The sequence below is a fragment of the Arthrobacter sp. UYNi723 genome (genome assembly GCF_054057635.1).
On sequence record NZ_JBSRZM010000015.1, the window covers coordinates 1 to 55,340 of the forward strand.

At 65.2% G+C, this 55,340-nt stretch carries 53 protein-coding genes, 1 tRNA gene, 2 pseudogenes and 1 riboswitch (1 of these 57 running past the window's edge); of the genes and pseudogenes, 21 read left to right on the forward strand and 35 right to left on the reverse strand.

Annotated elements, in window-relative coordinates; genetic code table 11:
• Together ACVWY0_RS12720 and ACVWY0_RS12725 are read right to left on the reverse strand one after the other, a co-directional pair.
• Positions 1–890 (reverse strand): P-type ATPase actuator domain-containing protein (locus tag ACVWY0_RS12720; protein ID WP_485837018.1); only part of this gene is annotated, 890 nt, incomplete at its 3' end.
• 71 nt (positions 891–961) lie between these two features.
• Positions 962–1,306 (reverse strand): heavy-metal-associated domain-containing protein, encoded by a 345-nt coding sequence (locus tag ACVWY0_RS12725; protein ID WP_485837019.1) that lies wholly within the window; start codon positions 1,304–1,306, stop codon positions 962–964.
• Positions 1,307–1,628: 322 nt separating this feature from the next.
• A riboswitch (cyclic di-AMP (ydaO/yuaA leader) is annotated at positions 1,629–1,827 on the forward strand.
• Positions 1,828–1,830: 3 nt separating this feature from the next.
• Here ACVWY0_RS12725 and ACVWY0_RS12730 point away from each other — a divergent pair.
• The gene (locus ACVWY0_RS12730) at positions 1,831–2,580 is read left to right on the forward strand and encodes an NlpC/P60 family protein (RefSeq protein WP_485837020.1); all 750 of its coding nucleotides are present in this window, start codon (positions 1,831–1,833) and stop codon (positions 2,578–2,580) included.
• On the opposite strand, the pseudogene ACVWY0_RS12735 reads toward ACVWY0_RS12730, so the two are convergent.
• From ACVWY0_RS12735 to ACVWY0_RS12745, 3 genes and pseudogenes are all read right to left on the reverse strand, one after another.
• A pseudogene (locus tag ACVWY0_RS12735) lies at positions 2,558–5,021 on the reverse strand (heavy metal translocating P-type ATPase). The gene ACVWY0_RS12730 and the pseudogene ACVWY0_RS12735 sit on opposite strands and share 23 nt — an antisense overlap.
• A 2-nt stretch (positions 5,022–5,023) precedes the next feature.
• Positions 5,024–5,251, reverse strand: a complete 228-nt coding sequence (locus tag ACVWY0_RS12740) for a heavy-metal-associated domain-containing protein (protein ID WP_485837021.1) — start codon at positions 5,249–5,251, stop codon at positions 5,024–5,026.
• A gap of 18 nt (positions 5,252–5,269) precedes the next feature.
• Positions 5,270–5,611 (reverse strand): metal-sensitive transcriptional regulator, encoded by a 342-nt coding sequence (locus tag ACVWY0_RS12745; protein ID WP_485837022.1) that lies wholly within the window; start codon positions 5,609–5,611, stop codon positions 5,270–5,272.
• Positions 5,612–5,849: 238 nt separating this feature from the next.
• On the opposite strand from ACVWY0_RS12745, the gene ACVWY0_RS12750 reads away from it, so the two are divergent.
• Entirely contained in the window at positions 5,850–6,353 is a 504-nt protein-coding gene (locus ACVWY0_RS12750) for a hypothetical protein (protein WP_485837023.1), read from the forward strand.
• A 667-nt stretch (positions 6,354–7,020) separates the two neighbouring features.
• On the opposite strand, the gene ACVWY0_RS12755 is transcribed toward ACVWY0_RS12750, so the two are convergent.
• From ACVWY0_RS12755 to ACVWY0_RS12770, 4 genes are all read right to left on the reverse strand, one after another.
• Complete coding sequence (locus tag ACVWY0_RS12755) at positions 7,021–7,857, reverse strand: hypothetical protein (protein ID WP_485837024.1); 837 nt, start codon at positions 7,855–7,857, stop codon at positions 7,021–7,023.
• Positions 7,854–8,741: an ATP-binding protein gene (locus ACVWY0_RS12760; protein WP_485837025.1), complete on the reverse strand. Its 888-nt coding sequence runs from the start codon at positions 8,739–8,741 to the stop codon at positions 7,854–7,856. The genes ACVWY0_RS12755 and ACVWY0_RS12760 overlap by 4 nt, the downstream gene beginning before the upstream one ends.
• Before the next feature lie 159 nt (positions 8,742–8,900).
• Positions 8,901–10,952: a transposase gene (locus ACVWY0_RS12765; protein WP_485837026.1), complete on the reverse strand. Its 2,052-nt coding sequence runs from the start codon at positions 10,950–10,952 to the stop codon at positions 8,901–8,903.
• On the reverse strand, positions 10,949–11,764 hold the full coding sequence (locus ACVWY0_RS12770; protein ID WP_485837027.1) for a TnsA-like heteromeric transposase endonuclease subunit: 816 nt from the start codon (positions 11,762–11,764) through the stop codon (positions 10,949–10,951). Before ACVWY0_RS12770 ends, ACVWY0_RS12765 begins: the two co-directional genes overlap by 4 nt.
• A gap of 803 nt (positions 11,765–12,567) precedes the next feature.
• Here ACVWY0_RS12770 and ACVWY0_RS12775 point away from each other — a divergent pair.
• From ACVWY0_RS12775 to ACVWY0_RS12790, 4 genes are read left to right on the forward strand one after another with little or no spacing between them, the layout of a single operon-like run.
• Positions 12,568–12,816, forward strand: coding sequence for a hypothetical protein (locus ACVWY0_RS12775; protein ID WP_485837028.1), 249 nt, complete (start codon positions 12,568–12,570; stop codon positions 12,814–12,816).
• Positions 12,817–12,843: 27 nt separating this feature from the next.
• Positions 12,844–14,025, forward strand: coding sequence for a type III polyketide synthase (locus ACVWY0_RS12780; RefSeq protein WP_485837029.1), 1,182 nt, complete (start codon positions 12,844–12,846; stop codon positions 14,023–14,025).
• Between the two features lie 12 nt (positions 14,026–14,037).
• Entirely contained in the window at positions 14,038–14,730 is a 693-nt protein-coding gene (locus ACVWY0_RS12785; protein ID WP_485837030.1) for a class I SAM-dependent methyltransferase, read from the forward strand.
• Positions 14,723–15,865: an FAD-dependent oxidoreductase gene (locus tag ACVWY0_RS12790; RefSeq protein ID WP_485837031.1), complete on the forward strand. Its 1,143-nt coding sequence runs from the start codon at positions 14,723–14,725 to the stop codon at positions 15,863–15,865. The genes ACVWY0_RS12785 and ACVWY0_RS12790 overlap by 8 nt, the downstream gene beginning before the upstream one ends.
• Before the next feature lie 22 nt (positions 15,866–15,887).
• Here the strand turns inward: ACVWY0_RS12790 and ACVWY0_RS12795 are convergent, their stop codons facing one another.
• Positions 15,888–16,307: a nuclear transport factor 2 family protein gene (locus ACVWY0_RS12795; protein ID WP_485837032.1), complete on the reverse strand. Its 420-nt coding sequence runs from the start codon at positions 16,305–16,307 to the stop codon at positions 15,888–15,890.
• 59 nt (positions 16,308–16,366) lie between these two features.
• On the opposite strand from ACVWY0_RS12795, the gene ACVWY0_RS12800 reads away from it, so the two are divergent.
• Complete coding sequence (locus ACVWY0_RS12800) at positions 16,367–17,032, forward strand: peptide deformylase (protein WP_485837033.1); 666 nt, start codon at positions 16,367–16,369, stop codon at positions 17,030–17,032.
• Positions 17,033–17,060: 28 nt separating this feature from the next.
• Here the strand turns inward: ACVWY0_RS12800 and ACVWY0_RS12805 are convergent, their stop codons facing one another.
• The gene (locus ACVWY0_RS12805; protein ID WP_485837034.1) at positions 17,061–19,043 is read right to left on the reverse strand and encodes a S9 family peptidase; all 1,983 of its coding nucleotides are present in this window, start codon (positions 19,041–19,043) and stop codon (positions 17,061–17,063) included.
• Positions 19,044–19,143: 100 nt separating this feature from the next.
• Between ACVWY0_RS12805 and ACVWY0_RS12810 the strand changes: the two genes are divergently transcribed.
• The 4 genes from ACVWY0_RS12810 (at position 19,144) to ACVWY0_RS12825 (ending at position 22,177) form a co-directional block, all read left to right on the forward strand.
• Entirely contained in the window at positions 19,144–20,031 is an 888-nt protein-coding gene (locus ACVWY0_RS12810; RefSeq protein WP_485837035.1) for a methyltransferase domain-containing protein, read from the forward strand.
• A gap of 102 nt (positions 20,032–20,133) precedes the next feature.
• Positions 20,134–20,598 (forward strand): NfeD family protein, encoded by a 465-nt coding sequence (locus ACVWY0_RS12815; RefSeq protein ID WP_485837036.1) that lies wholly within the window; start codon positions 20,134–20,136, stop codon positions 20,596–20,598.
• 32 nt (positions 20,599–20,630) lie between these two features.
• Positions 20,631–21,581 (forward strand): SPFH domain-containing protein, encoded by a 951-nt coding sequence (locus ACVWY0_RS12820; protein WP_485837037.1) that lies wholly within the window; start codon positions 20,631–20,633, stop codon positions 21,579–21,581.
• A gap of 248 nt (positions 21,582–21,829) precedes the next feature.
• The gene (locus ACVWY0_RS12825) at positions 21,830–22,177 is read left to right on the forward strand and encodes an RNA polymerase-binding protein RbpA (RefSeq protein WP_003802221.1); all 348 of its coding nucleotides are present in this window, start codon (positions 21,830–21,832) and stop codon (positions 22,175–22,177) included.
• Positions 22,178–22,315: 138 nt separating this feature from the next.
• On the opposite strand, the gene ACVWY0_RS12830 is transcribed toward ACVWY0_RS12825, so the two are convergent.
• From ACVWY0_RS12830 to ACVWY0_RS12915, 18 genes and pseudogenes are all read right to left on the reverse strand, one after another.
• Complete coding sequence (locus tag ACVWY0_RS12830) at positions 22,316–23,059, reverse strand: polyprenol monophosphomannose synthase (protein WP_485837038.1); 744 nt, start codon at positions 23,057–23,059, stop codon at positions 22,316–22,318.
• Between the two features lie 117 nt (positions 23,060–23,176).
• On the reverse strand, positions 23,177–24,832 hold the full coding sequence (locus ACVWY0_RS12835) for an amidohydrolase (RefSeq protein WP_485837039.1): 1,656 nt from the start codon (positions 24,830–24,832) through the stop codon (positions 23,177–23,179).
• Between the two features lie 62 nt (positions 24,833–24,894).
• Positions 24,895–27,804 (reverse strand): DEAD/DEAH box helicase, encoded by a 2,910-nt coding sequence (locus ACVWY0_RS12840; RefSeq protein ID WP_485837040.1) that lies wholly within the window; start codon positions 27,802–27,804, stop codon positions 24,895–24,897.
• A 24-nt stretch (positions 27,805–27,828) separates the two neighbouring features.
• On the reverse strand, positions 27,829–28,623 hold the full coding sequence (gene tatC, locus ACVWY0_RS12845) for a twin-arginine translocase subunit TatC (protein WP_485837041.1): 795 nt from the start codon (positions 28,621–28,623) through the stop codon (positions 27,829–27,831).
• A 48-nt stretch (positions 28,624–28,671) separates the two neighbouring features.
• Positions 28,672–28,947, reverse strand: coding sequence for a Sec-independent protein translocase subunit TatA (tatA, locus tag ACVWY0_RS12850; protein ID WP_056340008.1), 276 nt, complete (start codon positions 28,945–28,947; stop codon positions 28,672–28,674).
• 32 nt (positions 28,948–28,979) lie between these two features.
• On the reverse strand, positions 28,980–29,333 hold the full coding sequence (locus tag ACVWY0_RS12855) for a hypothetical protein (protein WP_485837042.1): 354 nt from the start codon (positions 29,331–29,333) through the stop codon (positions 28,980–28,982).
• A gap of 10 nt (positions 29,334–29,343) precedes the next feature.
• A pseudogene (locus ACVWY0_RS12860) lies at positions 29,344–31,330 on the reverse strand (helix-turn-helix transcriptional regulator).
• 106 nt (positions 31,331–31,436) lie between these two features.
• On the reverse strand, positions 31,437–31,832 hold the full coding sequence (locus ACVWY0_RS12865) for an FKBP-type peptidyl-prolyl cis-trans isomerase (RefSeq protein WP_485837043.1): 396 nt from the start codon (positions 31,830–31,832) through the stop codon (positions 31,437–31,439).
• 41 nt (positions 31,833–31,873) lie between these two features.
• Positions 31,874–32,815 carry an FKBP-type peptidyl-prolyl cis-trans isomerase gene (locus ACVWY0_RS12870; protein WP_056339999.1) on the reverse strand — a complete coding sequence of 314 codons (942 nt, stop codon included), beginning with the start codon at positions 32,813–32,815 and terminating at the stop codon, positions 31,874–31,876.
• Positions 32,816–32,925: 110 nt separating this feature from the next.
• Positions 32,926–34,290 (reverse strand): Pup--protein ligase, encoded by a 1,365-nt coding sequence (gene pafA, locus ACVWY0_RS12875; RefSeq protein WP_111907600.1) that lies wholly within the window; start codon positions 34,288–34,290, stop codon positions 32,926–32,928.
• A 1-nt stretch (position 34,291) separates the two neighbouring features.
• Complete coding sequence (gene prcA, locus ACVWY0_RS12880; protein ID WP_248760570.1) at positions 34,292–35,023, reverse strand: proteasome subunit alpha; 732 nt, start codon at positions 35,021–35,023, stop codon at positions 34,292–34,294.
• 1 nt (position 35,024) lies between these two features.
• A complete protein-coding gene (gene prcB, locus ACVWY0_RS12885) occupies positions 35,025–35,846 on the reverse strand; it encodes a proteasome subunit beta (RefSeq protein ID WP_485837044.1) in 822 nt (273 codons plus the stop codon).
• 81 nt (positions 35,847–35,927) lie between these two features.
• On the reverse strand, positions 35,928–36,131 hold the full coding sequence (locus tag ACVWY0_RS12890) for a ubiquitin-like protein Pup (RefSeq protein ID WP_056339984.1): 204 nt from the start codon (positions 36,129–36,131) through the stop codon (positions 35,928–35,930).
• Positions 36,132–36,214: 83 nt separating this feature from the next.
• Complete coding sequence (gene dop, locus ACVWY0_RS12895; protein WP_371706669.1) at positions 36,215–37,888, reverse strand: depupylase/deamidase Dop; 1,674 nt, start codon at positions 37,886–37,888, stop codon at positions 36,215–36,217.
• The gene (gene arc, locus ACVWY0_RS12900) at positions 37,885–39,636 is read right to left on the reverse strand and encodes a proteasome ATPase (RefSeq protein WP_485837045.1); all 1,752 of its coding nucleotides are present in this window, start codon (positions 39,634–39,636) and stop codon (positions 37,885–37,887) included. Before arc ends, dop begins: the two co-directional genes overlap by 4 nt.
• Positions 39,637–39,719: 83 nt before the next feature.
• Positions 39,720–40,781 (reverse strand): tRNA (adenine-N1)-methyltransferase, encoded by a 1,062-nt coding sequence (locus ACVWY0_RS12905; protein WP_104061484.1) that lies wholly within the window; start codon positions 40,779–40,781, stop codon positions 39,720–39,722.
• A gap of 113 nt (positions 40,782–40,894) precedes the next feature.
• The gene (locus ACVWY0_RS12910; protein ID WP_485837046.1) at positions 40,895–42,061 is read right to left on the reverse strand and encodes a site-2 protease family protein; all 1,167 of its coding nucleotides are present in this window, start codon (positions 42,059–42,061) and stop codon (positions 40,895–40,897) included.
• On the reverse strand, positions 42,058–42,795 hold the full coding sequence (locus ACVWY0_RS12915; RefSeq protein WP_485837047.1) for an HAD family hydrolase: 738 nt from the start codon (positions 42,793–42,795) through the stop codon (positions 42,058–42,060). Before ACVWY0_RS12915 ends, ACVWY0_RS12910 begins: the two co-directional genes overlap by 4 nt.
• Positions 42,796–42,945: 150 nt before the next feature.
• On the opposite strand from ACVWY0_RS12915, the gene ACVWY0_RS12920 reads away from it, so the two are divergent.
• Positions 42,946–43,851 carry a PAC2 family protein gene (locus ACVWY0_RS12920; RefSeq protein WP_485837048.1) on the forward strand — a complete coding sequence of 302 codons (906 nt, stop codon included), beginning with the start codon at positions 42,946–42,948 and terminating at the stop codon, positions 43,849–43,851.
• On the opposite strand, the gene mshC is transcribed toward ACVWY0_RS12920, so the two are convergent.
• Positions 43,848–45,125, reverse strand: coding sequence for a cysteine--1-D-myo-inosityl 2-amino-2-deoxy-alpha-D-glucopyranoside ligase (gene mshC, locus ACVWY0_RS12925; RefSeq protein ID WP_485837049.1), 1,278 nt, complete (start codon positions 45,123–45,125; stop codon positions 43,848–43,850). The genes ACVWY0_RS12920 and mshC overlap by 4 nt on opposite strands.
• Positions 45,126–45,140: 15 nt before the next feature.
• Positions 45,141–45,974: an undecaprenyl-diphosphate phosphatase gene (locus tag ACVWY0_RS12930; protein ID WP_485837050.1), complete on the reverse strand. Its 834-nt coding sequence runs from the start codon at positions 45,972–45,974 to the stop codon at positions 45,141–45,143.
• A 50-nt stretch (positions 45,975–46,024) separates the two neighbouring features.
• Here ACVWY0_RS12930 and ACVWY0_RS12935 point away from each other — a divergent pair, with 50 nt between their 5' ends.
• Entirely contained in the window at positions 46,025–46,960 is a 936-nt protein-coding gene (locus ACVWY0_RS12935) for an aldo/keto reductase (protein WP_485837051.1), read from the forward strand.
• Between the two features lie 47 nt (positions 46,961–47,007).
• On the opposite strand, the gene ACVWY0_RS12940 is transcribed toward ACVWY0_RS12935, so the two are convergent.
• On the reverse strand, positions 47,008–47,274 hold the full coding sequence (locus ACVWY0_RS12940; RefSeq protein ID WP_485837052.1) for a hypothetical protein: 267 nt from the start codon (positions 47,272–47,274) through the stop codon (positions 47,008–47,010).
• Positions 47,275–47,313: 39 nt separating this feature from the next.
• On the opposite strand from ACVWY0_RS12940, the gene ACVWY0_RS12945 reads away from it, so the two are divergent.
• Positions 47,314–47,547 (forward strand): DUF5703 family protein, encoded by a 234-nt coding sequence (locus ACVWY0_RS12945; protein WP_485837053.1) that lies wholly within the window; start codon positions 47,314–47,316, stop codon positions 47,545–47,547.
• A gap of 22 nt (positions 47,548–47,569) precedes the next feature.
• On the opposite strand, the gene ACVWY0_RS12950 is transcribed toward ACVWY0_RS12945, so the two are convergent.
• The gene (locus ACVWY0_RS12950) at positions 47,570–48,730 is read right to left on the reverse strand and encodes an acyl-CoA dehydrogenase family protein (protein ID WP_485837054.1); all 1,161 of its coding nucleotides are present in this window, start codon (positions 48,728–48,730) and stop codon (positions 47,570–47,572) included.
• Between the two features lie 12 nt (positions 48,731–48,742).
• Positions 48,743–50,047: a M20/M25/M40 family metallo-hydrolase gene (locus ACVWY0_RS12955; RefSeq protein ID WP_485837055.1), complete on the reverse strand. Its 1,305-nt coding sequence runs from the start codon at positions 50,045–50,047 to the stop codon at positions 48,743–48,745.
• 172 nt (positions 50,048–50,219) lie between these two features.
• Here ACVWY0_RS12955 and ACVWY0_RS12960 point away from each other — a divergent pair.
• The 3 genes from ACVWY0_RS12960 (at position 50,220) to ACVWY0_RS12970 (ending at position 51,497) form a co-directional block, all read left to right on the forward strand.
• Positions 50,220–50,302, forward strand: a tRNA-Leu gene (locus tag ACVWY0_RS12960).
• A gap of 74 nt (positions 50,303–50,376) precedes the next feature.
• Positions 50,377–50,991 carry a hypothetical protein gene (locus ACVWY0_RS12965; protein WP_485837056.1) on the forward strand — a complete coding sequence of 205 codons (615 nt, stop codon included), beginning with the start codon at positions 50,377–50,379 and terminating at the stop codon, positions 50,989–50,991.
• A gap of 203 nt (positions 50,992–51,194) precedes the next feature.
• The gene (locus ACVWY0_RS12970; protein ID WP_485837057.1) at positions 51,195–51,497 is read left to right on the forward strand and encodes a DUF4193 domain-containing protein; all 303 of its coding nucleotides are present in this window, start codon (positions 51,195–51,197) and stop codon (positions 51,495–51,497) included.
• Positions 51,498–51,609: 112 nt separating this feature from the next.
• On the opposite strand, the gene ACVWY0_RS12975 is transcribed toward ACVWY0_RS12970, so the two are convergent.
• Entirely contained in the window at positions 51,610–52,074 is a 465-nt protein-coding gene (locus ACVWY0_RS12975) for a GatB/YqeY domain-containing protein (protein WP_058932479.1), read from the reverse strand.
• Between the two features lie 124 nt (positions 52,075–52,198).
• On the opposite strand from ACVWY0_RS12975, the gene ACVWY0_RS12980 reads away from it, so the two are divergent.
• The 4 genes from ACVWY0_RS12980 to ACVWY0_RS12995 form a co-directional block, all read left to right on the forward strand.
• Positions 52,199–52,936, forward strand: coding sequence for a M50 family metallopeptidase (locus ACVWY0_RS12980; RefSeq protein WP_485837058.1), 738 nt, complete (start codon positions 52,199–52,201; stop codon positions 52,934–52,936).
• Positions 52,937–52,946: 10 nt separating this feature from the next.
• Positions 52,947–54,056 carry a glutathione S-transferase family protein gene (locus ACVWY0_RS12985; protein WP_485837059.1) on the forward strand — a complete coding sequence of 370 codons (1,110 nt, stop codon included), beginning with the start codon at positions 52,947–52,949 and terminating at the stop codon, positions 54,054–54,056.
• Positions 54,057–54,094: 38 nt separating this feature from the next.
• Entirely contained in the window at positions 54,095–55,204 is a 1,110-nt protein-coding gene (locus ACVWY0_RS12990) for a serine hydrolase domain-containing protein (protein WP_485837060.1), read from the forward strand.
• Between the two features lie 93 nt (positions 55,205–55,297).
• Positions 55,298–55,340: the beginning of an FUSC family protein gene (locus ACVWY0_RS12995; RefSeq protein ID WP_485837098.1), read on the forward strand. Its footprint extends 1,010 nt past the window's final position; 43 of the gene's 1,053 nt are visible here — the first part of the coding sequence; its start codon is at positions 55,298–55,300; its stop codon lies off the right edge, out of view.

Genomic DNA, 55,340 nt, shown 5'->3' on the forward strand with positions numbered 1-55,340 from the left:
AGCCGCTGGATGCCGGCCAGCGCGGTGTTCTCACCGACGGCGGTCACGCGGACCCGGACGGTGTTGTCAGTGGCGACGGTACCGGCCACCACTTTGTCTCCTGGAGCGCGGGGCACGGTTTTGGATTCGCCGGTGATCATGGACTCGTCGAATTCGGCCTGCCCGTCCACGACGGTGCCGTCGGCGGGCATACGGGCGCCGGAGCGGACCAGGACGATGTCGCCTTCACGAAGTTCGGAGACGGGTACGGTCTCCGTGCCAGCGTCGGTGATGCGGTCTGCTTCATCCGGGAGCAGGGCCGCGAGGGCGTCCAGGGCGCCCTGCGCGGAACCGAGGGCCCGCATTTCAATCCAGTGGCCCAGCAGCATGATCGCGACCAGCAGCGCCAGTTCCCACCAGAAGTCCAGGTCGAACCCGCCGAGGCCCAGGCTGGTGACCCAGGACGCTGCGAACGCAACAGTGATGGCCATCGCGATCAGGAGCATCATTCCCGGGCGCCGGGTCTTCAGTTCCTGCAGGCCGCCTTTGAGGAACGGCTGGCCTCCGTAGAGGAAAATCACCGTTCCCAGCACGGCCGGGATCCATGTCGAGCCGGGGAATTTCAGGGGCTCATAGCCCAGGAGGTGGCCGACCATCGGGCTGAAGTAGACCACCGGCACGGACAGGACCAGGGTGAGCCAGAACCTGTTTTTGAACATGGCGGTACTGTGCCCGGCGTGCTGCCCATGGCTGTGGACCGCGTGGTCATCGGCGGCGCCGTGCTCCGCGTGGGAGTGCCCGGTGTGCTTGGCCGGAGGACTTGCCACCGCCGTCGCCTGGCCCGGTACGGGCCGTGGGGCCTGGTGGCCGGCGTGGTCCACGCCGCCGTCGTGATTGTTGTGGTTTTCCATCGTTGCCCCTCCTGTGTGGGGAAGTCTTCCCAAAGGAGGCCGCCAGGGCTGTCCTCAGGGTGGGAGTTGGACTACCTGCTGATGAGGCTGTACCCGGCTGCGGCGACGGCGTCCCGGACCTCAGCGTCGGTATGGGCGCCGGAGACGCTTAGCCGGGATGTCCCTCCGGGCACCAGCTCGACGGCGGCTGATGTCACGCCGTCGAGGCCGGACACCGCCTTTTCTACGCTCTGGACGCAATGCCCGCAGGTCAGCCCCTCGACGGAGTAGTCGCTGCCTTGAACTGCCGGCGACGCCAGGGTCCGGGAAGAGGTGGAGCAGCAGCTGCATCCGGACGGTTCAGCGGCCACGAGGGGCAGTCCGGTCCGGGTTTCGGGTGCACACATGTCAGTTCGGTCCTTTGCAAGAGAAATCATGGGGAGGCGCTGGGGTTGAACGGCTGTGGCGGCCGGAAAGCGCATCGGCCTGGACAAACCACTTCACTGACAACACCCGAATAATACCCCTATGGGGTATATTTGGCAAGGTGGATGCCGGCGTCCCCCCGCGGAAATCGAACAACCGGCGTGAGCGGCCGGGCCCCGGCGCACCCCCTGTTTAGACCGGTAGGCCGGGCTCGAGTTGCATTATCGGGCCGGGGTCCTCCGCCCTCGACTGGCCCCGCTATTCAAATGTGACAATTGGGGCAGATGTCCTGTACGGTCGAACCCGTGCCGGTTTTCTCCGAGGGCGGCACTCCCGAGCTGATTGCCGAACTCTGCCGCTGCCCGGGATCCTTTCGCATATTTCGTCCGGCAGAGACGGGGAACCCAATTTTTGGCTTGCTTCGGGCAGGCCTTGGGGTGAAGCCGCTGTACTGCCTTCGCGCAGGAACATGCGGCCGGGTGTCTCCCATCCGAATCCGACAGCTCACCTCGTAGGCATTGGGAGAGGCCTCTTCATGTCTACGCTCAAAACCCATGGCCGCCGCCGCGCCGCCATCACGCCCACCAGCCCGCTCACCGGATTGACCAAATCCATGGCCGCCAACGCCGGAACTGTCGGACGTCAAGCGGCCGTTATCGCTGCCGCTTCCGGTCTGGTCCTGACCAGCGGCATCGCCGCCCAGGCGGCAGAAGCACCCCAGCAGCGGGACGCGGAGCCGACGTCGAACCTGGAAATCACCAGTCAGGCACCTGCTCAGTTCAGCGCCGATGCCACGGTCACAATTTCCTACGAGCGCCCGGAAATCAGCACCACGCCGGCCCCCGTCGTCGAGGCACCTAAGCCTGCAGCCGCCCCCGCGGCCGCGCCGGCAGTTTCCGCCGCGCCGGCGAAAGCAACGATCACCGTAGCCCCTGCTGCTGCGCCAGTGGCTGCTCCGGCCGCGGGAGGGGTGAACGCGGCCATGGTTTCTGCTGCTTACGCCCAGATCGGCATGATCCAGGACTGCACCAGGCTGGTTGAACAGGCACTTGGCGCCGCAGGGATTCCCGTCGGCGACCTGGGTCCGATGGATTTCATGAACTACGGCACAGTCGTGACGGACCCGCAGCCCGGGGACATGGTGATGCAGCCCGGACACGTGGGTATCTATGTTGGCAACGGACAGGTCCTCAGCTCCGGGCTGAACGGCAAGAACGAAACTGCCGTCCACCCCCTGACGTGGATGACGGCCAAAGGCTCTGTCACCTTCGTCCGCGCGGGCTAAATAGGAACGTGAAGGCCGGTGATTCGGTGCCTTGGGGGCAGCGCATCACCGGCCTTCTCCATGCCCGCGCAGGATCGGTCACCTCGCGACAGGCACCGTGATGCCTATCAGCGGACGGGTGTGGACGCCGGCATGACCGACGTCCCGGTCGTCTTCTGGCCGGAGAAACGGCGCAGCCGCAAGAGTTGCTGACAACCAGGACGGAGCTGGCTGCCATTGCGGCTCCGCGATCATCGGATTGAGCAGACCCAGGGCCGCGACCGGGATGCCGACGGCGTTGTAGAAGAACGCCCAGAGCAGGTTGGTCTTGATCGTGGCCAGCGTCCGCCGGGAGAGCTCGATGGCGTCCGCGACCTGGCCCAGGTCGCTTCCCATCACTGTCAGGTCCGCGGCCGCGATCGCAACGTCGGTGCCGCTGCCCATCGCGATGCCCAGGTCAGCCTGTGTCAAGGCGGCGGCATCATTCACGCCATCACCGGCCATCGCCACTGTGGCCCCGCCGGCCTGCAGCCGGCGGACGGCCTCTATCTTGCCCTCGGGCAGGACTCCGGCCATCGCATCTTCCGCCGGGATGCCACCTCTGCGGCCACAGCAGCGGCGGCCGCGGTATTGTCCCCGGTCAGCAGGGCGGGCCGCAACCCCAGGGATTTCAGCAGTCCGATCGCGGCAGCGGATCCTTCTTTGACCGTGTCGGTGAGGCTGATGATTCCCTCGGTCTCACCATCAATGCCGACCCAGATGACGGTCGCGCCGGAGGCCTCCCTCGTCTGCAGCGCCGCGTAGTTGTCTGCGGCGGGAATGATGCCGTTATCCTCCAGCCAGCCGGCACGGCCGGCAACCACCCGCCGGCCCTCCACGGTCCCGCGGACGCCCCCGCCCGGTGCGCTGTCAAAGCCTGTGACGGGCAGCAGCGGGGCGTTGGCCTTGGCTGCACGGGCGATGGCATGGGCGATCGGGTGTTCGCTGGCGGCTTCGACGGCTCCTGCCAGGGCAAGAATCTCCTCCCCGGTCGCCGAGGTGAAGGACTGTACGGAGGAAACGGAAAGTTGTCCGCTGGTCACCGTTCCGGTTTTATCCAGCACGATGGTGTCCACTGTCCGGGTGTCTTCGAGGACCTGCGGGCCCTTGATGAGGATGCCCAGCTGTGCGCCTCGTCCGGTCCCGGTCAGTAGTGCCGTCGGGGTGGCCAGGCCCAGGGCGCAGGGCGCAGGGCGCAGGGCGCAGGGGCAGGCGATCACCAGGACCGCGACCGCGGCGGTAAAGGAGGACTGCAGGTCAGCGGTGGCAAAGAGCCACGCCGCGAAGGTGATGGCCGCGATGACGAGGACGACGGGGACAAAGACTGAGCTGATCCGGTCAGCAATCCGGGCAATCGGGGCCTTGCCGCTCTGGGCCTGGCTGACCAGCTTTCCCATCTGCGCGAGGGTGGTTTCGCTGCCCACACGGGTTGCCTTGACCAGCAACCGTCCGTTGGTGTTGATCGTCGCCCCGATGACGGTGTCATCGATTCCGACTTCCACCGGAAGTGAATCACCGGTGATCAGGGAGGTGTCCACGGCGCTTTGGCCTTCGATAACGTATCCGTCAGTGGGGACTTTTTCGCCCGGGCGGACGACGAAGACATCGCCCGGCCGTAACTGGTCGGCGGCGATCCGGGTCTCGACCCGGTTGCGGAGAACTGTTGCTTCCTTCGCCCCCAGATTCAGCAGCGCCCGCAGCGCGTTGCCCGCACGCTGTTTCGCGCTGGCCTCCAGGTATCGGCCCAGCAACAGGAATGTCGTGATGACGGCGGCGACCTCGAAGTACAGGGGATAGGCACTCATGTCCATGCCTGGGTGCTCGGTCAGGGCAGGGTCCGCGAAGAGTTGCCAGGCCGAAAACAGGAAGGCGGCACTCACCCCGATTGAGTCCAGGGTGTCCATGGTGGTTGCCAGATGTCTGGCGTTGACTGCTGCGGCTCGGTGGAAGGGCCATGCGGCCCAGCTGACCACGGGCAGGCTCAGTGCAAAGGCCACCCAGCCCCAGTCGGGAACTGTGCTGCCGGGAACATGGAAATGATCATTACCGGCAGGGTGAGAATAGCAGCGAGCAGCAGCCGCGGACGCAGGGCGGCGGCTGCTGCAGAGGCGGGCTGAGCCTCATCGTTCAGCCCACTCAGGGCCGGGTCATCCTCAGGCCCCAGGCCGCGTCCTTCGCCTGTCCCGGGGTGTGCTTTGAGTCGTGCCGAGTAGCCGGTGGCTGTGACCGTATCGATGATCTGTTGGTCCGTGATGGAGTCGGGAAACGGTGACCTGTGCGGATTCCAGGGGAAGGTTCACACTGGCCTCGACCCCGTCGAGTTTGCCAAGTTTGCGTTCGACCCGGGCGACGCGCGAGGCGCAGGTCATGCCTTCGATGTCGAGTTCGATGATGCGGGTCCTGGTAAAGGTTTCGGCGTCCATCCTTAGGTCCCGCTGCTGACCAGGACGTCGCCGGCTTCCGTGATGGCTTCACCGATCTGTTCAGGCTCCAGTTCGGACGCCGAGGTGATGGTGGCAACTGAAAGTCCGTCCTTGTTCAGTTCGACGGCTACGTCCTTGACGCCGTCGAGTTTCTGAAGCTCTTCGGTGACGGAGGCAACGCAGTGGCTGCAGTCCATGCCCGAGATGTTGACCGTTGTGTTGATGCTCAAGGCGATTTTCCTTCGTTGCTAGCGCAGCAGACGCCCGATGGCCTCTGTTGTTTCCTTGACTTTCGCCCCGCCGGCTTCGTCGGATTCCGCCGCGGCGTTGACGACGCAGTGGCCAATGTGTTCTTCCAGCAGGCCCAGACTGACCGCGTGCAGAGCCTTGTTCACGGCCGCGACCTGGGTCAGGATGTCGATGCAGTACGAATCCTCATCGACCATCCGGGCGATGCCGCGCACCTGCCCCTCAATGCGTTTGAGCCGGCGCAGATACGCGTCCTTCTCGCTGGTGTACCCGTGGTCAGCCGCTGCGGCGGTGCCGGTGGCCTCAGTGACGTTCTGGCTGATGGAAATTCCTTCACGCATACCAACAACACATACCCCCTAGGGGTATAATTTGCAACTACCCCCTTGGGGTATAGCGCGCGCACGATTTACGCCTGCAGAGGTGCTATGACTGACCCGAAGGCCGGGGTCTCCTGTGACAGAAGGCCAATGCAGGTTTCGCCGGTGTGTCAGCATTGGGGGGTGACGCTGAGCAAATCGCCGGCCTGATGCGAACCTGTCAAGCAGTGTCGCCAACCCGTGAGGACTACAGAACCGTATGAGCAGCGATGACCACGAAGATTCCCTCCCCACGCCTCCTGGAGGGGCACCAGCCGGCAGTACGGGGATGCCGCTTGCGGCCCGACGGATTGTCCTGATCGGCGCAGCCTGCGTGCTGGTGGGGATTCTGGCAGGGCGGTTCGTCTTTGGCGGCCTCGTCCTGGCTTCGGCAGGAACCGGAACCCTGGCCGTGGCGCTCTCCTACAGCGCCGGCCTCAGATGGTTCTCTCCATTGTCGTGGCTCGTCAGCATCGCCGGCGCGATCTGGACAGCAGCAACAGCCGGGTACTGGTGGGTCATTACCGCGGCCGCCGACGCATCTGCGGCCGCGCCGGCCATCGCTCCCGCCCTGTTCTACATCGGCGTCGGGGCAGTCGTCACCATGGCGGCCGGCCTGCTTGCGGCGACGATCCTGCGGATAGTCCGGTCCCGGGGAGGTAGGCCGGCGCCGGAGCTGACGAAGGAACCCGGGGAAGGACACGGCGCGGCCGCTCAGCCGTAGGCTCAGCAGGGCGAATGACAGGGGCACGACGTGCGACACGTTTGCTCGACGGGCACGCCACAACATGGCGCCCCGGCGGTGGGCGCCTCCCTTCGGCCCGGCATGCTCCTGACGTCATGCCCGGCGTCCCGACAGCGGTCGGGGCGGGGAAGGGACTGTCTTCCCGATGCCTCTGGACCCCGTGATGATGGTCAGATGCCCGGGCGCCCCGGAACCTACTGCAGACCGTACTCGAACTCGTCCAAAAGCCCGGCCCGCCCGACCAACGCAGCGGGAGTTGCTCCTGCCGTCGGCTTGAGGGGGCTCTGCACCAGACCTCCTAAGGGAATGTAGGTGAAACTAGGTGAAAGTGGTGAAAACTTCTGCGTCGTGGCCCGGCAAGTCCATGGCCCGGAAGCCGAAGGGTAAGGCCGGTGGCATCTGGGCCATGACCGGGGACGAGCATTATGTCGAGCACGCGCCGTAAGGCGTGGCTGTCCTTTCTCAATTTAGTTGGCCACCTTGACGTGGGAAAAGGCCAGATAAATTGAGACGGATGGGGTAGGAACCGTCTCAATTTAGTTGGCCATTCCGTATCGAACGCTCGGCGTCCTTGTCCCACGGGGGTGAGGTCAGGGGAAGCGGGCTGAGGCCCGGTGTCGCTGAGTGGAGTGCCGAGGCCGGTGGGCTATCTTCCCCAGATTCTCCAGGCTTGAGCCAGTGTCGTGCTGTATGGCGTAGTGCCTGCCATACGGGAGGGATTCCTCTCGATCTCTCCGGCGATTGCGTTGAATATGGCGGTGATCCGGTGGGCTACGCGCCATGATTCGTTGTCCTCGGCCTGGGGGAACATCCCCGTACTGGCTTTGACGCTCACGGCGTGGCGTTCACGGGCACGGAACCCGGGTTGGAGCATCCCTGTGTTGAATCCCGGGTCCGTGACAAGTCGGGCGATTCTGACGGTTTCGGGGTAGGTGAGCAGGTTGGGGTTGGAGGTGGCGACCCGATGATTCCGCTCAGCCATCTCGGATTGAGCGATCCCGGTGATCGCGCATTCGCGCGCCCATTGCATGATGGGGGATCGGACGAGGACGCCGCGTGGGGCAAGGACCCGGCGGTAGTGGCGTTCGGCGGCGACGAGTTCGGGCAGGGCCCGGATGTCGTGCTGTGGGGTGCCGAGCCAGCGCCGGTGTCCGGCGCAGACCCACCCGATGCGCGGCAGCCGCCCGGTTCCGCCTGATCCTTGGGTGCAGCGCAGGCAGAGCATGCGGTCGATGACGTCGGCGCCGTCGATCACGGCGGGCGTTGCGAAGGCGTTCTCGTGAAGCGCGCCGAGGCTGCGCCAGGCCTGCAGCCTTTCCGGGGTCCGGCGGTGGCTGGGCTTGGGGATGGATCCCGCTTCGGAGAGCGAGCGTTCGATCTTCTCGACGGTCGTGCCGTTGCGGGCGGCGTGGCGGGAGGCGTAGCTGATCAAGCCCTCGCCGCCGAAGATCCTGGTGGGGACGGGGAGCGGCTGGATCGTCATTGGGCCCGCTGCAGCCCGCGTTTGTGGCTGCCGGCGGACATGGCTGCACGTGTGTGGTGGTGTTCTTCGGCGGCGTAGTCCGTGGCTGTGGCCTGGAGGCGGCGACGGTCGATCTTTTCGGTGCCGTCGATGATCGCTCCGATGGCCGCGTCCGACAGGAGGGCGCGGAGGCCGCCGATGCTCCCGCCGGTGCGGTCCCACAGGTATGCGGCTTCCTCGGCGAGGGACTCGGGTTCGTGCTCGGCAAGCGGGAGGAGGTCCTCGACGCCGAGGACGAGTTCGGTCCAGGCCTCGCGGTCTGCCTTGGATCCGTTTCCGTAGGGACGCATCTGATGCATGATCATCCTGGCCTTGATCTGCCTCCCCATGTCCCCGGCGAACAGGTCCGTGGTGGGCAGGTCGATGCCGGCGTAGAGGAAGGTCGCGTCCAGCCGGTCGGCGAACTGTTTGAGGGTGCTGGCCGCCTCGGCGCCGGCCTGCCTGTTCGTCGTCAGGTTGTGAACTTCGTCGACGACCACCAGCGATGTCCCCAAGGTGCGCAGCACACCCACGACGTGCTCGGTGACCAACTGCGCGGTGGACCGCTGGGGCACCGGTAGGCCGAGCCAGCTGGCGAAGGCCTGCATGAGCATCCTCGGTGTGGTCGCTGGGGGGACCACAGCGTAGACCACCGGGGCGAAGGACACGTCATCGATACGATCGAGGCGCCTGCGCTCGGCTTTCTCATGGCGCTTGCCGATCAGCAGCGCGGCGGTGGACTTGCCCATCCCGGCCGCCCCGGAGACCGCAAGCCCTCGCCGCGCCGTGGCGGTGGTGGCCGCGTTGCGCGCGAGGATGATTCTGGTCTGCCGGGTAAGGGCATGCGTGTCCGTGGTCTCCAGCACGGTGTCGGCCGCCAGCCAGCCGAAACGTTCCCGGTCGTAGGCATCCTTCTCCTCGGGGGAGAGTGCTTTGAGCTCCTTGCGGGAGAGCCGCTCCGGCTCGATCGGGGCGTGGTCGACGAACTGGCGCCAGGCGGTCAGGGAGTCGGGGGTCGCGATGGCTCAGTCCTCCAGAAGGTCGATACGGCGGGCATGACGACGCGGACGCGGACGCGGACCCGCAGGTGCGATCGCAGCCGCCGCGGACGGGGCAGCGGCGCCCGGTTCGGGCTTGGGTTCTTCTTCAGAAACAGGGGTCAGAAGCCGAAGCGGAGCCGGATCCGGAACGCTCGACGGCGAGGCGCTGGCTCGCCTGGCGGCCCGGGCCTCGGCCCGACCTGCCGGGGCGGTCATGATGCGATTGACCTCTGCGAGCAGGTCGGCGCCGGGGATGCTGCCGGAGCGCCTGTCCAGGGCCTTTTTCGCGGCGGCGAGGACGTCGAGGGAGAACGGGCCGGCGAGTTGGCGTGCCATGGTCCATTCGGCTTCGATCCAGACACCCCTGCGGTGGTCGCGGACATGGATGGACTGCAGCCGGTAGGGATCGTAGCGGATCTCCCAGCGTCCGTTCGCGGGGGCGGGCAGCCCCGAGTGCACGCCCCGGTATTCGTGCAGGGCGGGATTGTCGTAGTGGAGGTTGTGGAAGTTGATCCCGTACGGCTGGATGGTGCGCCAGTCCAAGGGCAGCAGGGCGATGTAGTCCTCGCGGGTGAGCGTGACCGGGATCTGCGGGGCGACGCCGGAGAGCGCGGCGAAGGCCTCGTTCGGGGTCAGGTCCTTCTTTGGCATGGCCGGGTGGCGCAGGCCCGGGTGCGGGCGGTTCTGCCAGACGGCGACGAGCCACCAGTCAAGCAGGTTCTGGACATCGGCCAGGCTGAATCGTGCCTCGGCGGCGGGGTCCTTGCCGCGGCGGACGACGTTCGGGCCGGTGTAACCGGCGAGGTATTGCGTGAAGCCCGAGTTGACCCCGGCGAAGAAACGCTCGATGTGGGGCTTGTCGGTCCCGGTCCGCGGTGCGGCCTTGGTCAGGCTGATCTGGAGGCGTTCGCACGCGCTGGTGAACGTGGCGCCGATGTAGACCTTGCCCCGGTCCACGGTGATCGACTCTGGCACGATGACGGGCTTGGCAGCGATCGCGGAGCGGACGTCCGCGCCGCCAGGGATCATGCCCTGGGGCAGGACCGATCGGGAGTAGCCCAGGGCTGCGTCCCAGCCGGGCTGCAGCGGCAAGGGGGTCATGGCCCTGGCCAGCAAGACCGCGGCGTCGACTGCCTTGGTCGCCTCGGGGCGCAGGACCGCCGCCAGAGGCGTCCGGGTCGCGATGTCCAACGCCACGGTCAGGTCGGCCTTGCCCGTGGACCCGTCGGGGTAGATGAGCATCAGGTCCAAAGGGCTGGAGTCGATCTCCACGAGTTCCCCAGGCCGCGCGGGCGCCTGCCGGCCCCATGTCCGGTCGGGCCGGCTGGCCTGGGTCCTGCGGGTCGTGGCGTTGCCGAACGAGTGCCGGGACTTCTCCAGTTTGGCCAGGATCCGGTAGAGAGTGGCGGGGGACGGGACCGTCAGGCCCTGCCGCTCGGCGAGGGCACGGACTCGGGTCACGGCGCGGGACCGTGTCCCGGTGGACGTGTTGGTCTGCCCTGCGATCTCGGCCTCAAGCAGCGCCACGAGCTCCGGGTCGGCCCAGCCAGCCAGGGTGCTCTGACGTGTGTTGCGCCCGTCGGCAAGTCCGGTGATGCCCTGCTTGCGGTAGGCGGCGACGTGGCGGCGCAACGTACGGGCCGCGATCGGCGTGCCCGCGGCGGCGAGCTCGGCCGCCTTGGCCTCGATGCGGCGCAGCAGCGGGTTGGCCAGGTCGTACTCCGGCTTGGGCGCCGTCCCGGGGGCGGCGTCCGGCGGGGTCCCGTTGACGAGCTCGTAGACGTGACGGTGCAGCAGCTCAGCCTGCGCCCGGGCGCCGGGCTCGAGCGTTTCGAGCAGCGCGACACCGGCCAGGGACGGCAGGCGAGCGGGCGCGTCAGGCAGGTACGAGTCGTCGGCAAGCAGCTCGGCGACCGGCAACCGGCGGATGCGGCCGGTGGAGAGATTCTTCAAAGCCAGCTCGGCGCCGTCGTGGGCCGCCACTTGCCAAGAGGCGCCGTCGAACTGGATGAAGTCGAACAGGCGCACAGACTTCACGACGCGGCCTCCCGCGACCTGGCGTCCCAGGCGGAGCCCGCCTTCGGTGCGACACCCAGGGACACCCGCGTGTTTTGCGTGAGCAGGGCGTCGAGGTCGACGGCCAGCACCCCCGTGAACAGCAGGTGGAGCGCCTGCGCGCGGACGATGCCCTCGTCGGCGCCCAGCGCCTTGGCTGCCCGCCGCACGCCCCCGGTCAAAGAGGCCTCCGGGTTGAACGAGCCGACCAGCACGGCCGCTGCGGTGCCGTCGGGGGCGAAGCGGTCCTGGCGGTAGCCAGCGAGCCACCGCAGATTCGACGCCAGCGGCTCGGCCAGACCGGTGAAGACCTCGTACTCCCATCCGGCCGCCGCGCAGGCTTCGCGGGTCAGGCCGAACTGGCGCTCCGCGGACCGGACACGGCCTGCAGGCTTAACGTCGACGACCCGGCCCGTGCCATCCCGCAGCCGGACGAAGAAGTCGGGCACGTGCCCCCGGGAACCCTCGGTCCCGCGCGGCCACAGGAACGCGAACGGCTGGGACGCGACCCCAACGACATCCCGGTCATGGTCCGCCGAGAGCAGGAAGTCGCGCTCCAGCAGGCTCTCGAACCCAACATGGGACCGGACCGTACTGGACCACCATCTGCCCTCGTAGTTCCGCTTGCCCTGCCACGAGAAGAACGCCCGCACGGGAAGCGCCGACTCAAGCCCGAGCGATGCAAGAGCCCCAGAAAGCGGCGTATTCGCCATACGCCCGTCCAGGCGCGCCAGCACACGGGTCCCGTCCGTCATGTTCGAAGGCAGCGCCCTCAGCGGCTTAACAGCATCCATGGTGGCCAGATTAACTGAGACAAACCCCAGAAATCCGTAAGTGGCCAGGTAAGTTGCGAAAATGGCCAACTAAATTGCGACAGGACAGTGGCAGTGCGGGACTTTAGCAGAGGGTTCTCCGCGACGGCAGACATAGAATACATGTAATATAGTTGAAGCTACAACTATATTACTTGACATAATGTAGATTATCGGCGTCATCGGAGAGCGGAGAGTGGCCTACATTAAGCCGACGTTTAGTGTCGATTGCCAAGGTAGTTGGCCAATTGACGCGATAGTTGGCCAATTTTGTCAGGGGGCTGGCCAGTGCCGCCCTGATGGCAGCGCTGAGCGTCCACGACGTTGAATTCCTTCTGGCCCGATCTAATGAACGAACCTGGCAGCGGATTTTGGCCAACTCCGCTGGCAACAGGGTTCTGTATGCGACCCTGAATTGAAGGCAATTCTCTTGGCCAACTACCTGTTGCGCTGGCCAAGTAGGCTGGCAAGCCACATTTAGCGGGCGCCTCCGGGGCTTCAGTTTGATGTTGCCGCACGTCAGGTCCGGCTGGTCGCCCTGTGACCCAGACCCATGATTTATGCCTCATACGACACGCCAGTGATTGGCCTGTTCCGCGCCGGGCAAGGCAACGTTTAAGTCACCGGTCGGCGCGCACGCCGAAAATATCGCCCGACGTGCTCTTGCGTGTAGTAATTCCCCAGATGGCAACGCCTTTGCGTTTCCGCAGGCCGTATCCAACTCCGGGCAGGGCGCATCCCCATGGGAATGCCCGTTCCGTACTCCCATGGAGTGGCTCTTCTCCATGCGCAGAAAAAATCTGCTGGCTGCCGGCATGCTCACGGTTCTACTCGCCACCTCGGCGTATGGCGCCGTAACCGGCGTCCCAAACGCATCCGTTCAGTCATCGGGGCTGGCCAACGCCGGCGTTGAAGCCAGCTCCAGCACCCAGCCCGACAAGCTGGCGGACAATTCGCCGGCCCCCGCTGTTGTGTCCGGAACACCGGCCGGCGGCACAGGAAACGGCTCTCCGGCCAGCCCGGCCATTGTCTAATCCCGTGTGCTCGCCAAGAATGAACCAATGACGGTCTACCTGCGTTCACTTGAAACTGCTGTTCCGCCCACCGTGCTGGTCCAGACCGAAGCCCGGGACGTTTTTGCAGCTCAGCCTGGCCTGACCAGGCTGGGCTCGCGGCTGGTGAATACCTGTTTCGATTCAGCCGCCATCGATACGCGCCATACCGCCGTCGAAGAAATGACTATGGCGTTCCGTTCGGATTCTCCGCAGTTCTTTGATCCCGCCACCGGCCTGCTCCTGAACCCCACCACCAAGGTGCGCAACGAGATCTTCGCCAGGGAGGTCACCAAACTTTTCATCGAGTCCGCCCGGGCTGCCGTGGACGCCTGCCCGGATCTGTCCTTGCTTGACATAACCCACGTCATTACCGTCTCCTGCACAGGATTCTTCAACCCCGGTCCTGATTATAAGATCGTCCGCGCGTTGGGGCTGGACCCGGCCGTCCAGCGTTATCACCTCGGATTCATGGGCTGCTATGCCGCCTTTCCGGCGCTGCGGGCCGCCAAGTCGTTCTGCGAAGCAGATCCGCAGGCCGTTGTGCTGGTGGTCTGTGCCGAGCTGTGCTCCCTGCATGTGCGGACCTCGAACGATCCTGACACCATCATGGGTTCGGCGCTGTTCGCCGACGGCGCGGCGGCAGCCGTCATTACGGCCCGGAACAATCCGGACGCACCTGCCCTGATGCAACTGGACCACTTCGAAACCGTCCTTACGCCGGTGGGCGAGGAATCCATGGCCTGGAACATCGGCGACCACGGCTTTGAGATGGTGCTGGGCAACTACGTCCCCCACATCATCGACGATCACATCATCGGCGCCCTGGCACCGCTGCTGGCCCGGGATCCCGCGCTGCGTGGGCTCCCCTACCGGGACATCCGCCATTGGGCCATCCATCCCGGCGGCCGGAGCATCCTTGACAAGGTCCAGACGCGCCTTGAACTCACCGACGAGCAACTCGTTCCGGCACGTGATACTTTGCGGGACTACGGCAACATGAGCAGCGCCACCGTGCTGTTTGTCCTCAGGCACATCCTGGAGCAGCCGCCGGTGGAGGGTGAGGAACGCATCTGCTCCATGGCGTTCGGCCCCGGACTCACGGTGGAGACCGGGCTCTTCACGAAACTCCGCCAGGCAGCCACCGGGAAGCGGGCGGTGCAGCCGGAGGCGGCCTCGTCGCTGGTCTGAACTGTGTCCCTGATGCGGCAAAGGGCTGCGGACGCAGTGGAAATGATGGACCTGCCGGACTGTGATCCCACCAAACTGGAGCTCACGTACCGGCAATTCGAGCTGGTGAACCGGCTCTTCTCCGGCTGGCGGCAGCTGTACCGCCGCGAGCTTCGCCCTCTGCTCTCCCACGACACTGAAACCACGCTCCTCGACATAGGATGCGGCGGTGGGGACCTGGCACGCCAGCTCGCCCTCTGGTCCGCCCGGGACAAACTGCTCCTCGAGGTCACCGGCATTGACCCGGACGCCAGGGCATACAGCTACTCGTCACGCCGCCCCCACCACGTCTCAGTCCGGTTCCGCCAGGCGGACAGTGCCGACCTGGTCCGCGAAGGCCGCCGGTTCGACGTCGTTATCTCGAACCACGTCATCCACCACCTCCAACCAGGAGACCTGGCTCAGCTCCTGGCAGATTCGCAAGCCCTGGCGCGCCGGATTTCCCTGCACAACGACCTCCGCCGGAACATCGCAGCCTACGCACTTTTCTCCCTGGCGGCCCTCCCCTTCCGCAGCTCGTTCATCCGTGCGGACGGCCTGACCTCAATCAGGCGCAGCTACACCCCGGCAGAACTCACCGCCGCCGCTCCCCCGGGCTGGCAGGTGGAGCGCCACTCCCCTTTCCATCAGGTCCTCATGCTCTGTCCGGACCATCCCGATGGCTGACGTGGTGATCGTCGGCGGCGGACCCGTGGGTCTGTATCTCGCCGCCCTGCTGCTTCAGGAAGGCGTCGCGGTCCAGGTCCTTGAACAGCGGCTCCACCGGGAACACCACTCGCGGGCCATCGGCATCCATCCCCCCGCCCTCGCGGCGCTGGACAGGGCAACGGTGGCCAGCGCCATGGTTGATGCCGGCGTGCAGATCCGCGGCGGCATCGCAGTCAGCGGCGCGGAGACCGTGGGGTCAATGTCTTTCGTGTCGGTCTCGGAGCGCTTCCCGTTTGTCCTGTCGCTCGCCCAGGTCACAACGGAATCCCTGCTGGAGCAGCGTGTACACGAACTCGACGGTGCGGCGCTCGTCAGGGGCGCCCGGGTGACGGAAATAGCGGACGACGACGGACTGGTCACCGTCCGAGCTGCCGCCACCAAGACGGGCGGTGCCGGCACCCGGATCACCTCACGGCTTTTGGTCGCCGCCGACGGCTCGCGGTCCCTGATGCGCAGCCTGCTGGGCATCCCGGCCACGTCCCGAACCTATCCCGACCATTATGTGATGGGTGATTTCGAAGGTACCGGCGAAAACCTGAACGAAGCCGTCCTGTACCTCGAAGCCGAAGGGATAGTGGAATCCTTTCCGCTGCCGGGCGGTCTCCGCCGCTGGGTAGTGAGGATTCCCCGGCCCGAACCGGTCCCGGACGCCGTCGAACTGGCACGGATGGTCCACCACCGCACGGGGATCCGGCCGGACCCGGCCACCAACACCATGCTCAGTTGCTTCAGCCCGCGCTCCACGGTGGCGTGCCGATCAGTCGCGGGGCGGGCGGTCCTGATCGGTGATGCTGCCCATGAAATAAGCCCCATCGGCGGCCAGGGCATGAACCTTGGCTGGCTGGACGCGGCGGAACTCGCGCCGATCATCTGTGATGCCCTGTCGGGGAAACCGGTTGGCCAGCTCCTGCACGCCTATTCCGCCCGGCGTCGTAAAGCCGTCTCGGTGGCGCGATGGCAGTCAGAAGTGAACATGACGCTGGGGCGCCCGCTGGCGCAGCCGTTCCTGGCGTTGAGGAACCACGCAGTCAGCGCGGTGTCCGGCATTCCGGCGGCCAACAGGCTGGTGGCCCGCCGGTTCACCATGCAGTAACCCCGCGCCGGAGGGCGCCGGGTCAGGAGTTCACGAAGTAGCAGTCGTAACTGTCCTGGCTGATGATCAGGCCGTCACGGACTTCAAAGACCGACGACGTCCGGGCGCGGATGGTCTCCCCGGCATCCCAGTACCGCAGGTCCATCAGCGTCCTCGCCGACCAGTCGGCCTCCACCACAACCCGACCGCCTTCGCAGGTAGTGCGGCGGATCTCGAACTTCTGGTCCGCCACTACTTCGCCGCTTTGATCGAGGCCAGCCATCGCCTGGTCCCGCGTCCGCGTGGAGCCTTCAGCCGCGAGCAGATGCGGCGCCTCGACCAACACGAAGTCCGCAGCGAGGAAACGGCCGATGGCCCCGCCGTCACCGCCGGCTTCCAGGGTCCGGATAAAGTCCAGGACAAGTTCCAGTGAGTTGGGTTCGGACGCAATCAGTTCAGCCATGGCATCGACATTAGCCGACGCGGCCGACGCCCTGCGGCGTCCACCGCTAGGCTTTCCGCATGACCGCTGTATCACCGCCCACTTCATTCACTCCTGCGCACCTGAGGGAACGGGTGCAGGAAATCCTGTCTGCGGGATCGCTGCCGCCCATCGTCCAGGCCGGGAATCCCGTACTCCGCCAGCGGGCCGCGTCCTTCGACGGCCAGATCAGCGCCGGCGAGCTGGACCAGTTGATTGCCCTCATGCGCGAAGTGATGCACGAAGCCCCTGGTGTGGGGCTGGCCGCCCCGCAACTCGGAATCCCGCTGCAGCTGGCAGTCCTTGAGGACCAGTACGACGTCGACCCCGAGGCCGCTGCACTGCGGCACCGTAGCCCGCTGGAGTTCCTCACCATCATCAACCCGCACTACACGGCCGTCGGAGCGGAAAGCGCCGCGTTCTTCGAGGGGTGCCTCTCCCTGACCGGCCTGCAGGCAGTGGTAGTACGGCCAGAACGGGTGCTGCTCCGGTTCGACACCCCCGGAGGCCTGGCGTCGGAACGGGAATTCGAGGGCTGGCAGGCGAGAATTGTGCAGCACGAAACCGATCACCTCCATGGCACCCTCTACGTTGACCGCGCCGAGTTGAGGTCCTTGAGCTCTAACGCCGAGTACGCCGCCAACTGGGCCGAGCCGGGGATCGGAAAGGCCCGTGCGGCCCTGGGCTTCCTGCCCGAGAATCCCTGACGCGCCTGCACGCCAGCACGCCTCCTCGTCACTCCGGCGGTGCGTCGGTCGGGAGGAACCGGGCCCACCAGCGCAGGATGTGCTCGAATCTCTGACGCCGGTGCTGCGGCCTGCCTGACCGGGAAAGTTCATGGTCCTCGCCCGGGAACACCAGCAGCTGGGCTTCCACACCCCGCCGCTTCAGGGCCGTGAAATACCGCTGGCCCTGCTCCAGCGGACACCTGAGATCGTTTTCGCTGTGGATGACCAGCGTCGGGGTCTGCGCGTTGCCCACGTGTTCGAACGGGCTTTGCGCGGCGACCTCCATCGTTGAGCTGCCGAGATATTCGCTGCCGAAGTACCAGCCAATGTCGGCCGAGCCCTCGAAACTGACCGGGTCCAGGAATCCACGCTCCACAATGGCACCCCGGAACCTGTGGTGGTGCGCGATGGTCCAGGCGGTCAGGTATCCGCCGTACGAGCCGCCCATGATGCCCAGCCGGCCCGCGTCCAGCGCCGGAAATTTGGCCAGCGCCCCGTCCAGGAACGCGAGGACATCCTCCATATCGTCGGTGCCAAAGCGGCCCTTGATGGCCAGCCCGTGTTCCCGGCCGTAGCCAGCAGAGCCGCGCGGATTGCACATCAGCACGGCATAGCCCGCAGCCGCGTACACCTGGGCTTCGTCGAACAGGGCAACGGTGAACTGGGCAAACGGCCCGCCATGGATGTTCAGCAGGACCGGGTGCGGACCCTTGCCCGCAGGCCTGACGAGCCAGCCATGGACGGGATAGCCATCGGGCGCCTCAAACGTCAGCTCCTGTGGAACCACAATGTCCGTCTGTGTCCGCAGAACGGCCGAAAAGTCTGTCAGCAGCCGCAGCTGCCCGTCGTCGAGCACTCCGACGTCCCCCTGGGTGGACGGATCGCCGAATACGACGAGCAGCGAACCACCCGCCCAGGCAGCCCCCGTCACCACCTTGTCACCGTGCACCAGCAGGGCATGCCCGCCCGTCGCCCCCAGCTCGAGGAGCTCAACCGAGCCTTGCGCGTTGTTCAGGACCAGGGCGTGGTCCGGGCCGCGGAGCTCAATCCGCGCACCCGGGGCGGCAACGTCCATCAACTCAGGATCGGTCAGTGCAGCCGGCATGCCGCCGTCAGTCGCTACGCAGTACAGCACGGCGTTACGTGCCACGAAGTCCCGGCCCGAAGCGCCGAGGTCCCGGGCAATGTAGAACAGCCATTTGCCGTCCCGGGACTGCCGGACCTCCGAGACGGTTTGAGGTGCGGCTACTCCCTTATCCACCGGGAGGGGGTCGCCGCCGGTGACCGGCACCCTGTAGATCAAGGTGGCCAAGTCGTCGTCGTTCTCCGGCGGTGCTGCCACGAAGTAGACGGCTGATCCGTCTGCACTGAAAACTCCGGAGCTGGCGTCCGTGGCGAGCGATGTCAGCTGCCGGGCCTCCGGCAGCGACGGAGCCGCAGGCGGTGCCAGCGGTTCGCCGCTGAGTTCCGGGACGTCCACGATGAACAGCTGCTGCGGCTTGTCGCGCGTGTAGCCAACGCTGTTCAGCCTGTACTGGTAGGAGGAGATCAGCCGTGGGGCCTCCGCCTCCGCGGTGATGGCTTCGCTTTTGCCGTACCGTCCGGCCTCGGGCTCGCGGGAGCTGAAGACTATCCGGTGCGAATCAGGAGACCAGGCGAAGGATTCCACTCCGAGCAGCCTGTCGGTAATGACCTGGGGTTCACCGCCGCCGGCCTCCACCACGACGAGCTGCGCTTTCGATGATGGTCCGCCTGTCCGGAGGAAGGCGAGGACCAGTCCATCAGGAGAGAACGCAGGGCCGGTGTCCCGGAAGCCCCTGGTTATTCGGCGCGGCAGCTGCTCCTGGTTCAGCGGGATGTTCCACAGCTGGCCCACGTAGGAATCAGCAGTGAAATCCGGCCTGGTCACCGACACAGCAGCACGGCTGCCGTCCGGGTGAACGGCCGGCGCGGAGACGGAATTGAGCAGCGGGAGGTGTTCTGGCTTCACCCACGTGAGCCTAACGTGCGGCTTTCCCCCACGCGAACATGCGGCCGGACCACTCGCGCGGGCTCCGCGCCGGCCCGCTCCCCGCCCTAAGATGGTCCGTATGCCATCAAGCCCTCGCCCTCCGCTGCGCTGCCCCGTGTGCGGCGCAGCACTGAATGTCCGGGTCGGGCCGGGTGACGCGGCCCGCAAGGCCTTGGTTTGCGGATCCGGGCACGGCTTCGACGCGGCGAAGCAGGGCTATTTCAACCTGCTGGTGGGCAAGGGGACAGTCTTTGAAGCCGACACCGCAGAGATGGTCGCGGCCCGGTTCGCTTTCCTCGACCGCGGGCATTACCACCCCCTGGCAGACGCCGTCGCGGCCGCCGTCGTGCCCGGGATAACCCCGGGCGAACCATTCACAGTCCTCGATTCGGGTACGGGGACCGGCCACTATCTCAGGGTGGTGCTGGATGAGGTGCAGCGGCGCACGGCCAGCTACGCCGCCGTCGCGCTCGACATCTCCAAGTTCGCGCTCCGCCGCGCCGCGCGCCTCAACCCCGAGGCCATCAGCCTGGCCTGCGATGTGTGGCAGCCGCTCCCGGTGGCCGACGCCGCCGTCGACGCCATCACGGTGATCTTCGCTCCACGCAACGCCGCCGAATTCGCCCGGGTCCTCCGCCCCGGCGGAAGGCTGGTGGTGGTGACGCCGCGCGCCGGACACCTGGCCGCGGTTGCCGCCCAGGCAGGGATGCTGTCCATTGAGGACGACAAGGACGCGCGGCTGGCAGAATCCCTCTCGCCGCACTTCGCCGCCGAGTCCACCCGGGACCTGGATATCCTGATGATGCTAACGCCCAGCGAGGTGGCTGACTTGGCCTTCATGGGTCCGGCCGGGCACCACTTGGACCGCACGGCCATTGCGGCCAAAATCGGGAGCGGCGGGGTGTCGACCCAGGTGGAGGCACGATTCCGGATCACGGTCTTCCGTCCGGCACGGTCCGCACCGTAACGACTTGGCCACGTTCAACCGCTGCCCTTCACGCAACCTGCCGTCCTGCTTTCCGGCGGACTAGGATAAATAGACAGCTACCGAATGGTCAAGGGGGACGGAATGTTTGAATGGCTCGGCGAAAACTGGTGGGCCCTGTGGCTCACCGCCTTCCTCGCGTTCGCAGTGATCGAAATGATCACCCTTGACCTGTTCTTCATCATGCTCGGCGGCGGAACACTTGCCGCGCTCGTCGCAGATTTTGCCGGCGCTGACCTGTGGCTGCAGATTGTGGTGTTCTGCGTCGTCTCACTGCTGATGATCGCCTTTGTCCGCCCGGTGGCACTAAGCCACCTGAAAATAGGACCCGCCGACCAGCGCACCAACATAGACCGGCTCATTGGCGAGCAGGCCTTGGTGATGGAAGCAGTCAGCTCCACCGGTGGCCTCGTCAAGATCGGGGGCGATGTCTGGAGCGCCCGGTCCTCCGGCGGCGTCCTGCCTGCCGGTCAGAAGGCAGTGGTCTCCGCCATCGACGGGGCCACGGCTGTTGTTTCCGCCCAGCCGGAGCAGGCCACTCAGACCTAAGTACAGCCTAACAATTGGGGAATAGGAGTCGTATGGATAACGCAGGAGGAGCCGCCCTGGCCATTGTGCTGGTGGTCCTGATCGTGTTCGTGATCATTGTCTTGGTCCGCTCGGTGCGGATTATCCCGCAGGCGAGGGCCGGCGTCGTTGAACGGCTCGGCAAGTACCAGCGGACCCTTAACCCGGGACTCACCATCCTGATCCCGTTTGTGGACCGGCTCCTGCCGCTCCTGGACCTGAGGGAGCAGGTGGTGTCCTTTCCACCGCAGCCGGTCATCACCGAAGACAACCTGGTGGTGTCCATCGACACTGTGGTGTACTTTCAGGTCACTGATCCGCGCGCAGCCACCTATGAGATTGCCAATTACATCCAGGCCGTGGAGCAGCTCACCACTACCACCCTGCGTAACGTTGTGGGTGGCCTGAACCTGGAAGAGGCGCTCACATCCCGCGACCAGATCAACGGCCAGCTGCGCGGTGTCTTGGACGAGGCAACCGGCCGCTGGGGCATCCGGGTCTCGCGCGTGGAGCTCAAGGCCATTGACCCGCCCCACTCGATCCAGGACTCGATGGAGAAGCAGATGCGGGCCGAGCGAGACCGCCGCGCCGCGATCCTCACGGCCGAAGGCACCAAGCAGTCCGCCATCCTCACGGCCGAGGGCCAGCGGCAAGCATCAATCCTTGCGGCTGAGGGCGACGCCAAGGCGGCCATCCTCCGCGCAGACGGTGAGGCACAGGCCATCCAGAAGGTCTTTGACGCCATCCACAAAGGCAACCCCGACCAGAAGCTCCTGGCCTACCAGTACCTTCAGACGCTTCCGAAAATCGCAGAGGGATCATCAAACAAGCTGTGGATCATTCCCAGCGAAGTTGGCGAGGCACTCAAGGGCATCGGCCAGGCGCTCGGCGGTACCAATCCTGATCCGACCGCGGGCGGCGGCGGGCTGTTCGATGAGGAACCCGCTAAACAGCCGGGGTCCTGACACGGATTTGCCCTATACGGGGCGGGAGGGGATTCGCGCTTGGTCGCGGGTCCCCTCCCGTTTTGCGGCTAGGCCCCACGCCGGTATAATTCAGTATTTGTCCGGTCGGACCAGATCCGCTGGAACAAGAAAGCTTCGCAATGCGTTGAATCTTATGATGCAGCACAGTGCACACAGTAGTCCGGGGCGGTTATGCCGTTCCGGCTTGCGTGGAGTCCTGCTCCGCGAACCGACCAGAGGGAGAAAACATGAGCGATCGCAGCCTGCGGGGTATGCGCCTTGGCGCGCAGAGCATGGAGACCGAGTCCGGCGTTGAGCCGGCTCCGCGCCAGCGCGTCGAATACCGGTGCGAGGACGGCGAGCAGGTCTTCGTGACGTTCTCTTCAGAGGCTGAAATTCCTCCTGTGTGGGTTTCCAAGACCGGCAAGGAAGCGCTCCTTGTTGATGGCGAACGTCCGGACACCAGCAACGAAAAGGCTGTCCGTACGCACTGGGACATGCTTCTCGAGCGCCGTTCCCTTCCGGAGCTGGAGCAGATCCTCGAGGACCGGCTGACCATCCTGCGCGAACGCCGTGGCGAACGGCGCAGCGCCTGACCCCAGCGGCGGTCACGGCCTCCCACCGAGGTCATAGCGTCATCGATTGACGCGATCTGAACGATTGAGAAAGGGCGGGCCGGCAACGTGATCACGTTGCCGGCCCGCCCTTATCTTTTGTCCTAACGGCGTTGCAGGTCAGCCCTGTGCCGGATCCTTCTTGCCTGTGAGCTTGTTCCAGCGTGCCTGCAGGCCCCACCTGGTGACGTTGACCATAGCCTCAACAACAATGTTGCCGCTCATCTTTGACGCTCCGAGCTCGCGCTCCACGAACGTAATGGGGCGTTCCTCGATCCTGAGGCCCAGCTTGGCTACACGCCACGCCAAGTCAACCTGGAAGCCGTAGCCCACTGAATCGACAAGGTCGAGGTTCAGTTTTTCCAGCGTGGTCCGCCGGAAGGCGCGGTAGCCGCCGGTGACGTCCTTGATCTTCAGGCCCAGCATCAGCCGGGCGTACGTGCTGCCAGTGCGTGAAATCGCCTGCCGGTACAGCGGCCAGTTGACCACGCTGCCGCCGGGAACCCAGCGGGATCCCATGGCAAGGTCCGCGCCCTGTTCGACGGCTTCCAGCAGCTGGGGAAGCTGTTCGGGCTGGTGCGAGCCGTCCGCATCCATTTCCACCAGGACGTCGTAGCCTGCCTCGAGTCCCCATTTGAACCCGGCAATGTAGGCGGCTCCCAGGCCTGCCTTGCCTTTGCGGTGCAGGACGTGAACCTGCGGGTCCTCGGCGGCAAAGCCGTCCGCAAGCTGACCGGTGCCGTCCGGGCTGTTGTCGTCCACCACCAGTACGTCCGAGGCCGGTACGGCTGCGCGGAGGCGTTGAAGAGTCTTGGGCAGCGATTCCAGCTCGTTGTAAGTAGGAATGATGGTGAGGACGCGCACAAAGGGCCTTCCTGGACGGGAGCGGTCGGAGCGGCTGAACCGTAGCGGAGTAGCTGGCGGTCAGGCGCAACTACCTATTATAGGGCGCTTTATGGGGGCGCTGGCCGGTGTGTCCGGTCAGGAGCGCAGTGCCGGACTCGAATGCAGCTCCACGCCGTCCTTCACGGTCTGCAGGCACACCGGGTCCACGCCGGTATCAAGTGCCGGGAGAAGGGGCGTGCGGGCACGCGGATCCGTGCTCCAGGACTGGACGCGGCCGTCCGCCACCTGGACCATGAGCTCATCAGCATCCCAAACAGCGAAACTGGCTGGTGCGCCGGGAACCAGTTGCCCGGCCATAGGGTTGTGGTGCTTTGCTGCCCGCCACCCCGCGCGGGTGTGGCCGAGGAACGCTGCGCGGGCCGAGATCCGTTCAGCGTGGTTGTGGTGTTCCAGGCAGGCACGCACGCTGGACCACGGGCGCAGCGGTGTCACCGGGCTGTCGCTGCCGAAGCAGATAGGAACGCCGGCAGCATAGAACGAGGCAAACGGGTTCATGGAGCGGCTCCGGCTCCCCAGGCGCTGCTCATACATGCCGCCTTCGTTCCCCCAGTCAGCGTCGAAGCGTGGCTGGGCGCTGACGGTGACGGAGTAGCGGGCCAGCTGTTGCACTGATTTGGGGTCTGCGACTTCCACATGTTCGAAGCGGTGGCCGGCGGCACGGATCCGTTGCTCACCCACTTCGGCGGCCGCGAGTTCCAGTGCCTCCAGCGCGGCATCAAGTCCCGCGTCGCCGATGACGTGGAAGCCGCCCTGGATGCCCAGCAGCGAGCAGGCCGCCAGATGGGCGCCGGCCTGCTCTGCCGAGAGGTAGAGGCTGCCCCGCTCCCCCGCCGCGTCGCTGTAGCCGGCCCTCAGTGCCGCTGTCCTGGAGCCGACGGAACCGTCAATGTTCAGGTCGCCTGCCAGGCCGCGCACGGGTACGCCCAGTTCGTCCAGCAGCGCCCGGGCCTGCTCCTCGGAGGTGGCCAGTTCGCCCCAGTACGGCAGGATCTCCGGCATGGCCTCTCCGGCCGCGGTGTTCCACGCGGCGGCAAGGCGAAGGTCGGAAACTCCGCCGATATGCGGCGCGGCCATCTCCGCCAGTGCCACATAACCGTTTTCGGCCGCTTCGGTCAGGGCGCGCCGCTGGTAGGCCAGGAGGCTGGCCTCCGGGAGCCGCCGTGCTTCCTGGCGGGCCGCTGTATGGGCGGCCCGCTTCACTTGTGAACCCGCGCTGTAGCCGTCCAGCCCGCCAAGCCCGGCGGCGGCAGCCAAGGAGGAAGAGATCAACGCCGAATGCGCATCCACCCTGGCCAAGAACACGGGCCTGCCGCCGGCGGCCTGCTCAAGCTCCTCGGGCGCCGGCAGGGCCGGGTCCTCCCACGTGGATTCATCCCAGCCATGACCCAGCAGGGCGCCGTCGCCTTTGGCTGCGGCCACGGCATCGAGTAATTGCCGGGCGGAACGGATCCCGCCCAGCTGGAGGGAACCCAGTGCGATGCCGGTTTCCGTGAGGTGGACGTGGGAGTCAACAAACCCCGGCGCTACGAGGGCTCCATGGAGGTCGATGATCTCCATGGAGCTGTCGGCGATGGAGGATGCCGCCTGCTCGGAGCCGACCCAGGCAACGGTGTCGCCGTCAACGAGCATGGCCGTGGCAAAAGGGTCTGCTGCTGTGTAGACCGAGCCGTTGCGGTACAGGACCACCTTCCGCTCGTGCGGCGGGGGCGTGGTGGAACGTTCAGTGGTCATGCGGGCGAAGCTCCTGGGGTTAGGGGAAGAAGGCAGGCTGCCGGTGCATCAGAGCCGGGACATCAAAGTACGGAAGAGTAGGCCACGACGCCGCGGCGGATGAGTGATATTGCTTCTGTGCAAAGCCTGGAGACGCGCGGATCCAGGCCGGGAATCTTGGCGAGCTGGTCCAGGAGGTCGATGACCTGTTTGACCCAGCGGACGAAGTCGCCCGCCGCCAGGTCCGTGCCGTTGAGCACTTCCTGGAGGTGCCGTCCCTTGGCCCATTTGTACATCGGCCAGACAAGACCGAGTTCGGGTTCGGCAGTCAGCGGAAGTTTGTTCGCCTCTTCCACGTCCTCCAGGGCCGACCATTCCCGGATCACCACATCCACGGACGATTCAAGCGAGACGCTGGGCATCCGCGGGCGGAGGCCCCTGTCCTCGCGTTTGGCCTGGTAGACCAGGACGCTGGCCAGGGCCGCTACTTCGACGGCGTCCAGGTCGTTGAGTGCGCCCAGCCGCAGTGCTTGCGAAATCAGCAGGTCCTTCTCGCCGTAGATCCGGCGGAGACGCTGGCCGTCCGGGCTGATGGCCAGGCGCCCGTCAGCTCCTGCTTCCAGGTAGCCGTAGGCGGAAAGGACATCGCAGACGCGATCGAAGGTCTTCGCAATGGTGTTGGTCCGGCCCTGGATCTGCCGGACCAGGGCATCCGTCTCCCGGCGCAGCTTCCACCAGCGCTCAGACCAACGGGCGTGGTCTTCACGCTCGCTGCAGCCGTGGCAGGGGTGGGCCCGGAGCGCCCGGCGAAGCTCCGTGATGCGTTTCTCCTGATGGGGCAAAACGGACCCCATGCCAAAATCGGTGCTGCGGCCGGGGGCAGGCGGGCGGTTCTCGCGCAGCGCATTCCTGGCCGACGATGCGAGGTCACGCCGGGATTTCGGGACCTTTGCGTTGAACGACTTCGGAATCCGGATCCGTGTCAGGGGCGCGATAGGGCCCTCAAGGTCCTCGGTGCCGATTCGCCTGAGCTGGTTGTCGAGCGTCAGGATGGCAGGCCGGGGCTCCCTGCCGCTGTGGTCCGAGCTGAGCACAATCGCCGGCCCGGGCGCCCGCCCGCCCGGGACGTCCACCACGTCGCCGGGCATCAGCCGCGCCAGGGAGTCTTCATTCAGCGACTTATGAGCCCGGGACTTGCTGCGGGAGGTGACATTCTCGGCGTCGGACAGTTCACGGCGCAACCGGGCATACTCGGTGAAGTCTCCGAGGTGGCAGGTCATGGATTTTGCGTATCCCGCGAGGGACTCTTCGCGGCTGCGCACCTGCTTGGCAAGTCCGACAACGGACCGGTCAGCCTGGAACTGCGCGAAGGAGGATTCAAGGATTTCCCGCGCACGGGCGCGGCCAAACTGCGCCAACAGGTTAATGCTCATGTTGTACGTCGGCCGGAAGCTTGAGTTCAGCGGATACGTACGCCGCGAGGCGAGGCCGGCAACGGCAGCAGGGTCCGTGCCCGGCTGCCACAGGACAACGGCATGGCCTTCGATGTCGATGCCGCGGCGGCCCGCGCGGCCGGTCAGCTGCGTGTACTCCCCCGCGGTGATGTCCACGTGGGCTTCGCCATTGAACTTGTCGAGCTTTTCCAGGACCACGGAGCGGGCCGGCATGTTGACGCCCAAGGCCAGCGTTTCGGTGGCGAACACAGCCTTGACCAGGCCCTCGACGAATAGCTTCTCCACTACTTCCTTGAAGGTGGGAAGCATGCCGGCGTGGTGGGCCGCGAAACCACGCAGCAGGCCATCCCGCCACGTCCAGAAGCCGAGGACGTCCAGATCCTCCGACGGGATGTCCTGCCCGGCCTCATCAACGCGCTGCGCAATGATCTGCTGCTCCTTCTCCGTGGTCAGCCAGAGTCCGGACGAGACACATTGGGCAACGGCGGCATCGCAGCCTGCCCGCGAGAAGATAAACGTGATGGCGGGCAGCAGGTCCTGCCGGTCCAGGCTGGCAATTACTTGGGGCCGGCTGGCCTTCCGGACGGCGCCGGGCTGGGCTCCCTGCCGGGGGCGGTCCTCTGTCCGTTGCCGGTGCTGCCGGCGCTGGCTTCGTCCGCCGTGGCCAAAGCGTCCGACGAAACTTTGCTGGCCTTCGCTGCGGGCCATCCTGAGCAGGTCCGGATTGACCTCGAACCCCGGCCCGTCCGCGTCTTTGGTGGCCGCGGTGAGCCGCTCCTGGACCGGTAGTGGAGCTCCGGTCTCCGCATCCGCGGGCGGGGCGATTTCGTCGAAGGTGGTTTCTCCGGCGAACAGGTCCACGATGTCCCGGCCCACCATAACGTGCTGCCACAGGGGAACCGGGCGGTGCTCGGAGACGATGATGTCGGTGTCGCCGCGCACGGTATCCAGCCAGGCACCGAATTCTTCTGCGTTGGAAACTGTGGCGCTGAGGGAAGCTACCTGGACTTCGCTGGGGAGGTGGATGATGACTTCCTCCCAGACGGCACCACGGAAGCGGTCCGCGAGGTAGTGGACTTCGTCCATGACCACAAAGCCGAGGTCATCCAGGGTGTCCGAGTCCGCGTAGAGCATGTTCCGGAGGACTTCCGTGGTCATGACCACCACGGGGGCGTCGCCATTGATGCTGGTGTCGCCGGTCAGCAGACCGACGTTTTCCGCCCCGTACTTTTCGGAGAGTTCCGTGAATTTTTGGTTGCTCAGAGCCTTGATCGGGGTGGTGTAGAAGGCCTTGAGGTTTCGTTCCAACGCGAGATAGATGGCAAATTCGCCCACGATGGTTTTACCGGCACCTGTGGGGGCAGCCACCAGCACTCCCTTGCCGTCCTGGAGGGACCGGCAGGCGAGACGCTGGAATTCGTCAAGTTCAAAATCAAGGGTACGGACAAACCCGCCGAGGTAGGTGCCCGCTTCGGCCGTGCGTTCCGCGCTGGCCCGGTAGCTTTCAGAGGGCGAGAGTGGCCCGGAAATAGAGGACATGCCTCAAGCCTAGTGCGCCGCGCGCTACAGGTTCTTCAGTTCGCTGCCGGGCGTCGCGATGTCGGCTGTCGCGTCCGTCTCAGCTGCCTGTTTCGCCACGCGCTTGTCGCGGCGCTTGTCGTTGAAGATACACAGCCCGATCGCCGCGAAGAACAGAATCAGCAGCGGTGCAGCAAGCAGGAACATGGACAAAGCGTCCGTGCCCGGTGCGGCCAGTGCAGCCAGGACAAAGACCAGGAAGACGATAATCCGCCAGGCTTTGAGGATGGTCCGGCCCCTGACCACACCGGCCATGTTGATGCCGACCAGGATCACGGGGACCAGGAAAGAGATCCCGAGGATAAGCAACATCTGCGTGGCAAACGTCAGGTAGTCGGTGGCCGAAATGTTGTTGGCGCCGGTGGCGGGTGTGAACTGCAGCAGCGCCCTGACCACGGTGGGGAACACGAGCCAGGCTACAAACACACCGGCCAGGAACAGAGGCACAGCGGCCGCCATAAAGCCGAGCGTGTAGCCGCGTTCCTCCTTGGTCAGACCCGGGGTGATAAAAGCCCAAACCTGATAGATCCAGACAGGGCTGGAGATAACCAGCCCTATCTGGATGGCAATCTGGATCTTGAAGGCAAAAGGATCGGCGATGGTCGCAAAGTTCAGGACCGCGGTGCGCCCCGTATCACGGGCAATGGAAATCAGCGGGTCCGACAGGCTGGCCACGACTGGATCATAAAGGAACCAGCCGCCCACGCCAGCAACCAGCACAGCAATCGCCGATTTGATCAGCCGGTTCTTGAGCTCTTTGAGGTGGTCCCAAAGAGCCATCCGCCCCTCAGGGTTGGACTTACGGCCCCGCGTCAGTGCCACTTCGGGTTAGGCGCGGGTCGACGGCGGAACGTCAGTGCCGTCGGTCGGCTCACCGGGCTTCGCCGGCGGGTGGTTAACGATCTTGCCTTCCACCGGGCCGGAAGCCGTGTCGGTGGAGTCGGTTTTGCCGTCGTTCTTCATTTCCTTGACCTCGGACTTGATGATCCGCATGGACTGGCCAAGGCTGCGGGCCATGGCAGGGAGTTTGGGCGCGGCGAAAAGCAGCAGCGCAACGACGATGATAATGACAATTGGCCACGGGCCATCAAAGAGTCTTCCCACGGGAAATCCTTTCCTCTAACAACATCCTACGTCTAACTGAGATTGAGATCGCGAAGTGACTGGGGCTGGCCCCGATCGTGCTTACGCTGGACGCGCCTCTGGCGGCGGCCCTCCCGGCGGGATGACTTGGATGCGTCGTAATCATGACGCATCTGGGCCGGTGAGGCAAAAACAGCCGCACCGGGCGGAGCTGACCCTGGCGGCTGGGAGCCGTCATCGACGATTGCCGCTGCCGGCGCCAGGTGTGCCACTTTAGCTCCGGCGGCGCCCAGGTCCTTCATTACCGCCATGAACTGGCGGTACAGCCGGATGCCCAGGAGGACATAAAAGAGCAGGGAGAGCGCAATAAGCGCAATCCAGATCAGGATCCAGGACCACCAAGGCATGCTGACGAGTCTAGCCGCCGTACCCGGCCAGGGCCGCCTCGATCCAGTCCAGCGCTGCCGCCCCCAGCTCGGAAGGTTCGAGGATCCGGGCGGCCCCGCCGTGCTGGGCCACGAACATGGGAAGCCAGGCAGTGCTGCCGAACCGGATCTCGGCTACGAGGCCGCCGTCGGGAAGGGGTGCCACACGTTCGGCGTAATAATCGTCCGCCAAGCCGGCGCCCTGCCTGGTGAGCTGTACGAGGACCGTGGTGTCGTCGTCGTTGGGCGTGAACAGCTTGGCCGGAAAGCTTTCCCCGGCCCGGACCTGCGTGGAGGCTGGATTTCCGTTCGGGTGGACCTCCTGCACCCGGTCCAGCCTGAAGTTCCGCAGCCCCTGGGCCGAATGGCAGTAGGCCTCGAAATACCAGGTGTTGTCCAGGGAATACAGGCGGAGCGGATCCACGTCCCGTTCGGAGACCTGGTCGCGCTGGGCGGAGAAGTACACGAGCCGTAGCTGCGACCGCTCCTGGATTCCACCACGGACAACGTCAAGGACGGCCGAATCCGCGGGTCCCACCTCCGGACCGGCAAGCGAACCGGCCCGCAGCCCTTCTTCGCCGGCCGCTGCCATCAGCTTGAGGGTCACTGACTCCAGGGCACCTCCTTCGGCAAGTTCGGGAAGCCCATTGAGCGTCTCGAGCCCGGTCAGCAGCGCGCAGGCCTCGTCCACCGTAAACCGGACCGGCCTCTTGAGATCCAGGTCCTGGGTGATGTAAACGTGGCCTTCCTCCCAATGGATGTCCAGGAGGTCGTCAGGGTATCCCTCGGGAAGGCCGGAGCAGATGAGGATCCGCAGGTCGCTTTCCAGCTCCGCGGGCGTGACACCGAAGCGGGCTGCGACGTCCTGGATATGCAGGCCCTGGTTGTGGACCAGGAACGGCACCAGCTGCAGCATGCGCTTGAGCTGGTTCCTCAGAAGTGCGTTTGCGGACGGCGCGGCCCCGCGGTGCGTCCGCAAACAGATAGGCAGGGCTGGGAGCGGCGCAGAAGGCGGCAGCGTTGCGCAGCCGGTGCCGCACGGCTGCCACCAGCTCGTCGGGAGCATGTGCCACAGCGTCCGGGCCATAGGATGCGAGCTCCTCGGCCAGCACCTCAGCGTCCCTGAAGTTGACCTGCAGCCGTTCGTAGCCGGCGTCGGGCGTTCCCGCACTCCCGTCGGGAACCGAGGTCGTGCGCCGGCGCAGGCCAAGGAGGCGGCCCTCCCGGACGTCCACGACGGCGGTCCGGAGCGGGAGCTCCGGAAGCCGGTCCAGTTCTGCGCGGACATTGAAGTTCGGCGGCGCCGAGTAGGTTTCCTTCTCCAACACCGTGACGGGGCCAGTGAACCGGGAAAGCCGGAAGTGGCGCGGTGCCATGCGCGAGCGGTCGTAGCCGGTCAGATACCACTGGCCAAAGCGGCTGCCGAGGCCCCACGGCTCCACCGTCCGTTGCTCTTCCTTGCCGGTGGTGCCTGCCAGGTAGGGAAAGCTGACGGGGTGCTGGGCGTGCATGGCAGCCACCACATCATCAAAGGCCTGGCCCGCTGGCCGGATGCGCGGCTGAACACCAAGCGGAAGTTCGACGTCGGACAGGGTGCCGGAGGCCTGGAGCTTGCGGAGGGCGCTGGCAGCGGCGGTTCCCAGGGCGGCACGCTCCCACAACTGGGACGCCAGGAGAAGGACGGTCCACTCCCCCGGGCTGAGCTGGACATCGGGCAGGCGGTTCGATTCCTTGCCGATGCGGTAGCGGGTGGTGGCCGGATCATCTTCGCTCCAGCCGAGGTCCGTGACGGTTTCCACATCGAAGCCGAACTGCCGGAGGTCATTCTTGTCCCGCTCAAACATCCTGCCGAAGGCCACGTCGTTGCCGGACGTGTCATGGTAGACCTTCGCCCGCAACTCTGCCCGGCGCAGGCCGTATTTGGTGTTCAGCAGGGCTATCAGGAGGTTCAGCAGGCGTTCAGTACGGGAGACGGACACGCTGGCTACGTTACTAAACTCCTCCGCGGAAAGCAGAAAGCGCGGCAACCAACAGGAAAACAAAACCCTGATTGTTACCGCGCCTTCCGGCGTTACGATGCTTCGGTCAGCGGACGCCCATGAGGTCCACCACGAAGATCAGCGCTTCGTTGGGGCCAATGGCTCCGCCGGCCCCGCGGGAGCCGTACGCCAGTTCGGAAGGAATCTCCAGGCGGCGGCGGCCGCCTACCTTCATGCCCAGCAAGCCCTGGTCCCAGCCCTGGATGACCTGGCCCACGCCCACACGGAAGTCCAGCGGGGCGCCGCGGCCCCAGGAAGCGTCGAACTCTTCGCCGCTGGACCAGGCCACACCGACGTAGTGGGTGGAGACGGTGTCGCCCTTTTTGGCCTCGGCACCGTCACCCTCGATGAGGTCGGTGATAACCAGTTCGGTGGGGACATCGCCTTGCGGGAAGTCAATTTCCGGCTTCTGGCGGTCGAAATCGCGCTGACCAAATGACATGGTTGCTCCTTTGATTATTTGGGTGGGTGATGTGTTGCTGTTTACTTGACGCCGAGGATGTCCACAACGAAGACAAGGTCACCCTTGGCTTCGCCCTGGCCGGCATCACCGTACGCGAGGTCCTTGGGGACCACCAGGAGGACCCGGGAGCCCACCGTCTTTCCCGCCAGTCCCTGGGTCCAGCCCGGAATGACGCCGGTCAACGGGAAGCTGGCCGGCTCGCCGCGGTCAAAGCTTGAATCAAATTTAGTGCCGCCCACGAGGTTCACGCCAACATAGTTGACGGTCAACGTGTCGGTTTCCTTAACCTCCGCGCCGGTGCCCTTGATCAGGTCCTGGGACACGAGTGCTGTGGGCGCGGCGATTCCGTCAACGGAGATCTCCGGCACGCCCTGGTCGTTGTCCTTCACGGTCGGCAGGCCGGCCGGCGGGGTGACAGTCTCGCCTTCGGGCTTTGCGAGCGGAGCGACGGTCTGCGGTGCGTCCTTGGTGGAGAGCACCTTGATCAGGAGAAGCTGCGTTGGCTGGGCGGGGGCGCCTTCAGCGGTTGCGGCCTGGCCCGGGATGGCCAGGGCAAGGCTCGAGCCGACCTTGGAGCCAACAAACGCGCTGTAGATAACCGGGCTTCCGGTCTTCAGTTCCTCGTTCAGCTGCAGTGGTTCGGGCTCGCCGGGGAAAGTGTCCTCCAGCGTGGATCCGTCCGCACCGCTGAGCGCGAGGATGGAGATGTTTGCGATCTGGTTCTCTTTGACCCGGTCACCGTCACCTTCGGCGACCACCTTGATGGTGGGTTCGGTGACTTCGAGGGGCTTGGAGAACTCGACACCGGGAGCCTTCTTGTCCCCGTTGTCCGTCAGTTTCAGGGAGTCGAACTTGGCAGTGTCACCGGCAGACTGGCTGGTGGGTTCCGGTGCTGCGGGCGAACCGCCACAAGCGGTAAGCAGCAGCAGGCCGGGGATCAGGATTGCTAGGAGTCGGCGCACGTAAGAGAACTTTCGTCGGGGCAGGGTGGACGCGGAACCGGAATCAGGCGCCCGGCACCGCTGCAAGGCCAAGGAACGGCCCCATCAAGGATAGCCCGTGAACCTGAACGTCAGCCCATAGAGCCCAGCAGGGCATCCACCCGCTCATCGACGCTCCGGAAGGGATCCTTGCACAGGATGGTCTGGTGCGCGCGGTCGTTCAGCTTCAGGTGCACCCAGTCAACCGTGTAATCCCTGCCCAGTTCCTGGGCGCGCCGGACGAAATCGCCCCTCAGCTTGGCCCGCGTGGATTGCGGCGGCACGTCCACGGCGTCTTTGATCACGGTATCGTCCACAACCCGCCGAACCGCACCCCGGGACTGCAGGATGTAGTACAGCCCGCGGCTCCGCGAAATGTCATGGTACGTAAGATCCAGCTGGGCAATCCTGGGTGCGTCCAGGCCGAGGCCGTGCCGCTGCCGGTAGTTGTCCATCAGTTTTTTCTTGATGGCCCAGTCGATTTCCGTGTCGATGGTGCTGGTGTCACCGCTCTCGATGGCGTTCAGGGTCCGTTGCCAAAGATCAAGGATGAACGGTACGTGGGGATTGTGGGCCCCGTGCTCCTGAACAAAGGCCGTGACCTTCGTGAGGTACTCCTGCTGGATCTCCAGGGCCGTGAGCTGGCGGCCGTTGGCCAGACGGACCAGCGCCCTTCCACTGAGGTCGTGGGAAATCTCGCGGATGCTGCGGATGGGATTTTCCATCCTCATGTCGCGCATGATCACTCCCGCCTCAATCATGCGCAGGATGAGGTCCACGGTGCCGACCTTGAGCAGGGCTGTGGTTTCGGACATGTTGGAGTCGCCCACAATGACATGGAGCCGGCGGAAGAATTCGGCGTCGGCGTGCGGTTCATCGCGGGTGTTAATGATGGGCCGTGACCTTGTGGTGGCGGAGGAAACGCCCTCCCAGATGTGGTCTGCCCGCTGGGAAAACGCGTAGGTGGCCCCATGCGGAGTCTTCAGGATTTTTCCTGCGCCGGCGATCAGCTGCCGGGTTACCAGGAACGGGATCAGGATCTCCGCGAGCCGGGAGAATTCGCCGCGGCGCGGGATGAGGTAGTTTTCATGGCTGCCGTAGGAGTTGCCGGCCGAATCGGTGTTGTTTTTGAACAGGTAGACAGTGCCGTTGAATCCTTCCGCAGCCAGCCTTGCCTGCGCCTCGTCAACGAGGTCGTCCAAGATCAGCTCGCCCGCACGGTCGTGCGCAATGAGCTGGGCCAGGTCATCGCATTCAGCCGTGGCGTACTCAGGGTGTGAGCCGACGTCGAGGTACAGCCTGGAACCGTTGGTCAGGAAAACGTTGGATGACCGTCCCCAGCTGACCACCTTGCGGAACAGGTACCGGGCCACTTCTTCCGGGGCCAACGGCCTCGAATCGGGGCTCGAATACGAGATTCCGAACTCGGTCTCGATACCGAAGATTCTCTTGTCCATCTCAGTCCTCCTCAGCAAGCAGCGCCGTGATATCAGAATCGTTGAGCCGCCGGAAGGCCCTGCGGAAACCCCGGGAGGTCTCCGACTGCCTGTCCAGCACGGCAACCTCCACGGCCTTGGCCGGAAGGGTTCCTCCCGCTTCGCCCTGTTCAGCGGCCGGGTCGGGGCCGCTGGCCAGGCCGCGGGTAGCCAGGCGTACAGCGCCTGCGAACCGCAGCGACGGTCGCCAGCCCTCGGCGATGACCGCGGAGACACGCTCCGCCTGGCCGCCCATCACGATGAAGCCGTGCTCGTCGGCGATGGACCCGTCGAAGGTGAGCCGGTAGAGGTGGTCCAGTTCCGGCGTGGGGCCAACTTCGGCGACGGCCAGTTCCACTTCGAAGGGTTTTTGTTCGGCGGTGAAGACGGCACCGAGGCTTTGCGCGTAGACGCTCGCGAGGCCTCGTGCGGTGACATCCTCACGGTCGTAGGAGTAACCACGGACATCCGCGTACCGCACCCCGGCCTGGCGCAGGCTTTCGAATTCGTTGTACTTGCCGACGGCGGCAAAGGCGATTTTGTCGTAGATCTCGCCGATTTTGTGCAGTGAGGGTGAGGGGTTCTCAGCGACCAGGGCAATACCGTCCTGGCAGCTGATGACCACCACGGACCTGCCGCGGGCGATGCCCTTCCGTGCGAAGTCCGCACGGTCCTTCATCAGTTGTTCAGGCGAGACATAGAACTGCTGCGTCATGTTAGGCCTCCCGCCGCTCGGCAGACCTGGCTTCGATAATCCTGCCCGCCGCAGCGGCGAGCTCGGATTCGGGGATCCGCCGGGCGCCATCCCTGTTCACGGTGTACACCACGGGCCACAATTGACGGACGGGATCCGGACCACCGGTGGCGGAGTCGTCGTCGGCCGCGTCGTAAAGGGACTCGACCGCCACGGAGACTGCCTCAGCTTCGGCCAGGTTGGGCCGCCAGAGCTTCTTCAGCGCGCCGCGGGCAAAAACGGAACCGGAGCCGACCGTGTGGTGCTCGCGTTCCTCGTACCTGCCGCCGGTGACGTCGTAGGAGAAGAGCCGGCCCACGCCGGCAGTTGTGTCGAAGCCGGCGAACAGCGGCACGACGGCGAGTCCCTGCAGGGCCATCGGCAGGTTCCCGCGGATCATGGCCCCCAGCCGGTTGGCTTTGCCGTCGAGGCTCAGCAGGGTGCCCTCGATCTTTTCGTAGTGCTCCAGCTCCACCTGGAAGAGCCGCGTCAGGTCAATCGCGATGCCGGCCGTGCCGGCGATTCCCAGCACCGAATACCTGTCGGCCGGGAACACCTTTTCGATGTGCCGGCTGGCAATGACGTTGCCCATGGTGGCCCGCCGGTCCCCGGCCATCAGGACGCCGCCGCCATAACTCATCGCCACGATCGTGGTGGCATGGGGCACCTGCAGGGGAGCTGTCGCCGCCGCTGCAGCAGGCATGGCACGGTTGTACGGAAGCAGGTCCGGCCGGTCGCGCTGCAGATGCTCGGTGAATGAGGATGTCGCGTTGCCGGCTACCTGGTTGGCGGTTGTTTCCTGCACTGATGCACTCCTTGTACGTGGTCCTTCAACGTCGGTACGGATTCCGGCCGGACGCGGCTTCCGCCACCCATCCGGACCGGGTTACTGGCCGCCCTTTTGGACGAAGGCGCGGACGAACTCCTCGGCGTTGGACTCCAGGACGCCGTCGATTTCATCCAGTAGGTCGTCGACGCCCTGGGTGGCGGCCGATGCCTGGGCTTCCGGGGCTGCCGGAGGCGCCTCCGGAATCTCGTCCTCGACCTGGCTGTCGTGTGATTGTGGCTTCTGCTGCTCCTGGCCTGCCATGGTGATCTCTCCTCTAAATCCTCGGATCCGGGCGGATCTGCTGATACGCCCATATTGCCACGCTGTCCGCCCGACGGCGCGGTTTACGCCGCAGGCGGAGCGGTGTTATGCCCCAAAAGTTCGGCGAGGAACGGGCCGGCCGTCCGGTGGCGGGCAAAGAGCCCTCCCGTGAGGGCCTTGGTGCCGCGCAGGGGTTCCCGGGTTGGCACGCGCTGAAGCCGGCCGTAGCCCGGAACGTCGAAGATGACCGAGTCCCAGCTGGCCCCCACCACGTCTTTGCCGAAGCTGCTGATGCACCGTCCGCGGAAGAAGGCACGCGTGTCCGACGGCGGTTCGGTCATCGCTGCGGCGATGGCTCCGTCGTCGACGATCCGCTGCATGCGGTTCCGTGCCAGGAACCGGTAGTACAGTCCCTTCTCCGGCCTGATGTCTGCCCACTGGAGGTCCACGAGGCCGAGCCTCGCGTCACCCCAGGCAAGGTTGTCGCGGTTCCGGTAACCCTCAAGGAGGGAGAGCTTGGCCAACCACTCCACGGACGTGGCCGCCGCGTTCCTGTCGGAATCGAGCTGGGTCAGCGTGGCAGCCCATCGCTCCAGCACCTGATGCGTATGGCCGTCCCCGTCTACGGCATCGGCAACGCCGGTGTCTTGCGCCAGCTTGGCCGCCGCCTCGTGGTATATCCATTGCAGGTCCAGGGCCGTCACGCGGCGCCCGTCCAGCAGCCTGAGTTTGGCTGTCAGCGACGTGTCGTGGCTGACTGCCTGGAGGGCTGCGACGGGTTCGTGCACCTCCACTTTTGGCGCCAGCCCGGCCTCGATCAGGCTCAGGACCATGGCGGTGGTGCCGAACTTGAGGTAGTTCGAGGATTGGCTCAGGTTGGCGTCACCGATGATCACATGCAGGCGACGGTATTTGTCGGCGGTGGCGTGCGGCTCATCCCGGGTGTTGATGATGGGACGCCGGATGGTGGTTTCCAGGCCCACCTCCGCCTCGAAGAAGTCTGCGCGCTGGCTGATCTGGTACCCGGGCGTGGAGCTGTCCTGCCCAAGGCCCACCCGCCCGGCGCCGCAGATGATCTGCCGCGTGACGAAGAACGGCGTCAGCCCCCGCACGATGTCCCCGAAGGGTACCGAGCGTGGCATGAGGTAGTTCTCGTGGGAGCCGTAGGAGACGGACTTGTTGTCCGTATTGTTCTTGTACAGGTTGACCGGGGGAAGCTCGGGATCCGCGGCCAGGCGGCGGACTGCCGCCAGCGCGACGAGGTCCCCGGCTGCATCCCAGATCACCGCATCGCGGGGGTTGGTCACCTCTGCACTGGAGTACTCCGGGTGGGCATGATCCACGTACAGGCGGGCTCCGTTGCCCAGGACCATGTTCATCAGGAGGCTGCCGGACTCGTCCTCGCCGTCCAGTTCCAATTCTTCGCGGCCGTAGGCAAGCGCCACCGCTTCGGCGTCGAGTACCGGCGGCTGGTCTGTCAGCTGGCTGGGGTGGGCCGACGCCCTTTCCAGGGTCCAGCCACGGGCGTCGTGGAGGGGCTCCTCGTCCGTGTAATCCCACCGGGTCTCTGCCCCTCCAGCTGCCCGTTGCCGCGTCACCTGGGCATAAGCCTGGACAACGCGGGCGGACATCATGGTGGCGTTTGCTCCGGGCGCCGACGGGGCGTGGATGCCGTATTCCGTTTCCGCCCCCATGACGCGCATGGCCCCGCCGGCCGGGAGCCCTCCCCCGCCGGCGCGTTCCGGGGCTGCCGTCACAGGTACTGTCCTGTGTTCGGCATCGTTTCGATGGACTTGCCGGGCTCCTGGCCTGCCTTACCCTGCACGATGGTGCGGATGTACGTGATCCGTTCGCCCTTCTTGCCTGAGATCCGGGCCCAGTCGTCCGGGTTGGTGGTGTTGGGCATGTCCTCGTGCTCGCGGAATTCATCCACCACGGCACGCAGCAGGTGCTCGATCCGGAGACCCTTCTGGTGCAGCGTCAGGAGATCCTTGATGGCGTACTTCTTGGCCCGGTCCACAACGTTCTGGACTACGGCGCCTGAATTGAAGTCCTTGAAGTAGAGCATTTCCGTATCGCCGTTGGCGTAGGTGACTTCCAGGTACTCGTTGGACTTTTCCGTGGAGTACATGGCTTCAACCGTGCGCTGGACCATGGCGTCCACCGTCGCCTGGACGTCACCGCTGTGTTCGGCGAGGTCGGACTCGTGGAACGGCAGGTCCGTGGTGATGTATTTGTTGAAAATATCCGCCGCGGCCTCTGCGTCGGGGCGCTGGATTTTGACTTTCACGTCCAGGCGGCCGGGGCGGAGGATGGCTGGGTCAATCATGTCCTCGCGGTTGGATGCACCGATCACAATGACGTTGTCCAGCCGCTCCACGCCGTCGATCTCACTCAGCAGCTGCGGGACGATGGTGGTCTCGACGTCGGAGGAGATCCCGGTTCCACGGGTCCGGAACAGCGAATCCATTTCGTCAAAGAAAACCACTACGGGGCTGCCGTCAGAGGCCTTCTCCCGGGCCCGGGAGAAAATCAGGCGGATGTGGCGCTCTGTCTCGCCCACGTACTTGTCCAGAAGCTCCGGACCCTTGATGTTGAGGAAATAGCTCTTCAGGTCCACATTGCCGGAGCGCTCCGCCGCACGGGCGGCGAGGGAGTTGGCAACAGCCTTGGCAATCAGGGTCTTGCCGCACCCTGGCGGACCGTACAGCAGGATGCCCTTCGGGGCTTTCAGCCCATGCTCGCGGTAGAGGTCCGGGTGCAGGAACGGCAGTTCCACTGCGTCCCGGATCTGCTCGATCTGCGGACCGAGGCCGCCGATGTCCTCGTACGTGATGTCGGGGACTTCTTCGAGGACCAGGTTCTCTACTTCGGAGCGGGGCACTTTTTCGAGGGCGTAACCGGTGCGCGAGTCGATGGACAGTGCGTCCCCCACCCTGAGCTTCTCGGTGAGCAGGGCTCCGGAGAGCCTGATGACACGTTCTTCGTCGGCCCGCCCCACGACCAAAGCGCGGTCCGTTCCGAGCATTTCCTTGAGCGTCGCGAGTTCGCCGGCGCGTTCATAGCCGAGGCCGGCCACAATCAGCAGTGCCTCGTTGAGGAGGACCTCCTGGCCGACCGCCAGCTGGTTGATGTTGACCAGGGGGCTGATGCCCACCCGCATCTTCCGGCCGGCGTTGAAAATGTCCGCCGACTCCTCGGTGGCCGCCTGGCCGCTGTTGCCCGGTGACGGCAGCCGCCTGGGATTGAGCTGCAGGACGGTGCCGAAGCTGTACGGGGGCTGGCCCTCCTGGTCCAGGGCATTTTTCAGCCGCAGGATCTCGGCCTTGGCCGCTTCCAGCATGCTGACCAACTTGGTGTTGTTCTGCGTGGCGGCTGCCAGCTGGCGGTCAATGTGCCTGAGTTTGTCGCGGAGGACATTGGCCTGCCGCTCTGCAGCCGACAGTTCGTTGGCGGCCGACTGCTCCGCCGGTGTACGTCCGGAGTCCTGATTCGGCGTCTCCATGGTGCATCAGCCCCTTCCTGCTCTTCTTCTTAAGACCTTAGCCCCAAGTTGGCAGGTACTGCTGGAGACTCCCGAAATGTGGACTAGTTCGTGATCTCCGGTTCGTCCTTGACGTTGGTGCCGGCGATGGCATCGCGCGCGGCTCGGCGGAGCTTTTTGTCGGAGACCAGGCGTTCGCCCACGGCACCGGGTGTCCAGGCGTTGACGTCTTCTTCGTTGAAGCCAGTCTTCGAGGGACGGCGCTTGACGGAGATGCCGGTGACGCCGTCGGCAAGCCGGCGGGTGACCAGCAGGAAGCCGGTGTGGGCCACCATGCGGTGGTCCGGACGGACGGCCAGGCCCTCAAGGTGCCAGCCGCGGACCATGGACTCCCAGGCGTCGGGTTCGGTGAAGCGGCCGTCAGCCCTGATGGCCTCCGCGGTCCGGGAGAGCTGGGTGACCGTGGCCACGTAGTTGATCCAAACGCCGCCGGGTGCGAGGACGGTGGCGACGGCATCGAGGCACTCCCAGGGTGCCAGCATGTCCAGCACGACACGGTCCACGGATCCGGGTGCCTCGCTGCGGACTACTTCCTCCTGGAAGTCGCCAAGGGAGATCCTCCACGCCGGGTGCGGGCCGCCAAAGATGGTTTCCACATTCCCGCGGGCAATGTCCGCAAATTCCTCACGGCGCTCGAAGGAGTGGAGGTAGCCGTTGTCGCCAACGGCCCGGAGCAGCGAGATGGACAGCGCTCCAGAACCAACGCCGGCTTCGACAACCCTGGCGCCGGGGAAAATATCGGCCATGGTGACGATCTGGCCGGCGTCCTTCGGGTAGACCACTGCGGCGCCACGCGGCATGGAGAGGACAAAATCCGAAAGGAGCGGTCGCAGCGTCTGGTACTGCTGGCCGACGTTGTTCACAACGACTGAGCCATCTGCTTTTCCGATGATCTCGTCGTGGTTCAGGAAGCCGCGGTGCGTGTGGAAGGCGCCGCCGCTTTCGAGAGAGATCGTGTTCATGCGGCCGCGTTCGTCGGTCAGCTGGACCCGTTCGCCTTCACGGAAAGGCCCGCGGCGGCGGGCAGCTCCCACCGGCTGGGTGCCATTGGCGGCAACACCGGTGGTGGTTGGTGCTGCGGCTTCGGCGGCAGTTTCGCTGCTCATGGATTTTCCTCGCTCCTGTAAAACTGTGGGGCCACGCATCGAAATAGGTCCGCCGGGTGTGGCGCAGGCCTCCGGGCGGCCACGCGGCGGCAATGCACGGCCGGCACGTAACTCTACCGGCTTTGACCCTGCGGATGCCTATTTGACGGGTCAGCCTTGCCGGTAATGGCGGCCACCACCACGTTCTGCGCCAGAAGGCCGGTGACCGTTCCGTGATGGTCCACCACGGCATATTCGTGACCGTCCAGCTGGGAAAGGTACTGGATCAGTTCCTGCCCCTGGGACGACTCAGGTACGTAGGCTCCCGCCGCGAGGGCATAGGACACCGCCGTGGCAGGCGTGGTGCCGGCCGCGTAGTCAGGAACCGCGGCGAGGGCACTGGGATCCACAACACCCTGCGGGCGTCCATCCGGCCCGCAGACCACAACGGCGCGTGAGCCGTCCGGTGACAGCCTGCGGATGTCCGCCACCACCGCGGTGGCTGGAATTCCGACGGCGGGAGCCGCCAGGGCAGCGGCGCTGACCAGATGCATCCTTCCGCGCAGAGTGCCCTGCTGGATTGCGGCGCTGGCTCCCATCCAGAGGAAGCCGCCGACGAGGACGGTGATCATCAGGAGGCTGAAATCAGGTGTCTCACCGGCCAGCAGCGGCCGGGCAATGAACCAGAAGCCCAGCGCCACCACGATGACGCGGCCGGCCCAGCCGGCGGCGACGGTGCCTTTGGCCTGGCTCCCGGTTGCTTTCCACACGGCCGACTCAACGATCCTGCCGCCGTCCAGCGGGAGTCCGGGCAGGACGTTGAAGATGCCGATGACGAAGTTGGCCCACATAAAGATGTTCGTGAGGATCTCGGCCACGGTGCCCATGCTGGTGGTGGACAGGACCATCCAGGCACCGCCGGCGAGGACCAGGTTGGCAGCCGGTCCTGCCAGCGCCACGATGACCGAGCGCGCCGGCGTCGCCGTGAAATTCTCAAACTGCGTGTGGCCGCCCCAGAGATTCAGCACGATCTTCTGCGTGGGCCAGCCGTAGATCTTGGCCGTGAGGGCGTGCGCCAGTTCGTGGACCAGGACGGAGATCAGGAGTAGTAGGGCGTACGCGAACGCCATGTAGTAGGCGGAGACGCCCAACACCGGATTCTGCTCCAACAGCAGGGGCCCGTAGACAATGACGGTAAAGGCGGCGATCACAAACCACGAGTAGGCCAGAATGACCGGGATTCCGGCGATCCGGCCGAGCGGTATTCCTTCGCGGCGGGCGGGGGCGGGCTTGGAGCTCATGACGGGGTCCCCGTCACAAGCACTGCAGATCCAGCCGCCGCGGCGGCCAGGCTGCCCGCAGCGATGGCCTCCAGCTCGGAAACGGTGCGGCCGGCCAGGGATTCCCAGATGGTGTGCCTGGGATCGTCGGGGATCGGGACAATGTGCGGAATGGCGACGGTGGCGACGCCTGAGGCCACAGCAGCAGCCACTCCCGGCGCGGAGTCCTCCAGGGCGACGCAGTGATCCACGGTCAGGTCCGGGTCCGCGTCCTGAAGCAGCTCCACTGCCTTCAAGTATGCTTCCGGGTGCGGCTTTCCCTGGGTGACGGTGTCCCCCGTGACCAGGAATTCGAAGTAAGGCTTGGGCAGGCTCGCGACAATTTCGCGGGCCAACGGCTCCTCCGACATGGTCACCAGCGCGCACCGCACTCCGGCGAGGTGCAGGTCATCCAGCAGTTCCCTCGCCCCGGGGCGCCAGGGAACAGAGTGCCGGACGCTCCTGATGACCTCAGCGGTCAGGGTGTCGATGATCTCCCGGCGCTCCAGCCGGACACCGGCTGCTTGGAGGATTCCGGCCGAATACGTCAGTGACTGTCCCACGAGCTGCATGGCCTGCCCGTGCGACCAGGTGCCGCCATGCGCTTCAACGAGGGCGTGCTCGGCGGCAATCCAGTAGCGTTCAGTGTCCACAATGGTGCCGTCCATATCCCAAAGAACGGCTCTGAGCGGGGAAACGGAGGGTAGGGATCGCATGGTCCCAGTCTACGGGGCGCACCTGAGCGCCAGCCGGTGGATACGCCCTCGGCGAATATCAGCATTGCCTTCGGGCCCGCACGCGCCCCGGCGCACTCTTTGGCTCTTCATTCAATGCGTCGCGCCGGTTCTTGGACGTAGGGTGATGAGATGAATAGCTTCGACGGAGACACCGCGGAACCGGGTGCCGCACCTGAACCGGAGCAGTTCCTGCTGCCAGTGGCGGACGGGGAGCGCATTACTGTGATGCTGGCCGCATTTGAAGGCTGGAACGATGCCGGCGAAGCCGCCAGTGATTCCTTGCGCTACCTGAACAGGGTTTGGGGCGGCAAGAAGGTCGCGTCCATTGACGCCGACGAATACTACGATTTCCAGTTCACGCGTCCTACGGTCCGCAGGAACGCCGCGGGGGAACGCAAGATCAAGTGGCCATCCACACGGATCTACAAGGCCAGTGCGCCGGATTCGAACGTGGACGTCATTTTCGTCCAGGGCATTGAGCCGTCCTACAAGTGGCGGGCCTATACGGCGGAACTGCTGGTCCACGCCGAAGCGCTGAAGGTGGACTACGTGGTCCTGGTGGGGGCCCTTCTGGCAGACGTTCCGCACAGCAGGCCGATTCCGGTCAGCACCTCCTCCGACGACGCTGTGTTGCGGGAACGCCTCAACCTTGAAGCATCCCAGTATGAAGGTCCCGTCGGCATAGTCGGAGTACTGTCCGAAGTGTCCCTCCTGGCGGGCCTTCCTACTGTTTCCCTCTGGGCAGCCGTCCCGCATTACGTGGCCCAGGCCCCGTCACCCAAGGCGCAGCTGGCTCTCCTGCACCGGGTCGAGGAATTGATCCAGGTCCCGCTGGACACGCACGAACTGGCGGAAGAGGCAGCTGCGTGGGAACGCGGCGTCGATGAGTTGGCTACCGAGGATCCGGAGATCGCCGCGTACGTCCGCCAGCTGGAAGAGGCAAAAGATACGGCCGATCTTCCGGAGGCGAGCGGTGAATCCATCGCGCGGGAGTTTGAGCGCTATCTCAAGCGTCGGGGCCGGGACAAGCCCTAAAGTACGACGCCGAGCAAGGCGTCCAAGGCGTCCCTGACCAGGGCCTGATCATGCTGGCTGCCCGCTGCCGCGGCGGAGTCCGCCGAGGCAGCCCAGCGGTCAACAGCTTCCAGGGCGGCCGGTGCGTTCAGGTCAGATGCAAGGGCGGACCGCATTTCTGCGATCAGGCCGGGGGCCGATCCTTCCGGCGAGGCGGCGACGGCGCTGCGCCACGCAGCCAGGCGGTCCTTCGCGGCTTCAAACCCTTCAGCGGTCCAGGACCAGTCTGAACGGTAATGGTGGGCCAGGATAGCCAGGCGGATGGCTGCCGGATCTTCTCCCTCGGCCCGAAGTTTGGACACCAGGACCAGGTTGCCCTTGGACTTGCTCATCTTTTCGCCGTCCAGGCCCACCATGCCGGCGTGGGCATAATGGTGGGCCAGCGGCACTTCGGCGAGGGAATAGGCGTGACCGGCGCCCATCTCGTGGTGCGGGAAGATGAGGTCAGAGCCGCCGCCTTGGACAGTGAAGGGAGCCGGCAGGTACCGCTGGGCGATGACCGTGCATTCGATGTGCCAGCCAGGCCTGCCCTGGCCCAATTCGCCGCCCGGCCAGCTGGGCTCGCCGTCACGGGCAACCCGCCAGAGCAGGGGGTCCAGGGCCTGCCGCTTGCCGGCCCGGCCCGGGTCGCCGCCGCGTTCGGCGAACAGTTCCAGCATTTCGGCTTCACCAAGGCGGGAGATCGAGCCCAGGGTCCAGGCATCCGGGGCGACCGACTGCTTGCCGGCAGCTTCGACGTCGTAATAGACGTCGCCGGCGGGCTCCCCTGCCGTACCAGGGACGCGGTAGGCCAGCCCCAGCCGGACCAGCCGTTCGATGGCCGGAACAATGATGTCAACTGATTCAACGGCACCCACGTAGTGGTCCGGCGAGAGGACGTTCAGGGCCTCCATGTCGGTCTGGAAGAGTTCAATCTGGCTCGCGGCCAGGTCCCGCCAGTCCACACCGGTGGCAGTCGCGCGCTCCAGCAGGGGGTCGTCGACGTCGGTGACGTTCTGGACGTAGGAAACCTGCTGGCCGGCGTCACGCCAGGCCCTGTTCAGCAGATCGAAGGCCACGTAGCTGGCCGCATGGCCCATGTGGGTTGCGTCGTAGGGAGTGATCCCGCAGACGTACATGGACTGCTCTCCCCCGGCCCGGAGCGTGACCTCACTCCCCTTTGCGGTGTCGAACAGCCGGATGGCAGGCATGGCGCCGGGCAGCGCAGGGACAGGGCGGGAGGTCCAGGATTTCACAGCCTAAGCCTACGGCTAGGCGCTGATGACATTGAAACCGAGCAAAAGATACAGGGCCAGGCCCAGGAAGATCCGGTACCAGACGAAGAGCCGGTAGCTTCGGGTGGAAATGAACCTGAGGAACCAACCGATGATCACGTAGCCCACCACCAGGGCGATGACGGTGGCCAGCGCCGTCTCCGGAAGGCCGTAGGGGCCGGTGATGCCTTCCTTGGAGACCACTTTGTACAGCTGGTAAAGGCCGCTGCCGAACACCGCCGGGATAGCCAGGAGGAACGAATACCGCGCGGCGGCTTCGCGTGTGTAGCCCATCAGGAGACCTGCGGTGATGGTGCCGCCGGATCGCGACACACCGGGAATAAGAGCCAGGGCCTGGGCGAAGCCGTACAAAATGCCGTGTTTGTAGGTGAGCTGGGTGAGGTCCCGGTCCTGCTTTCCGATCGCGTCGGCCACGGCCAGAAAGAGCCCGAAGACGATCAGCATGGTGGCTACGAGCCACAGGCTCCTCAGCACCGACTCGATCTGGTCCTGGAACAGCAGACCCAGCACGATGATGGGGAGGCTGCCCAGGATCACCAGCCAGCCCATGCGGGCATCCGGGTCCTGCCGGGAGACTTTTCCGGTCAGCGAACCCGCCCAAGCCTTGACGATCCGCACGATGTCGCGCCAGAAGTAGATCACCACCGCCGTTTCGGTACCAAGCTGCGTGATGGCGGTAAACGCGGCTCCGGGATCGGATGCGTTGGGCAGAAACTGCCCCACAATCCGCAGGTGCGCGCTCGATGAAATCGGTAGAAATTCGGTCAGTCCCTGCACTAGGCCCAGCAGGGCCGCCTCAAACCAGTTCACGCTAAGACCCTACGTCATGGACCCTGTTGATTCCCCGTAAGCTTGCAGCTATGCAGCAGCGTTACGTCGGCAACAGTGGATTGCGAGTCTCCGCCCTTTCCCTCGGCACCATGTCCTGGTCCGGCGATACCGACGAACAGGATGCCTCGGAGATATTGCGGACATTTATTGACGGTGGCGGAAAACTCATAGATACCGCGGCGTCTTACGCCGACGGCCGCGCCGAGGCGATGATCGGCTCTCTCCTGGGTGACGTCGTCTCCCGCACCGAAGTCTGCATTTCCACCAAGGCGGGGATGTCGACGTCGGACGGCCGGCGCACGGTGGACACGTCGCGCAACGCGATGCTCACCGGCCTGGACGCCAGCCTGGCAAGGCTGGGGACTGACTACGTGGATATCTGGTTTGCCCAGGCATGGGACGGCAACGTCCCGCTGGACGAGACCCTGTCCGCGCTTGAATTCGCGCTCCGGAGCGGCCGCGCCCGCTATGCGGGCATCTCCAACTTCAACGGGTGGCAAAGCGCCAAGGCCGCGGCGGTGGCCGGATTTCCGCTCGTAGCCGCGCAGGCTGAATATTCACTCCTTCAGCGAAAGGCAGAAGCGGAACTGGTTCCCGCCGTCGAAGATGCCGGCCTGGGGCTGATGGCCTGGGCTCCCCTGGGACGCGGCGTCCTGACCGGCAAGTACCGCAGCGCCATTCCCGCCGATTCCCGGGCGGCAAGAACAGACTCCGCACCTTACGTAGAGCCGTATCTGGAGGCGCAGCCGTCCAGCGTGGTGGAAGCCGTGGCCATGGCGGCCAAGGGCCTGGGCCGGACACCACTGGATGTCTCGCTGAGCTGGCTGTTGTCCCAGCATGGCGTGGCCACGGCCATCGTCGGGCCCAGGACTCCCGTGCAGGCGAAAGAAATCATGGCCGCCCAACTGACCAGGCTGCCGCCCGAAATTGCCCGCGCGCTCGAGGACGTTTCCCTGCCCGGCTGACACGCCGTTCAGGGCCGCAGCGTTAGGTCGTTGCCCGCGTGGTGTTCTTAGTCCTGGACGATTTCCAGGTCCTCGTCGTCGTCGATGCCGGCTTCATCGTCCTCATCTTCTTCATCATCGAAGACCTGAAGGGGCGTAACTTCGCTGTAAGCCTCGTAGAGTGCGTCTTCGTAAACCTCGAACGCATCCGCGACCGCAAAAAAAGACGCTTCGACCGCGGGATCGCCATCGCCACGTCGGTTGGATGCTGCTATAAGGTGTTCTTCCAAGGCAGTTGTCAAGGACTGAAGCGCGACACGCGGATCGATGCTCATGACTTCACGTTAGCCGGAAAAGGACGAAAATGGAGAGCAATGAAGGAACATTTTCTCACCAGCTCGGTCAAGCGTGAACGGGACTTTCTGAGGCAGTACGAGTACCTCGTTCTGACGGTCAGCCCTGACGATTCACTGCCTGACGCCAGGCGCCGGCTCGTGGAGCATTCCGAGTACGGCAAGTGGGAGCTGGAACGCAGCAAGCTGTATTTGGGCGGCGGCAGGCGCTTCTGGCTCCGCCGCCGAGTGATGCAGGTCCAGCGGACCGTGTAGGGATTACCGGCCAGTGGCCTGTTCAGTCCTCCAACGGACCCAGCCAGGCGTTCGCCACGGTGTTGTGCGCCGACTCATCGTCTGATGGGTGGAACATCCCCGCCAGCACGTCCCGGTACAGGCGTTCAAGTTCCGACCCGCGAAAGTAGCTGGAGCCGCCACTCACCCTGATGGCCAGGTCCACAACGCGGCGGGCCGTTTCCGTTGCATGGACCTTCAGCCCCACAAGTTTGGGAAACCACTGCGGCCCGTGCTCAACGAGCGCATCCACATCGCGGCTGACGGTCAGCAGCTGGGGGTAGAGGTTATCCATGGCCATGGCGGCCTCCGCGATCTTCCAGCGGATATCCGGATCCTGCGCATAGCTGCGGCCGGCATTCTTGAAGGACGTGCGGCGCTTGACGGCCTCAACACCCAGGTTCAGGGCACGTTCGCCAATCCCTGTGTACACGGCAGCCAGCAAAGTCTCGAAGCACGCGAAGATGGCGAAAATCAGCGGATCGGCGTTGGGTCCCACCGGAAGTTTGCGGAAGATCCTCTCCGGCGGGACCTCGGCGCCGTCCAGGACGGTGGTGTTTGACTGGCTGGCCCGCATGCCCAGGGTGTTCCAGTCATCCAGGATGGCGTAGCCCGCGGCCTCCCGGGTGATGAACCCGTGCACCAGCTCCCCTTCGCCTTCCCTGGCCTGGGCGTCCTTGCCGAAGATTCCCAGCCGGGTCCAGGCGGGCGAAAGACTCGTGAAGATCTTGGTACCCGTGAAGCTGTACGCTCCGCCCGGCAGGGGAACGGCTGCCGTTTTTGAATCAAAAAGTACCGAATCGTTGCCGGCTTCGGAATTGCCGAAGGCGAAGATCTCGCCCTGGGCGGCCTCCTGCAGGACGAAGCCAAGGGAATGGTCCCCCCGTGCGGCCAGGACGTGGGCGACGCCGGTCCAGACCAAATGCATGTTGATGGCCAAGGCGGTGGCCGGGGCCGCCGTTGCCAGCCGCCGCTGGCACTGTGCTGCGGCCTCCAGCCCAAGCCCCAGGCCGCCGTCGGACGCCGGCACAAAGAGCCTGAGGTAGCCGGCGGCGGTCAGCTCCTTGAGGTCTTCAAAGAAGAAGGTGTTGTCCCGGTCATAGCCCGCAGCACGGCCGCGGATGGCCTGGAGCAGCGGCTCCGGCAGGACTTCCTCAGGCGTCATGTCCGGGCCGGCTCAGTAATTGGTGAGGAGCGTGTTGAGCACGCGGGCGCCGAACTTCAGCGAATCCACCGGAACCCGCTCGTCCACACCGTGGAACATCCCGGTGAAATCGAGATCGTCGGGCAGCTGGAGGGGAGCGAAGCCGTAGCCGGTGATACCGAGCCGGCTCAATGATTTGTTGTCCGTGCCGCCGGAGAGCGTGTAGGGAAGCACTTTCGCCCCCGGATCCTCGGTGTGCAGGGCGTCGATCATGGAATCCACCAGGTTTCCGGCGAACGGGACCTCAAGCGAGACGTCGCTGTGCACGTAGCTGACGTCGACACCGGAACCGGCAAGCTCGCGCACGATCTCCAGCACGTGGTCCTGCTGGCCCGGGAGCGTCCGGCAGTCCACCAGGGCCTCAGCCGATTCGGGGATGACGTTGTGCTTGTAGCCGCCCTTGAGCAGCGTGGGATTGGTGGTGTTCTGCAGGGTTGCCCCCACAAAGCGCGCCACGGTGCCGAGCTGGTCGAGCAGGCGGTCCGGATTATCGGGATCGAATTCCACACCCGTGAGTTCGGTCACGCCGTCCAGGAACTGCCGCGTAGTGGGCGTCAGCTCAATCGGCCACTTGTATTCGCCGATCCGGGTTACCGCCGCAGCCAGCCGGGTGACGGCGTTGTCCGTATTGATCTGGGAGCCGTGGCCAGCCCGGCCGTGCGCCACCAGCCGGAGCCAGGAGATGCCCTTCTCAGCCGTCTGCAGGAGGTAGGTGCGCTGCCCGCCGATGGTTGCCGAGAAGCCGCCTACCTCCGAGATGGCTTCGGTTGCGCCTTCGAAGAGCTCGGGCCGCTTGTCGACTGCGTAGCGGGCCCCGTACTCACCGCCGGCTTCCTCGTCGGCGAAGAAGGCAAAGATAATGTCGCGCTTGGGCTTGCGCCCGGATCTGGCCAAATCCCGCATCACAGCAAGGATCATGGCGTCCATGTCCTTCATGTCCACGGCTCCGCGGCCCCAAATGAGTCCGTCCTTGAGCTCCGCGCCAAAGGGATCCACCGACCACTGTTCACGCAGGGCGGGCACTACATCGAGGTGCCCGTGCACCACCAACGCGCTGGCGGACGGATCCTCACCCGCCATCCGGGTCACAACACTTGCGCGGCCGGGCGCCGACTCGAAGATCTCGGCGGCGAGGCCCACTTCCTCGATGAGCCCGGCTGTGTATTCCGCGGCCACCCGCTCCCCCGGACCCGAGCCGTCACCGTAGTTCGAGGTATCTATCCGGATGAGTTCCTGGCAGATCCGGACAACTTCATCCTCGGCACGGATGTCAGACATAGAAACTCCTTGGGCAGTGGGAAGGCTGCAAACAACCTGCGTTCTCGTGTGCCCTCAGCCTACCCATCAGCCCCGATTCCATGTTTTCGGAAAGTTCGTGTTAGAGTTTTTCTCGCTGCTTCGGAGAAAAGCGAAACGCTGAAAGGCGGAAACGATCTCTGAATTACCACCTGCGCGGGTGGCGGAATGGCAGACGCGCTAGCTTGAGGTGCTAGTCCTCGAAAGGGGGTGGGGGTTCAAGTCCCCCTCCGCGCACAAATGGGAAAACCCCTGAAATCTACGGATTTCAGGGGTTTTTTCTGTTTCCGTCGACGGCCTAAGCTGGAGCCGTGAATCCAACCCCGCCGCCTGGCCCGCTTGAAGTCGTCGTCCACTCCGGGCCGGCCGACTGGTGGGTAATCCTTGCCGGGCTCGGTCCCTTGGCTGTGCTGTTCGCGGCCCTGCTGGCTTTCTACATCAACTGGCGCACCCTGGCCCAGCGCACGTCAGCCGATAAGACAGCGCTGGACCAGAAACGCGAAGCCGACGAGCAGGCGCTCCGGCAGAAGACCGAGGCGGACAGCCGGGCGGAATGGTGGCGACGCACCCAGTGGGCCCTGGACCGCACCCTGGATCAGGATGAAGGAACCAAGGCCTTGGGGCTTGCGACCCTAAACGTCCTCGCAGGCAGTGAGCTGGCCCGTGCCGAGGAGCTTGAACTGTTCGACGCGGCGTGGGAGTACGTGCCTGGCGGGGACGATAGTGACTGGACCGTGAGCGCACGGTCCCCTGAACACAAGGACGTCCAAGCGCGCCCGAATGCCGCCTCTGCGCCGGACAGGAAGGTCACCCCTGCCGAGCACCGGGTTCAGGTGGCGGCCGCCCGGCTTCGCTTGACGCTCGACGAGCGCCTGGGGCGGATTACCCCGCCTCAGACCACGGCCTTGGCTAAGGAACGTAACTAGGTCTCGCGGCTCGGCCGCCGTGCGCTGAATTTCAGTCCCGGGCACCATGGTGCCCAAAGTCACCCCACGCCGATCCCAGCGGGTGTCCGCACGGAAATATTGGCGCCGCAGAGAAATTTTCTTGCCAGGCTATTGGGGAATACCCGCCGGATGCTGTACGTTGCATACGCGACAGACGAACCAAAGAAAAGAGATACACCTAAGTGGCAACCGATTACGACGAACTTCGCTCCGACGTCAAGGAGTCGCAGGACAACTCACTCGAGGCACTGCAGTCCGCCAATGCTCCGGACGCCCGCAGCGTCGTCCTCGAGCTCGATGAGGCCGACGGGCTGGATGGCGCCGGCGTTCCGGGAGGCGAATTCGTTGCCGAGGAACTGGTCGTGCAGGTTATCCCGCAGGCTGAGGACGAGTTCACGTGCTACTCCTGCTTCCTGGTCCGGCACCGCTCCCAGATTGCGCGGCAGAAAGACGGACACAGCTTCTGCACTGACTGCGAAGGCTGATTCAAGAAACCCGGATATTCTTCCGTGGCGGCCGAGTTCCGCCAACAGGAAGTTAAGGCACGCCCACGTTTAGTAGGCGTGCCTTTCCTGTTAGGAGGCTCGAGCTGCCGGCTCAGGCGAGACGGCTGCGGACGATCTCGCTGACCGCCTTGCCGTCGAAGCGTCCGGCGACTTTGGCCGTGACAGGCTTCATCACGGCGCCCAGCTGACGCATACCAGGCTCCACGCCTTCGCTCCTCAGCCCGGCGATTGTCTCGTCAACGATCGCCTCGACTTCCGCGGCTGTCAGCGGCTGAGGCAAATATGCCTCGATGATCCCGGCCTCGGCGATCTCGGCCGCGGCCCGCTCGGATTCTCCGGCTTCCATATAGATCCTTGCGGTGTCACGTCGCTTTGCAGCCTCTTTCTGCAACAACGAGGTCACCTGGGCGTCGTCCAGGACAATGGGCGTCTTTCCCGACTTCTCCCGTGTTTCGATCTCGCCCAGGACATTGCGCACCGTTGTCAGGGCGGTTTTGTTCCGCTCCTTCATGTGCACCACAACATCAGCGTGCAGGCGTTCCTTCAAAGTGGTCACGGCATTCCTCGATTCGTTGAGCGCCCCAAGGCGGCAGGGCGGCAGGACAGTGGTGAACCATCCCTCTAGTACCGTAGAGGGCTATGGCTGACAATCACTACTCCCGGCCCGGCGGGAAACGACCTTGATTCCCGAGCAATTGTGGCAACGAATCGTTGAAGCCTTCAGCCGTGCCGCCATCCCCCAAGTCACGGTGGCCGAACTGGCTGTGGTGCTGGCGCTGGCAACTGCATTGTCCATCCCCCGTGCCACCTGGAAGTACTTTGGGCTCCTGGCCACCGCCACGCACGAACTCGGCCATGCTTTCGCCGCCGTCATGAGCGGCCAAAGACTGAGCGGGATCCGGCTCCGGTTGGACCACTCAGGCACAACCACCAGTTACAGCCGGGGCAAGGCCGCCGCCGTCTGGTCCGGATTCTGGGGCTATCCTGTACCTGCCCTGACCGGCGCTGCCCTGGTCACCTCCGGTTTTGCCGGCTGGGGTCCGGCCGCCTTGGCCACAGGCACCCTTATCCTCCTGGTTTCGCTCGTGTTCATCAGGAACTTCGCGGGGCTGCTAATCACAGGCCTTGCCGTCGCAGGCGGCGGCATGCTGGTCCTCGTTGTGCCCAGCAGCTTCACCGGCCATGTTGCAGTCGTGCTTGGCGTGGCGCTACTTGTGGCCGCCGTCCGGGATCTCGCGAAGCTCACCAACGTGCACCTGCGGCGCCGTGACAGGCTGGCCAGTTCCGACGCCTACCTGCTGTACCGCGCAACGTCCATACCCTCCGGCATCTGGATCGCGCTCTTTGTCGCCGTTATTGCCGGCTCCTGGCTGGTCGCCTGGCAGCCCATCTCAGCAATCCTGGCCGCCGGAACCTAGGCTGGTCCGCATGAGCCAGGAATCTCCGAGCGGGCCTCAGGCCACGAACGCCACCGCTGCCGACAGCACGGACACCAGCACCGAACACAGCACCCTGGGCGCATATGTGACCGGCGGTGCCGAGTTCAACCGGGACACCAATTACATTGAGGACCGGATCACCCACGACGGCCGCCCCGGCGTCAACGGCGAGCCGGGGTGGCCAGTGGAAGCTGGCCGGTACCGGCTGATTGCGGCGCGGGCATGCCCGTGGGCGAACCGGGCCGTGATTGTGCGTAGGCTCCTCGGCCTGGAGGACTCCATCTCCCTTGGCCAGCCCGGCCCTACCCACGATGCCCGGTCGTGGACTTTTGACCTCGATCCGGGCGGGGTGGACCCTGTGCTTGGCATCGAGCGCATCCAGAGCGCCTATCTCCGGCGCTTCCCGGATTACCCGCGCGGCATCACGGTGCCAGCGATCGTTGAAATTGCCAGCGGCGCGGTGGTCACCAACAACTTCCCTCAGATCACCCTGGACTTTGCCACCGAATGGACCCGTTTCCACCGGGTCGGAGCGCCTGACCTTTACCCGGAACACCTCCGCGCCGAAATTGACTCCGTCAACAAGCGCGTCTTCACCGAGGTCAACAACGGCGTCTACCGCTGCGGCTTTGCGGGCTCCCAGGAGGCCTACGACTCGGCCTACACCAGGCTGTGGACCGCGCTCGACTGGCTCGAGGAACGCCTCACCGGACAGCGGTACCTCGTGGGTGGCACCATCACGGAAGCGGATGTCCGCCTGTTCACCACCTTGGCCAGGTTCGATGCCGTCTACCACGGGCATTTCAAGTGCAACCGGCAGAAGCTGACCGAACTGCCGGCCCTGTGGGGCTACGCGCGGGATCTTTTCCAGACTCCCGGTTTCGGAGACACGATCGACTTTGTCCAGATCAAGCAGCACTATTACATCGTCCACGAGGACATCAATCCCACCCGGATGGTGCCGCAGGGTCCTGATCCGGCGGGCTGGCTGGAGCCCCATGGCAGGGAATCACTGGGCGGCCGGCCGTTCGGTGACGGCACTCCCCCGGGGCCGGTGCGCCGCGGCGAAGAAGTTTCCCCCGGCCATGGAGCGGCGTAGGATCGGGAAAGCGCTTTCTAACCGGATAGGCTAGCCCCATGCAGAAATCTTTTGGCTTTGCAGCACCCGGTTATGAAGGCGTTTTGGATCTGTTTGAGGCCCTTCTCGCCGCGGATGCGCAGTACAGTGCCCAACTGGCGGCCTACCGGGACGGCGTGAAGATCGTGGACCTGTCCGGCGGGCCCCACATCACCGCCGATTCCATCACGGGGGCGTATTCAGTTTCCAAGGGCGTGGCGGCGCTGGTGATTTCGCTACTCGTCCAGGACGGCCTGCTGGACCTTGACCGGACGGTGGCGAACTACTGGCCCGAGTTTGGTTGCCATGGCAAGGACCGCTTGCTGGTGCGTGAAGCCCTGTCCCATCAGGCGGGCCTGATGGGAGTCGAGGGAGGCATAGCCCTGGACGAATTCACCACCTCCCTGGCCGCGGCAAGGTTGGCAGCGACGAGCCCCGCATGGCGTCCCGGCAGTTGCTTCGGATACCACGCCCTCACCATCGGAATCATTATGGAGGAACTCTGCCGACGGGTCACGGGAACCAGCCTGCAGAGCCTCTATGACCAGCGCATCCGCACGGCCTACGGCATCGACTTCTTCCTGGGACTGCCCGAAGAGCTGGAACCGCGCTACCGTGACGTCCTCTACGACGTCGATCCCCTTCAATCATGGCTGGATCCACTGAGCCTGGATGGGCTTAATAGCAACGCGGCAGTCAGCACAATCATGGAACTTCCCAATCAACGGGCCGTCCGCGCCGCGGGGATGAGTGCCGCCGGCGGTGTGGGTACGGCGGAGGGCCTGGCCAGGCTCTACGCCGCGGCCATCACCGGTGTGGACGGCCGGGACCCCTTGTTGACCCCTGAGACTGCCAGTGCCATGTCCCACGAGCAAGTGTGGGGCTTGGACCGCCTGTCCGGACTGGACAACGCCTTTGCCGTGGTCTTTATGAAGCCACACGTGTCGCGGAATTTCGGCAGCCACCGCGCCTTCGGCCACGAAGGAGCCAACGCTGCGCTGGGGTTTGCCGATCCCGCGTACGGGCTCGGCTTCGGATACATCCCGCAGCGGGCCGAGGACGGACGCACCCAGGGCAAAGCTCATCGGCTGGCTGCGGAGGTCCGGCGGGCGGCGTCGGCCTTGTCCTAGTACACGGGTGCACCTAGTGTGGGGCTGATGGGTGACACTCAAACGCAGCCGCAGGGCCGGCCCGCCGCTGGAACCCGAATCCTGCGGAATTCGGTGGCCGGTCTCTCGTCGGCATTCACAGGACAGCGCCTGCAGC

What these genes read in the sequence shown, in the direction of transcription:
- ACVWY0_RS12810 (WP_485837035.1), top strand. Translation starts at nt 19,144, where the DNA reads ATGCCATCAAGCCCTCGCCCTCCGCTGCGCTGCCCCGTGTGCGGCGCA.
- ACVWY0_RS12905 (WP_104061484.1), bottom strand. Translation starts at nt 40,781, where the DNA reads ATGAGCAGCGAAACTGCCGCCGAAGCCGCAGCACCAACCACCACCGGT.
- ACVWY0_RS12785 (WP_485837030.1), top strand. Translation starts at nt 14,038, where the DNA reads ATGCGGCAAAGGGCTGCGGACGCAGTGGAAATGATGGACCTGCCGGAC.
- ACVWY0_RS12935 (WP_485837051.1), top strand. Translation starts at nt 46,025, where the DNA reads ATGCAGCAGCGTTACGTCGGCAACAGTGGATTGCGAGTCTCCGCCCTT.
- ACVWY0_RS12750 (WP_485837023.1), top strand. Translation starts at nt 5,850, where the DNA reads ATGAGCAGCGATGACCACGAAGATTCCCTCCCCACGCCTCCTGGAGGG.
- ACVWY0_RS12945 (WP_485837053.1), top strand. Translation starts at nt 47,314, where the DNA reads ATGAAGGAACATTTTCTCACCAGCTCGGTCAAGCGTGAACGGGACTTT.
- ACVWY0_RS12910 (WP_485837046.1), bottom strand. Translation starts at nt 42,061, where the DNA reads ATGAGCTCCAAGCCCGCCCCCGCCCGCCGCGAAGGAATACCGCTCGGC.
- ACVWY0_RS12835 (WP_485837039.1), bottom strand. Translation starts at nt 24,832, where the DNA reads ATGACCACTGAACGTTCCACCACGCCCCCGCCGCACGAGCGGAAGGTG.
- ACVWY0_RS12755 (WP_485837024.1), bottom strand. Translation starts at nt 7,857, where the DNA reads ATGACGATCCAGCCGCTCCCCGTCCCCACCAGGATCTTCGGCGGCGAG.
- ACVWY0_RS12730 (WP_485837020.1), top strand. Translation starts at nt 1,831, where the DNA reads ATGTCTACGCTCAAAACCCATGGCCGCCGCCGCGCCGCCATCACGCCC.
- arc (WP_485837045.1), bottom strand. Translation starts at nt 39,636, where the DNA reads ATGGAGACGCCGAATCAGGACTCCGGACGTACACCGGCGGAGCAGTCG.
- ACVWY0_RS12990 (WP_485837060.1), top strand. Translation starts at nt 54,095, where the DNA reads ATGCAGAAATCTTTTGGCTTTGCAGCACCCGGTTATGAAGGCGTTTTG.
- ACVWY0_RS12940 (WP_485837052.1), bottom strand. Translation starts at nt 47,274, where the DNA reads ATGAGCATCGATCCGCGTGTCGCGCTTCAGTCCTTGACAACTGCCTTG.
- ACVWY0_RS12775 (WP_485837028.1), top strand. Translation starts at nt 12,568, where the DNA reads ATGCGCAGAAAAAATCTGCTGGCTGCCGGCATGCTCACGGTTCTACTC.
- ACVWY0_RS12890 (WP_056339984.1), bottom strand. Translation starts at nt 36,131, where the DNA reads ATGGCAGGCCAGGAGCAGCAGAAGCCACAATCACACGACAGCCAGGTC.
- ACVWY0_RS12745 (WP_485837022.1), bottom strand. Translation starts at nt 5,611, where the DNA reads ATGCGTGAAGGAATTTCCATCAGCCAGAACGTCACTGAGGCCACCGGC.
- ACVWY0_RS12780 (WP_485837029.1), top strand. Translation starts at nt 12,844, where the DNA reads ATGACGGTCTACCTGCGTTCACTTGAAACTGCTGTTCCGCCCACCGTG.
- pafA (WP_111907600.1), bottom strand. Translation starts at nt 34,290, where the DNA reads ATGGACAAGAGAATCTTCGGTATCGAGACCGAGTTCGGAATCTCGTAT.
- ACVWY0_RS12770 (WP_485837027.1), bottom strand. Translation starts at nt 11,764, where the DNA reads ATGGATGCTGTTAAGCCGCTGAGGGCGCTGCCTTCGAACATGACGGAC.
- ACVWY0_RS12725 (WP_485837019.1), bottom strand. Translation starts at nt 1,306, where the DNA reads ATGATTTCTCTTGCAAAGGACCGAACTGACATGTGTGCACCCGAAACC.
- ACVWY0_RS12840 (WP_485837040.1), bottom strand. Translation starts at nt 27,804, where the DNA reads ATGTCCTCTATTTCCGGGCCACTCTCGCCCTCTGAAAGCTACCGGGCC.
- ACVWY0_RS12800 (WP_485837033.1), top strand. Translation starts at nt 16,367, where the DNA reads ATGACCGCTGTATCACCGCCCACTTCATTCACTCCTGCGCACCTGAGG.
- ACVWY0_RS12855 (WP_485837042.1), bottom strand. Translation starts at nt 29,333, where the DNA reads ATGCCTTGGTGGTCCTGGATCCTGATCTGGATTGCGCTTATTGCGCTC.
- ACVWY0_RS12790 (WP_485837031.1), top strand. Translation starts at nt 14,723, where the DNA reads ATGGCTGACGTGGTGATCGTCGGCGGCGGACCCGTGGGTCTGTATCTC.
- ACVWY0_RS12950 (WP_485837054.1), bottom strand. Translation starts at nt 48,730, where the DNA reads ATGACGCCTGAGGAAGTCCTGCCGGAGCCGCTGCTCCAGGCCATCCGC.
- tatC (WP_485837041.1), bottom strand. Translation starts at nt 28,623, where the DNA reads ATGGCTCTTTGGGACCACCTCAAAGAGCTCAAGAACCGGCTGATCAAA.
- ACVWY0_RS12795 (WP_485837032.1), bottom strand. Translation starts at nt 16,307, where the DNA reads ATGGCTGAACTGATTGCGTCCGAACCCAACTCACTGGAACTTGTCCTG.
- prcA (WP_248760570.1), bottom strand. Translation starts at nt 35,023, where the DNA reads ATGACGCAGCAGTTCTATGTCTCGCCTGAACAACTGATGAAGGACCGT.
- ACVWY0_RS12865 (WP_485837043.1), bottom strand. Translation starts at nt 31,832, where the DNA reads ATGTCATTTGGTCAGCGCGATTTCGACCGCCAGAAGCCGGAAATTGAC.
- ACVWY0_RS12920 (WP_485837048.1), top strand. Translation starts at nt 42,946, where the DNA reads ATGAATAGCTTCGACGGAGACACCGCGGAACCGGGTGCCGCACCTGAA.
- ACVWY0_RS12955 (WP_485837055.1), bottom strand. Translation starts at nt 50,047, where the DNA reads ATGTCTGACATCCGTGCCGAGGATGAAGTTGTCCGGATCTGCCAGGAA.
- ACVWY0_RS12815 (WP_485837036.1), top strand. Translation starts at nt 20,134, where the DNA reads ATGTTTGAATGGCTCGGCGAAAACTGGTGGGCCCTGTGGCTCACCGCC.
- ACVWY0_RS12825 (WP_003802221.1), top strand. Translation starts at nt 21,830, where the DNA reads ATGAGCGATCGCAGCCTGCGGGGTATGCGCCTTGGCGCGCAGAGCATG.
- ACVWY0_RS12985 (WP_485837059.1), top strand. Translation starts at nt 52,947, where the DNA reads ATGAGCCAGGAATCTCCGAGCGGGCCTCAGGCCACGAACGCCACCGCT.
- ACVWY0_RS12820 (WP_485837037.1), top strand. Translation starts at nt 20,631, where the DNA reads ATGGATAACGCAGGAGGAGCCGCCCTGGCCATTGTGCTGGTGGTCCTG.
- ACVWY0_RS12915 (WP_485837047.1), bottom strand. Translation starts at nt 42,795, where the DNA reads ATGCGATCCCTACCCTCCGTTTCCCCGCTCAGAGCCGTTCTTTGGGAT.